The organism is Candidatus Defluviilinea gracilis (genome assembly GCF_057138825.1).
Map to the genome: position 1 here is coordinate 57,672 of NZ_DBNHEF010000021.1, position 41,526 is coordinate 99,197.

The 41,526-nt window shown below is 51.7% G+C and carries 39 protein-coding genes and 2 tRNA genes (1 of these 41 cut by a window edge); 32 read left to right on the forward strand and 9 right to left on the reverse strand.

Translation table 11 applies throughout. The features are described from left to right. From AC16KF_RS02570 to AC16KF_RS02615, 10 genes are all read left to right on the forward strand, one after another. On the forward strand, positions 1-1,120 hold the 3' portion of the coding sequence (locus AC16KF_RS02570) for an APC family permease (protein WP_484035723.1). It extends 839 nt beyond the left edge of the window; only the last 1,120 of its 1,959 coding nucleotides appear in the window; the start codon falls outside the window, past its left edge; its stop codon occupies positions 1,118-1,120. 6 nt (positions 1,121-1,126) lie between these two features. Continuing rightward, on the forward strand, positions 1,127-1,789 hold the full coding sequence (locus AC16KF_RS02575) for a potassium channel family protein (RefSeq protein ID WP_484035724.1): 663 nt from the start codon (positions 1,127-1,129) through the stop codon (positions 1,787-1,789). A 1-nt stretch (position 1,790) separates the two neighbouring features. Further along, entirely contained in the window at positions 1,791-2,489 is a 699-nt protein-coding gene (locus tag AC16KF_RS02580) for a potassium channel family protein (RefSeq protein ID WP_484035725.1), read from the forward strand. A 153-nt stretch (positions 2,490-2,642) separates the two neighbouring features. Beyond that, positions 2,643-2,813 (forward strand): 50S ribosomal protein L34, encoded by a 171-nt coding sequence (gene rpmH, locus AC16KF_RS02585; protein WP_484035726.1) that lies wholly within the window; start codon positions 2,643-2,645, stop codon positions 2,811-2,813. Between the two features lie 27 nt (positions 2,814-2,840). After that, positions 2,841-3,191 carry a ribonuclease P protein component gene (gene rnpA, locus AC16KF_RS02590; RefSeq protein WP_484035727.1) on the forward strand — a complete coding sequence of 117 codons (351 nt, stop codon included), beginning with the start codon at positions 2,841-2,843 and terminating at the stop codon, positions 3,189-3,191. After that, entirely contained in the window at positions 3,181-3,471 is a 291-nt protein-coding gene (gene yidD / locus AC16KF_RS02595) for a membrane protein insertion efficiency factor YidD (protein WP_484035728.1), read from the forward strand. Before rnpA ends, yidD begins: the two co-directional genes overlap by 11 nt. Before the next feature lie 15 nt (positions 3,472-3,486). Then, complete coding sequence (locus tag AC16KF_RS02600; protein WP_484035729.1) at positions 3,487-4,623, forward strand: outer membrane protein assembly factor BamB family protein; 1,137 nt, start codon at positions 3,487-3,489, stop codon at positions 4,621-4,623. A gap of 13 nt (positions 4,624-4,636) precedes the next feature. Then, positions 4,637-5,509 carry a YidC/Oxa1 family membrane protein insertase gene (locus AC16KF_RS02605; RefSeq protein WP_484035730.1) on the forward strand — a complete coding sequence of 291 codons (873 nt, stop codon included), beginning with the start codon at positions 4,637-4,639 and terminating at the stop codon, positions 5,507-5,509. A gap of 16 nt (positions 5,510-5,525) precedes the next feature. Next, positions 5,526-6,323 carry an RNA-binding cell elongation regulator Jag/EloR gene (gene jag / locus AC16KF_RS02610; protein WP_484035731.1) on the forward strand — a complete coding sequence of 266 codons (798 nt, stop codon included), beginning with the start codon at positions 5,526-5,528 and terminating at the stop codon, positions 6,321-6,323. Positions 6,324-6,436: 113 nt separating this feature from the next. Further along, the gene (locus AC16KF_RS02615; protein WP_484035732.1) at positions 6,437-7,294 is read left to right on the forward strand and encodes a PfkB family carbohydrate kinase; all 858 of its coding nucleotides are present in this window, start codon (positions 6,437-6,439) and stop codon (positions 7,292-7,294) included. 12 nt (positions 7,295-7,306) lie between these two features. Here the strand turns inward: AC16KF_RS02615 and AC16KF_RS02620 are convergent, their stop codons facing one another. Further along, complete coding sequence (locus tag AC16KF_RS02620; protein ID WP_484035733.1) at positions 7,307-8,569, reverse strand: cysteine desulfurase-like protein; 1,263 nt, start codon at positions 8,567-8,569, stop codon at positions 7,307-7,309. A gap of 73 nt (positions 8,570-8,642) precedes the next feature. Between AC16KF_RS02620 and AC16KF_RS02625 the strand changes: the two genes are divergently transcribed. Beyond that, entirely contained in the window at positions 8,643-9,065 is a 423-nt protein-coding gene (locus AC16KF_RS02625; protein WP_484035734.1) for a universal stress protein, read from the forward strand. On the opposite strand, the gene mobA is transcribed toward AC16KF_RS02625, so the two are convergent. Continuing rightward, complete coding sequence (gene mobA / locus AC16KF_RS02630; RefSeq protein WP_484035735.1) at positions 9,028-9,648, reverse strand: molybdenum cofactor guanylyltransferase; 621 nt, start codon at positions 9,646-9,648, stop codon at positions 9,028-9,030. The two genes, AC16KF_RS02625 and mobA, sit on opposite strands and share 38 nt — an antisense overlap. Before the next feature lie 27 nt (positions 9,649-9,675). Between mobA and AC16KF_RS02635 the strand changes: the two genes are divergently transcribed. From AC16KF_RS02635 to AC16KF_RS02670, 8 genes are all read left to right on the forward strand, one after another. Continuing rightward, positions 9,676-11,523 carry a radical SAM protein gene (locus tag AC16KF_RS02635; RefSeq protein WP_484035736.1) on the forward strand — a complete coding sequence of 616 codons (1,848 nt, stop codon included), beginning with the start codon at positions 9,676-9,678 and terminating at the stop codon, positions 11,521-11,523. Positions 11,524-11,646: 123 nt separating this feature from the next. Continuing rightward, the gene (locus AC16KF_RS02640; RefSeq protein WP_484035737.1) at positions 11,647-13,374 is read left to right on the forward strand and encodes an ABC transporter substrate-binding protein; all 1,728 of its coding nucleotides are present in this window, start codon (positions 11,647-11,649) and stop codon (positions 13,372-13,374) included. Positions 13,375-13,458: 84 nt separating this feature from the next. Then, the gene (locus tag AC16KF_RS02645) at positions 13,459-14,538 is read left to right on the forward strand and encodes an ABC transporter permease (protein ID WP_484035738.1); all 1,080 of its coding nucleotides are present in this window, start codon (positions 13,459-13,461) and stop codon (positions 14,536-14,538) included. Between the two features lie 2 nt (positions 14,539-14,540). Beyond that, entirely contained in the window at positions 14,541-15,491 is a 951-nt protein-coding gene (locus AC16KF_RS02650) for an ABC transporter permease (RefSeq protein ID WP_484035739.1), read from the forward strand. A 302-nt stretch (positions 15,492-15,793) separates the two neighbouring features. Beyond that, entirely contained in the window at positions 15,794-17,512 is a 1,719-nt protein-coding gene (locus AC16KF_RS02655; RefSeq protein WP_484035740.1) for an ABC transporter substrate-binding protein, read from the forward strand. Positions 17,513-17,590: 78 nt separating this feature from the next. Beyond that, positions 17,591-18,622 carry an ABC transporter permease gene (locus AC16KF_RS02660; RefSeq protein ID WP_484035741.1) on the forward strand — a complete coding sequence of 344 codons (1,032 nt, stop codon included), beginning with the start codon at positions 17,591-17,593 and terminating at the stop codon, positions 18,620-18,622. Between the two features lie 15 nt (positions 18,623-18,637). Next, a complete protein-coding gene (locus AC16KF_RS02665; protein ID WP_484035742.1) occupies positions 18,638-19,624 on the forward strand; it encodes an ABC transporter permease in 987 nt (328 codons plus the stop codon). 94 nt (positions 19,625-19,718) lie between these two features. Then, complete coding sequence (locus AC16KF_RS02670; RefSeq protein ID WP_484035743.1) at positions 19,719-20,516, forward strand: hypothetical protein; 798 nt, start codon at positions 19,719-19,721, stop codon at positions 20,514-20,516. Between the two features lie 44 nt (positions 20,517-20,560). Here the strand turns inward: AC16KF_RS02670 and AC16KF_RS02675 are convergent, their stop codons facing one another. Further along, complete coding sequence (locus AC16KF_RS02675; protein ID WP_484035744.1) at positions 20,561-20,689, reverse strand: hypothetical protein; 129 nt, start codon at positions 20,687-20,689, stop codon at positions 20,561-20,563. A 55-nt stretch (positions 20,690-20,744) separates the two neighbouring features. On the opposite strand from AC16KF_RS02675, the gene AC16KF_RS02680 reads away from it, so the two are divergent. The 12 genes from AC16KF_RS02680 to surE all read left to right on the forward strand — a co-directional run bounded on the left by AC16KF_RS02680 (position 20,745) and on the right by surE (position 34,142). After that, on the forward strand, positions 20,745-21,773 hold the full coding sequence (locus tag AC16KF_RS02680) for a DNA adenine methylase (RefSeq protein ID WP_484035745.1): 1,029 nt from the start codon (positions 20,745-20,747) through the stop codon (positions 21,771-21,773). A gap of 75 nt (positions 21,774-21,848) precedes the next feature. After that, entirely contained in the window at positions 21,849-23,123 is a 1,275-nt protein-coding gene (gene hutI / locus AC16KF_RS02685; protein WP_484035746.1) for an imidazolonepropionase, read from the forward strand. 53 nt (positions 23,124-23,176) lie between these two features. Continuing rightward, a complete protein-coding gene (locus tag AC16KF_RS02690) occupies positions 23,177-24,799 on the forward strand; it encodes a histidine kinase N-terminal 7TM domain-containing diguanylate cyclase (protein ID WP_484035747.1) in 1,623 nt (540 codons plus the stop codon). Between the two features lie 470 nt (positions 24,800-25,269). Continuing rightward, positions 25,270-26,169, forward strand: a complete 900-nt coding sequence (gene rocF / locus AC16KF_RS02695) for an arginase (protein ID WP_484035748.1) — start codon at positions 25,270-25,272, stop codon at positions 26,167-26,169. 97 nt (positions 26,170-26,266) lie between these two features. Beyond that, positions 26,267-26,890 (forward strand): response regulator, encoded by a 624-nt coding sequence (locus AC16KF_RS02700; protein WP_484035749.1) that lies wholly within the window; start codon positions 26,267-26,269, stop codon positions 26,888-26,890. A gap of 54 nt (positions 26,891-26,944) precedes the next feature. After that, positions 26,945-27,727 carry an inositol monophosphatase family protein gene (locus tag AC16KF_RS02705; protein WP_484035750.1) on the forward strand — a complete coding sequence of 261 codons (783 nt, stop codon included), beginning with the start codon at positions 26,945-26,947 and terminating at the stop codon, positions 27,725-27,727. A gap of 69 nt (positions 27,728-27,796) precedes the next feature. Beyond that, the gene (locus AC16KF_RS02710) at positions 27,797-30,997 is read left to right on the forward strand and encodes a winged helix-turn-helix domain-containing protein (RefSeq protein ID WP_484035751.1); all 3,201 of its coding nucleotides are present in this window, start codon (positions 27,797-27,799) and stop codon (positions 30,995-30,997) included. A 94-nt stretch (positions 30,998-31,091) separates the two neighbouring features. Beyond that, the gene (locus tag AC16KF_RS02715) at positions 31,092-31,247 is read left to right on the forward strand and encodes a hypothetical protein (protein WP_484035752.1); all 156 of its coding nucleotides are present in this window, start codon (positions 31,092-31,094) and stop codon (positions 31,245-31,247) included. Positions 31,248-31,275: 28 nt separating this feature from the next. Further along, on the forward strand, positions 31,276-31,554 hold the full coding sequence (locus AC16KF_RS02720; protein WP_484035753.1) for a hypothetical protein: 279 nt from the start codon (positions 31,276-31,278) through the stop codon (positions 31,552-31,554). Between the two features lie 471 nt (positions 31,555-32,025). Further along, the gene (locus AC16KF_RS02725; protein WP_484035754.1) at positions 32,026-33,144 is read left to right on the forward strand and encodes an HD domain-containing phosphohydrolase; all 1,119 of its coding nucleotides are present in this window, start codon (positions 32,026-32,028) and stop codon (positions 33,142-33,144) included. 52 nt (positions 33,145-33,196) lie between these two features. Further along, positions 33,197-33,273: transfer RNA gene (locus tag AC16KF_RS02730), tRNA-Arg, on the forward strand. A 59-nt stretch (positions 33,274-33,332) separates the two neighbouring features. Further along, complete coding sequence (gene surE, locus AC16KF_RS02735) at positions 33,333-34,142, forward strand: 5'/3'-nucleotidase SurE (protein ID WP_484035755.1); 810 nt, start codon at positions 33,333-33,335, stop codon at positions 34,140-34,142. A 78-nt stretch (positions 34,143-34,220) separates the two neighbouring features. Here the strand turns inward: surE and trxA are convergent, their stop codons facing one another. Both trxA and AC16KF_RS02745 read right to left on the reverse strand, forming a co-directional pair. Further along, a complete protein-coding gene (gene trxA, locus AC16KF_RS02740; RefSeq protein ID WP_484035756.1) occupies positions 34,221-34,547 on the reverse strand; it encodes a thioredoxin in 327 nt (108 codons plus the stop codon). 121 nt (positions 34,548-34,668) lie between these two features. Further along, positions 34,669-35,495, reverse strand: a protein-coding gene (locus AC16KF_RS02745) for an IS5 family transposase (RefSeq protein WP_484035757.1) whose coding sequence is annotated in 2 segments (ribosomal slippage) — positions 34,669-34,838 and positions 34,838-35,495 — 828 coding nt in all. Because the reading frame shifts where the segments join, the coding sequence is not laid out codon by codon here. 157 nt (positions 35,496-35,652) lie between these two features. Here AC16KF_RS02745 and AC16KF_RS02750 point away from each other — a divergent pair. Continuing rightward, a tRNA-Lys gene (locus tag AC16KF_RS02750) sits at positions 35,653-35,724 on the forward strand. 80 nt (positions 35,725-35,804) lie between these two features. On the opposite strand, the gene AC16KF_RS02755 is transcribed toward AC16KF_RS02750, so the two are convergent. The 4 genes from AC16KF_RS02755 to AC16KF_RS02770 all read right to left on the reverse strand — a co-directional run bounded on the left by AC16KF_RS02755 (position 35,805) and on the right by AC16KF_RS02770 (position 41,103). Then, positions 35,805-36,962, reverse strand: a complete 1,158-nt coding sequence (locus AC16KF_RS02755; protein ID WP_484035758.1) for a hypothetical protein — start codon at positions 36,960-36,962, stop codon at positions 35,805-35,807. A gap of 34 nt (positions 36,963-36,996) precedes the next feature. After that, positions 36,997-38,871, reverse strand: coding sequence for a hypothetical protein (locus AC16KF_RS02760; RefSeq protein WP_484035759.1), 1,875 nt, complete (start codon positions 38,869-38,871; stop codon positions 36,997-36,999). Between the two features lie 109 nt (positions 38,872-38,980). Then, on the reverse strand, positions 38,981-40,051 hold the full coding sequence (locus AC16KF_RS02765) for a hypothetical protein (protein ID WP_484035760.1): 1,071 nt from the start codon (positions 40,049-40,051) through the stop codon (positions 38,981-38,983). Between the two features lie 2 nt (positions 40,052-40,053). Beyond that, the gene (locus AC16KF_RS02770) at positions 40,054-41,103 is read right to left on the reverse strand and encodes a hypothetical protein (RefSeq protein ID WP_484035761.1); all 1,050 of its coding nucleotides are present in this window, start codon (positions 41,101-41,103) and stop codon (positions 40,054-40,056) included. Between the last annotated feature and the right edge of the window lie 423 nt (positions 41,104-41,526).

Genomic DNA, 41,526 nt, shown 5'->3' on the forward strand with positions numbered 1-41,526 from the left:
CATCCTTGGCGCGCTATTCCTCAGCATTTCCTTTCTCACCGGTCAGATCGGCGGCGTGTTCTCCGAAGAGGAAACGATCATCTCTCAACTCACACGCACCGTCTATGATGGGCGCGGACTCATGTATCTTGGCACGATGGCGGCTACAACCGTGATCTTGCTCATGGCGGCAAATACGGCGTTTGCAGATTTTCCGCGTTTGAGCGCGCTCGCCGCCGGCGACGGTTTCTTGCCGCGTCAACTCACGTTTCGCGGAAGCCGCCTCGTGTATTCGAATGGGATCGTCACCCTTTCGGTCATTGCCTCCATTCTGATCATCCTGTTCAAAGCCAGCGTCACTTTATTAATTCCGCTGTATGCCATCGGCGTGTTTCTCTCATTCACCTTGTCGCAATCTGGCATGGCGAGGCGTTGGTGGAAGATCGGACGATTAAAAGAAGGCGAAGAGATCGTTGAACAAGGCTCAACCCTCAAATACGAGGCAGGCTGGCGGCACAAAATGTTCATCAACGGGTTCGGCGCCGTCTGCACCGCCGTAGTGATGATCGTATTTGCCGTGACGAAATTCCGCGAGGGCGCGTGGATCGTATTGATCCTCATCCCCTTACTGGTGACCATCTTCTTTACCATCCATCGCCATTATAAAGAACTGGCAAAATATCTTTCCCTCGATAAGTTCGGCGGTTTGCCGCGCCGCCAGTCGCGTCACCGCGTGATCATGCCGGTGAGCAGTGTCCATCAAGGAACGCTGGAAGCCCTGCGTTACGCAAAGTTATTATCCGACGATGTGACCGCCATCCATGTTTCCATCGATCCGGCAGAGACGGAAAAGGTGCAGAAGAAATGGAAGCTCTGGGGCGAAGGGACGAGATTGGTCATCCTTGATTCTCCCTTTCGGCTTTTCGTCGAACCCCTGCTCGATTATATCGAGGATATTTTGGAACGCCGCCAGGCGAACGAGACCATCACCGTGGTTGTGCCCGAGTTCATTCCATCAAAGCGCTGGCATAATGCGTTACACATGCGCACCGCGGACCTTCTGCGGCAGGAATTATTATCAAAACATAACGTCATCGTCACCGACGTTCCTTATCAAGTTTACAAGGAAGAGAAGGAGTAATCGATCATGAAATTTATCGTTGTGGGATGCGGCCGCGTCGGCGCGGAACTGTGTTATCACCTGTTCACGAGCGGCCATCAGGTCGTAGTGGTGGATAGCCGCCGAGAAGCCTTCAACCGCCTCCATCCCGATTTTCGCGGACGCACGCTCGAAGGCGAAGGTTTGGCGGAAAGCGTGCTCGAACGCGCCGGCATTCAAGAAGCCGATGGGCTTGCCGCTGTAACGAATTCAGACACCCTGAATGCGGTTGTGGCTCATACCGCGCGCGCCTTCTACAAAGTACCCAACGTGGTGGCGCGCAATTACGACCCGAACCTGCGCTCGGTCATCGAAGCGTTTGGGTTGCATACGGTGGGTTCCACGTATTGGGGCGCGCAACGCGTGGAGGAATTATTGATGAACCCTTCGCACCGCGCGGTCTATTCCGCTGGCAACGGCGAGGTGGAAGTGTACGAGATCATCATTCCCGAATTATGGAACGGTAAAACGGTTGGAGATTTGCTGTCTTCGCTGAAGCAATGCTACCCTGTGGCGCTTTCGCGCGCCGGCAGAGCATCCTTGCCGGAGATGGGCACAACCCTTCAAACCGGCGACCTGCTCAACGTCAGTTCCACGTTCGAAGGGATTGGCGCGTTGTCGGCATTACTCACCGGAAAGGCGGAGGCGTAACATGTTCGTATTGATCGCCGGCGGCGGGCGCACGGGCACGCGCCTCGCCAGTTTATTAGTGAATCAAAATTACAAAGTCCGTCTCATCGAGCATCGGCGCGAGTTGCTCACGCACCTGCACCAGGAACTGCCCACCGAGGTGATCTATGAAGGGAACGCGGTAGACCCCGGCGTGCTCGAGGCGGCAGGCGCGCGAGAAGCGCATGTGGTTGCCGCGGTCACCAGCGAAGACGCGACCAACCTTGCCATGTGTTTTGTCGTCAAGACCATGTTCGAGGTGCCGCGCACGATTGCGCGCGTGAACAACCCGGTGAACGCCTGGCTGTTCAACGACACATTCAAGGTGGATGTGGCGTTGAACTCGGCGGATGTGCTGGCGCATTTGATCCAGGAAGAAATGTCGCTGGGCGACATGATGACGCTCTTCAAGATCCGCCGCGGACATTATTCGGTGGTGGAGGAAAAAGTGCCGCCAGGGGCAAAAGCCATTGGCGTTGCGCTCAAAGATTTGGCGTTGGCGGAGCATTGCGTGATCGCGGCGATCATCCGCGACGGTGTGATGACCTTGCCGCGCGGCGACAGCGCCTTGCAGGAAAACGACGAGATCATCGCGGTTGCCAGCCCGGAGGGCGCGCAAAAACTCGCGGAAATACTCGCGCACCCGGTCTACCCGGTCCGCAATGGGAACAAAAAAGAATAGGCGGCGAACCAAGCCTCCCCTGCGAAGGAAGCGGTGGGAAATCCACCAAGGAATCTCCCGCCGATTCCAAATTGACCGAATCGGAAGCCCTACGGTATAATGTCGTGCCGCTTTGAAAGCGACAGCCATTATTTTTGAAACGAGGAACGAAGAATGACCAAACGTACGTACCAACCGAAAATTCGCCGCCGCGTGCGCGTGCATGGCTTTCGCAAGCGCATGGCTACGGCAGATGGACGCGCCGTGCTCAAGCGCCGCCGCTTGCGTGGTCGCGCGCAGTTGACCAAGACCGCCAACAACCACGTGAAAAAAGTCCGCTGGTAGGCGGCAGAAAGCGCGTGGAGGCTGTGGGTGCAGAGAAAATTTCGTCTGACCCGGTCTGAAGATTTCAAGCGGGTGCGGCGTTCCGGCAAGTCTTATGCCCACCCGCTTGTCGTTTTGATTGTCGAAAAAAAACAGCAAGGCAATTTGCGAATCGGGGTCGCGGCGGGGCGATCGGCCGGCACGGCTGTGCGACGCAACCGGGCAAAGCGGCTCTTGCGCGAAGCGATGCGCACGCTGACCCCAAGCCTTGCCCTTCACGCCGATTTGATCCTAATCGCCCGTTCGGGGTTAGCCTCCGCCACCCTTGCAGACACACGCTCCGCCTTGCTCAACCTGTTGCAACGCGCGCGCTTGATCTCACCCCCGCATGAATCCTGAATTTCATTTACATGATTATTCGCACGAGCCGCGTCTGCGCGATATGCCGCGCACGATCTGGAACTTGCCGCGTCTCGGATTGTTATCAGTGATCCGGCTTTACCAAATGACCATCTCAAAAGGGATGCCGGCAAACACCTGCCGGTTCTATCCATCTTGCTCGCATTACGGTTATCAGGCAATCTATAAATACGGCGCATTCAAAGGTTTGGGCATGGCAACCTGGCGCGTGTTACGATGTAACCCGTTCAATCCCGGGGGATACGACCCCGTCCCATAGGAGTATCGATCATTCATGAGAAAGAAATTTGTATTCATCTCTATCATCCTGCTCGCGGCTGTTTTTCTGAGCGGGTGCACAGGAGCCGTGGCATGGCCCGGTTTATCTGCCAGCGGCGACGTGGCGTATTTGGCAAATACCAACACGGTCTATGCGGTGGACGCGAAAAGCGGAAAGCAATTATGGAAGTTCTCTGGTGAAAGTTCCGGTGGAATTTTTTCGTTCGGGAAAAGCCCAAACATGTACATTACCAACCCGGTGGTCACCGACGATGGGCTGGTGATCGTGCTCGATTCGAGCAGCAAGCACATTATGTATGCGTTAGACCCGAACGATATTGATCTGGAAAAGCAGACCCCCAATATCAAATGGAAGTTTTCAGCCGTGAAGGGATTATGGATCGCCCCGCCGCTTGCCATCGGCGACCGCCTGTTCGCGCCAAACTCGGACGGCAAGGTATATGTGCTAGACCTGGCAGACGGCAAATCTGAAAAACAAGCCATCGAAGCGATCACGGTATCCGAATCAGCCAAGGAGGAAGCGCGCTTGTGGGCGCAACCGGTCACAGACGGCGAGCGTATCTTCGTCACCTCGCTGGATAAAAGCGTGATCGCCATCGATCTCGAAACGTATGAAATCCTCTGGCACGAAGACCTCGGCGGCGCGGTGCCCGGCGGCGCGGCGCTCGGAGCAGACGGGATGTTGTACGTGGGTTCGCTCGCCAAACAACTGGAACGCTTCGACCCGGTCACCGGCGCGCACGAACCGGTGTTGAATACCAAAGGCTGGATCTGGGGAACCCCGGTTGCCAGCGGAGATACTTTGTATTTTGGCGATGTGGAAGGGTATGTCTATTCCTTCAACACCGCGAGCGGCGCGCTCAACTGGGAAGCGCAACCCGACTCCGCCATTACCGCCAGCCCGCTGGTGTACGGCGACCAAGTTCTGGTCGCCACCGAATCGGGCGGCGTTTATTCCTTCAATGCCGATGGCGATTTTGAGGAATGGTACAAGCCTGCCGACAAAGGCAAGGCTTACACCACCCCTGTTGTGGCAGGCGACTTTGTGCTTGTCGCCTATTTGGAATCGGATTATTATCTCGTAGCCCTCGATGCCGAAAGCGACGAGAAATGGACCTTCTCAGGAAAGTAAGAGCAACCGACCCATGAAAAACACCGGTAATCAAACCCAGGCGCAACGACCCGAACTCCCGCAGGGCTTCGCCACCGAATCGTTGAAAACCATCGCGGTCATCGCCATACTCGTATTGGCGTTCACCAATTTCAGCGCGGTGATCAACTTCGTCGTAAATATTTTGATCTTCATCTACACCTTTGTCGGTAAAAACTTCGGCATTGCCATCATCCTGCTCACGGTCTTGATCCGCCTCGTCACCTGGCCCCTCAACGCCCAGCAGATGAAAGGCGCCAAAGCCATGCAAGATATGCAGAACGACAAGGACTGGCTCGCCATTCAGAAGAAATACGCCAAAGACCGCGAAAAACTCGCGCAGGAACAGATGCGCATCTACCGTGAAAAAGGCATCAACCCGTTCGGTTCCTGCCTCCCCACCCTCATTCAATTCCCGATCCTGTTCGCCCTCATCCCAAGCATCACCTACGCGATCGGTTCCACGCCGTTGAGCATTCTCAAACTTTCGAATAGTTTGTACTCGTTTCAGGATGTGGCTTCGCTGGTGCCGCTCAACAGCAAATTCTTGTGGATCGACCTCGGCTTGCCCGAACGCACCGTCATTTTTGGGGTGGGCATTCCGATTCTGGCGCTCACTGTGGCGCTCACCACTTACATTCAGAGCAAACTCACCATGCCGGTCTCCTCGAACCCCGGCGACCAATCTGCCGCGACGGCGCGCATGATGAGCATCTATATGCCGGTCATGTTATTTCTATTCTCGTACAACTATGCCTCCGGGCTTTCCATCTATTTTGTCGCCAGCAATATCTTGAGCATCGTGCAATATGCCTTAATGGGCAAAGTGAACTGGCGCAACCTGCTCCCCGGCGGGCAAAAATCCTAACTTCAAGGAGGCGGGCATGAACGAAAGAACCACACTCGAGATCATCGCACCCACTGTCGAGGAAGCCCTCGCGCAAGGGTTGGCGCAACTGGGTCTCACCGCAGACCGTGTCAGCATCGAGGTGTTGGATGCCGGCACAAAAGGGTTGTTCGGGTTGGGCAAAACGCAAGTGCGGGTCAAGTTGACGGTGATCCCCGAAGGCGAGACGCCGGCGGCTACGGAAGAGCCAGCCAAACGGGCGACAGAAGCGAAGTCGCGCGCGGTTCAACCGCAGGGGACGCCTGCCCCAGTCCAGCCGGTAGAATCCCAGCCTGTTGAAAAATCGCAGGACGAGATCGAACATGATGTCGTGCTCGATAAGACCGAAGCCGCTATTTCAAAGTTGATCCATTTAATGAATCTCGAGGCTCAAATCTCGGCGCATTACAATGAGCGCGACCGCGACGGGCGGCGCAACATTCACGTGGATATTCGCGGCGAAGACCTGAGCGTGCTGATCGGGCGTCATTCAGAGACGTTGAACGCCTTTCAATACATCGCCTCGCTGGTGGTCGGTAAAGAAGTGGGCGAATGGGTGCAGTTGTCGGTGGATGTAGAAGGGTATCGCAACCGCCGCGAAAAGCAATTGATCCAGATGGCGATGCGCATGGCAGACCAGGTTGCCAAAAACGGGAAGAAGCAATCGCTCGAACCCATGCCCTCCGGCGAGCGGCGCATCATCCACATTGCTCTGCGCGATCACCCCGATGTAAAAACCGAAAGCGCCGGCGTGGAGCCTCACCGCAAAGTGACGATCGTTCCGAAACACGAATAGCGCGTCACGTCTGCGCGGCAAGACAGGCATATCTTTCTACTTTCTACTTTCTACTTTCTTCGTGAAAGAGGACAGTAGAAAGTTTTGTTTAACTCTCACGGTATAATCCGCCCATGCCCAATCTCGATTCACTCGAAGCGGTGGAATATCTTGCGGTGGGTCATGTGGCGCATGATCTAACGGCGAATGGAGCGAGGCTCGGCGGGACCGTTGCCTACTCCGCGTTGACGGCGCGCGCCTTGGGGATGAAGGCGGGCATCGTTACCGCGGCTGGCAAAGAAACCCCGCTCGGCGCGTTGGATGGAATTCCTATCATTTCAATTGAATCCCCGCACAGCACAACCTTTGAAAATATGTACACCGATCGGGGGCGCGTTCAATATGTGCGCGCGCAAGCCTCAAGCATCGGCTTTGATGCGGTTCCACCCTTATGGCGCAAGGCTTCGATCGTTCATCTCGCGCCGATTGCCAATGAAATGGATCTGCCCTTGCCCGAAGTGTTTTCGCCCGCATTACTCGGCGTCACTCCGCAAGGATGGATGAGAGGCTGGGAGGCAGACGGACGCGTCTCGCGCAGTGAATGGTTGAATTCGGAATCCGTTTTACAAAAAGCAAACGCGGTGGTCGTCAGCCGCGAGGATGTGAACGGCGACCACGAACTCATCGAACAGATGGCGCATCAAACGCGGATGCTGGCGGTCACCGAAGGCGCGGAGGGATGCGTCTTGTATTGGAACGGCGACCGCCGCCGCTTCCGCGCGCCCGAAGTAAAAGAAGTGGATGCGACCGGCGCGGGCGATGTGTTTGCAACGGCGTTTTTTATCCGTTTGTTAAGAACGCGCGACCCATGGGAAGCGGCGCGCTTTGCCACACTGCTCGCTTCTCATTCCGTTACGCGCGTTGGGCTGGAGGGAATCCCCACGCAAGCCGAAATCGAATCTTGTTTGATGGAAGTGTTACAGGCAAGGTAACTCTTGCGGCGCTTAAGTTGAGGCGATCTCGAGCAAGGCGTCTTTGAGCCGGGCAACTTCATCCAATGTGTTGTAATGAGCGGCGCCCACCCGCACCATTCCGCCCTGTTCTTCCACGCCAAGCCGTTCAGAGACGTTGAGGGCATAGTAATTCCCATCCCATACAAAAATTCCCTGCTGGGCGAGTTTTTCCGCCACCACGCGCGGATGCATATCCTTCAAGCGGAAGGAAAATGTGGCGACGCGCTCATCCAACCGGCGCTCGTCATTCAACCCGTAGAGCCGCAATCCGGGCACAGCATTGAGGGCGGAGAGAAGCGCCCTGCTCAGTTCGATCTCATACGCATGAATGGCTGACATTGCCTTCTTGAGTTCCAGCCGGCGTCCGTGATACTTGTCTTTAGCAAGACCCGCCTCGAACTCGCCGCCAAATTCCCTGCCAACCCATTCGAAGTATTCGATCGCGCCCAAGACCCCGGCAATGCCTTCGTGGTTTTGGGTACCGGTTTCAAATTTTCCCGGAAGGTGATTGGTGGCGGGGCGCACTTTGTAGGCGAAGAGGTTTTCCAGCAAATCGCGCTTCCCATATAAGATGCCCGCATGAGTGCCGAAAAATTTATAGGCGGAAGAGATCAGGAAATCGCAATCCAACTGTTGCACATCAATGGGACCGTGCGGCGCGTATTGGACCGCGTCGATATACACGACCGCGCCGGCTTCATGCGCCATGTCGATCAGCTTCTTCACCGGATTGATCGTGCCCAGTGAGTTCGAGGCGTAGCCAACCGCAAACAGTTTGGGTTTTCGGGCAAGCGCTTTCTGCGCCTCATCCAGGTTGAGGGTGCCTTCTTCCACGTCAAAGTTCACCCAATTGACGTTGACTCCGCGATCTTGCGCCGCCAACACCCAGGGCGTTACGTTGGCGTCGTGGTCCAGGCGGGTGACGACGATCTCATCGCCTTCCTTCCACTCGCGCGAGAGAGAGCGGCTGAGATGGAGGGTGATGGTGGTCATATTATTGCCAAAGACAATTTCCTGATCCGATGCCGCATTGTAAAAATCAGCCATGGCGCGATGCGCCTCGTCCAACACCGCATCGGAGGCGATACTTGTGGCAAACGCGCCTTCGTGATTGGCATTGCTCTCGATCAAGTAACGGTTGATACGGTCAAGGGATGGTTGCGCGATCTGGGTCCCGCCCGGGTTGTCGAGAAAAATCGCGGGTCGGTCGAGCGCGGGGAACTGCCGGCGGACAAGATTGACATCGAATGACATCTTTATGCTCCTCTGATCAGATTCAAACGTTGGTTATGTACAATTTAATTGTACACCACGAAAAGGAGGCGTCATGTTTAACCATATCCTGCTGGCTGTAGACGGTTCGGAGCATTCGCTCAATGCCGCGCAAACGGCATCTCAACTGGCTCGTTCCATGAATTCCGCCGACCTGCGGATCGTCGTTGTATACGATTCTGTTCCGCCGCTTCTGGGCGACCCAGACTTTCAAGTCATTCTCAATGCCCGCCTCGATGAAACGGAGAAAATTTTACAAAGCGCGGTGAAAACGGTCGGAGAGGTTCCGTCCACGGTTTCAACGGAGACCATTGCAGGCGATCCGGCAGAAGCGATCATCAAGATCGCCGAGACTCGCAAATGCGACCTGATCGTAATGGGTTCGCGCGGACTGGGACGTTTGGCGGGTTTGGTACTGGGAAGCGTCAGCCAGAAAGTGGTCAGTCACGCTCCCTGCCCGGTGCTGATTGTGAGGTAGCCAGTTCTTCAGCCCGCGCAAATTCTTCGGGCGTGTTCACGTTCCAAAAGGCGAGGCCGGCAGGGTCGGCGGATTTGATTTCTTCGGGGGTCAATACCCTGACCTTCACGCGCGGGAACCATGCGATCACTCTCCACTGATCGGCGTGGATGGCGGATTCAATGGCTGGCAGGCAGGTCTCGCGGCGATAGAGCGCGTGAAGCGGCTCGTAGCCTTCTTCCCCTTGGGCAATAACCACGTCCGCGTTTTCGTCATCCATGATTTTGAGGGCGGCTTCGATGAGGTTCGCGCTGGCAAAGGGCATGTCGCAGGCGACGACTGCAACCAGCGGATGTGCGGCGGAGGAGATTGCGGTGTAGAGTCCGCCGAGGGCGCCGCGACCCGGCATCACGTCGGGAAAGAGGCGCAACCCAAGGAAAGAAAAATCGTCGGGGCGATTCGTCGTCACGATGAGTTCATCTGCCATCGGTTCGAGTCGATCTACGACACGTTGGATGAGAGGGCGTCCGAGAAAAAGTTTTAGCGCTTTGTCTTCGCCCATGCGCGAGGACGCGCCGCCAGCCTGTATACAAACGGTGAGCATGGGTGTATTATACGTGACGAGGCTGTGATGACGAGTTCAATCGGCGAGTTATTGGATACGCTGACCGTGACGGGGGAGTTGTATGAAAAATTGCCCAACAAGGAATTACGCTGTTTCGCATGCGGGCATCGCTGTGTGATCCGCGAGGGCAAGCGGGGGATTTGTCAGGTGCGCTTCAATCGCGACGGGGAACTGCGCGTGCCGCATGGATACGTTGCCGCCCTTCAAAGCGACCCCGTTGAGAAGAAGCCGTTCTTTCATGTGCTACCCAGCGTCAACGCGTTGACGTTTGGGATGTTGGGTTGCGATTATCACTGCGGGTATTGTTTTACGGGGGAAACGATGGTCATTACGAATCGAGGACCGATTGAGTTGCAATCTGCTTTTGAATTAGGCGAAAAGAGAATTAAACAGCCCGATGGAGAGATTTCGTTTCCTGCTGGCTTGAAGGCAATTACTTCGTCTGGCGGTTTGCGCGATGTGAGAGGCGTGTTCCGCCATTCATATCAGGGCGATCTGGTTCGGATCACACCGTATTACCTGCCTGCGCTTCGCTGTACGCCTGATCATCGGGTGTATGCCACTGACGATCAGAATAAAAAACCCTATATGATTCAGGCGAAAGAATTGACATGCAATCACTATCTGGTTGTGCCAAGAAGATTTCAATTTTCCTTTTTAGAGTCTGTTGATGCAATGGAATATATCCGATACCAATCCCGAAGGGATGTAAAGGTTGTAGAGGATAGTTTGAACGCAGTGTCTCAACCCCGTCAGGGGTGGCATACCGCGGAGGAGCATGTCATCCCTTCGGGATTAGGGATTCAGATGCGAATGCCAGTTAGAATCCTGCCATCCCTTCGGGATTATTTGGATGCTTCTTCATTCACGGCTTATATCCAGAACGATAATACCGAATGTAAGATTATCGAAACTGATGACTTCTATCTCATTCCTTTGATTGGGATAGAAAAAGAGCCGCTAAAAGGTGATGTGTTCAACATGGAAGTGGATGGAGAGCATAACTATCTGGCGAATTTCCTCCTTGTGTCGAATTGTCAAAACTGGCTGACCTCCCAAGCCATGCGCGACCCGTCTTCGGATGTTTCGGTGAATTACATTCGGGAGATTTCGCCGCAAGAAATGGTTGATTACGCGAGAAAAACAAACGCTTCGATTGTTGTCTCTTCATACAACGAGCCGTTAATAACAAGCGAATGGGCGGTGGAGATCTTCAAAGAAGCGAAGAAGGCGGGATTGATGTGCGCGTACGTCTCGAATGGAAACAACACGCCCGAGGTGATGGACTACATCCGCCCGTATATCTCAGCCTACAAAGTGGACTTGAAATGTATGCAAGATAAAAATTATCGCAAACTGGGCGGCGTCCTGCAAAACACGCTGGATGGAATTAAACGCGCGCATGATTCGGGTGTATGGGTGGAGATCGTGACTCTGACAATTCCAGGCTTCAACGATTCGAATGAAGAGTTGTGGGAGGCGGCGCGATTCATCGCGGGCGTTTCAAAGGATATCCCCTGGCATGTGACCGCGTTCCATAAAGATTATAAAATGACCGACCCCGATAACACCGACGCGAAGACTCTTTTGCGCGCGGCAGACATCGGGCGCGAAGCGGGTCTGCGATTCGTGTACGCGGGGAATCTGCCGGGACAGGTTGGGGAGTATGAAGATACGTTTTGCCCGGCGTGCAACTCTAAACTCGTGAAGCGACGGGGTTATATCATTCAGGAGTACCGTATTACAGGCGAAGGAAAATGCCCGCAATGCGGTACAAAAGTTCCCGGGTTGTGGCATAAAAACCCCTCTCAAGTAGCGTTAAACGGGTTGGGCATGCCTTTGCCCGTTTACTAATCATTCTTTTGCTGTATAATCTGCCCATTATCCGAAAGGAGGCATCCTCTCGTAAAGTCATTCCAATCTCCCCACCTGTGAAAGTTGAACAATCCAAACCAAATTTCTCTTAGGAGGAGAAACGTGAAACGAAACCTATTTAGTCTGATGTCACTGCTCGTTCTCGCGAGCATGATCCTTGCGGCGTGCGGCGGCGGAGCAACCGAAGCCCCTGCGGCGACCGAGGCGCCTGCTACTGAAGCGCCCGCGGCAACCGAAGCGCCTGCTACTGAAGCCCCGGCCGCGTATGAAGGCATGAAAGTGGAAGCTCCCAGCTGTGATTACGGCGGCGGGATGAAATCCATCGAAGCGGTGGATGAATTCACCGTGAAGCTCACGCTCTGCGCGCCCGATCCAGCTGTTCCGGCGAAAGTGGCGTTCTCGTCTCTTGGCATTCAACCCAGTGAGTATCTTGAATCCACCGGCGGCACCGGCGATCTGCTCGAGAAGCCGATCGGCACGGGTCCCTACAAGCTCGAATCGTGGGAACGCGGCAACCAGATCGTGTTCACCCGCAATGATGCATATTGGGGTGAACCCGCCAAGAGTCCGACCCTCGTGTTCCGCTGGGGTTCTGAATCTGCCCAGCGCTTGCTCGAACTTCAATCTGGGACCGTTGACGCGATTGATAATGTGGGTCCAGATGATTTTGCAACCGTACAGGGCGATTCATCTCTTAACTTGATCGCTCGTCCTGCGTTGAATGTCATGTATATCGGTATGACCAACACCTTCGCACCGTTCGATAACGAACTCGTGCGCCAGGCATTTGCCCAAGCCATTGACCGCCAACGCATTGTGGATAACTTCTACCCCACTGGCTCAGAAGTTGCTTCGCACTTCACTCCTTGCTCCATCCCGAATGGCTGTGCCGGTGAAGCATGGTACGACTTTAATGTGGACGCCGCCAAAGCCTTGCTTGAACAGGCTGGTTATGGCGCGAGCAACCCATTCCCCACCGTCAAACTCAGCTACCGCAATGTTGTCCGCGGTTACCTGCCCGATCCCGTCATTGTGGCGCAGGATATTCAGGCGCAGTTGAAGGAAAACCTCGGCGTGACGGTTGAGATCGTAGAAATGGAATCCGGCGCGTTCCTCGATGCCGCCAATTCCGGTCAACTCGATGGTATGCACCTGCTCGGCTGGGGCGCGGACTTCCCGGATGTGGTCAACTTCCTCGACGCGCACTTTAGCGCCGCGGCGTTCAATCAGTTCGGTACTCCGTTCGATGACATCACCGACAACCTGACCAAAGGCGGACAACTCGCCGCAGAAGCCGATCGCGAACCCTTCTACGCCGCCGCCAATAACGCCATCAAAACGCATGTTCCGATGATCCCTGTGGCGCATGGTGGTTCCGCAATTGCCTTCAAGGCGGCTGTGGAAGGCGCTCATGCCAGCCCGCTCAGCACCGAGATCTTCGCGGTGATGGGTGTTCCCGGACAGGACACCTTCGTGTGGATGCAGAACGCCGAGCCCATCTCGCTTTATTGTGCGGATGAGACCGACGGCGAATCCCTGCGGGCATGCGAGCAGGTGACGGAACCGCTTCTTTCCTACGAAATCGGCGGCACCGCCACAGAAACCGGCGGTTTGGCTGAATCCTATACGGCAAGCGACGACCTCACTGAGTGGACCTTTACACTCCGCCAGGGCGTTACCTTCCACGATGGCTCCTCGCTGGATGCCAACGATGTTGTGCTCTCGTATGCCGTGCAATGGGATGCCGCTCATCCGCTTCACAAGGGCAACACCGGCGCGTTCGAATACTGGACGTATCTGTTCGGCGCTTTCTTGAACGCTCCTCAATAAGCCTTGTGCTGGTTCTGTAAGACCAAATGAACGATCCCCGACAGGGATGACAACACATCCCTGTCGGGGTTTATCAAAATATCCATGACAACGTACATTCTCCGCCGTTTCTTCCTTAGTATTCCCGTTCTTATTGGTATATTATTTGCCACCTTTGCGCTGGCGCGTTTGATCCCTAGTGATCCATGCCGCGCGATGTTGGGGGAAAAAGCCACCGATGAGGTCTGCGATCAATTCCTCAAACGCCATGGTTTAGATAAACCGATCCCCGTTCAATTCGTTGTGTACATGGGCGAAGTGTTGCAAGGCGACTTTGGAACATCGTTCCGCTTTTCGTTGCCGGTGACAGAGATCATTATTCAACGCCTGCCGATCACCGTTGAACTGGCATTTTCGGCGTTGATGTTGAGCATGATCGTTGGAATCTCATTGGGGATCATTTCCGCGGTCCGTCACAACTCATGGGTGGATGTTGTGACCATGTTGTGGGCAAACATCGGCGTTTCGATGCCGGTCTTCTGGCTGGGGTTAATGCTGGCGTACGTTTTTTCACTCACGTTAAAAGACACACCATTTCAACTGCCTCCATCGGGGCGTCTCTCTCCGGGGTTGATCCCTGCCCCATTCTATGAAGTGTGGAAGCTGCAGTTGACGGAAGGAACCTTCGCTTTTACGGCGGCAGATTTTATTTCTCGAATGCATATTTTCAACAGTCTTCTTTCCAGCGATTACAAAACATTGAAGGATGCCGTTCAGCACATGATCCTGCCGGCGCTTGCGCTTTCGACCATACCCACCGCCTTGTTCGCGCGGATGACGCGCTCCTCGATGCTCGAAGTATTAGGGCAGGATTACATCCGCACGGCGCGCGCCAAGGGATTAAAACAGAGAGTGGTCGTTTTGAAACATGCGTTGCGGAACGCCCTGCTACCTATCGTCACGGTTATTGGCTTGTCGTTAGGCAGTTTGCTCGGCGGCGCAGTGTTGACCGAAACCGTGTTCAATTTAGCGGGCGTCGGGCGCATTTTATACGAAGCCATCACTGCCCGCGATTATGGGATCGTACAGGCGTTCACGGTAGTGATCGCGGTGTTCTTCGTGATGTTGAACCTGCTCGTCGATCTCTCTTACGCGTATCTTGACCCGCGCATACGGTTGAATTAATCATGGTAGCCAATATCCCAAAACTAGATGCAGAAGCGGTTTCACTCGAATCAGTCAGTCTGTGGAGCATCACACGCAGCAGGCTCCTCCGCCGCAAGTCTGCTGTTGTTGGCATGGTCATTCTGGGAATCTTGATCTTCGTCGCGTTGACTGCCCAATGGCTGGCGCCGTACGATCCTACGAAATCCATGCTGGATATAAAAGATTATGCCGGGGAAACGCAAAAACGATTGCCGCCCTGCATTCACGCATTTGGTTGCCCGAAAGAAAATCCGCAACATCTCATGGGGCTGGATGGAAACATCCGTGATGAATTCAGCCGCATGTTATACGGCGCGCGCTTAAGTTTGGTGATCGGCTTTTCCACGGTCACATTTTCCATTTTGGTTGGCACACTTTTGGGCGCGTTGGCTGGTTACATGGGTGGATGGACGGATAACATCATTATGCGCGTGATGGATGTTCTGCTGGCGTTTCCGTCGCTGTTGTTAGCCATCGCCATCGTCACGGTTCTGGGACCTGGACTGGTCAATGCCTTGCTTGCCATTGGCATTGTTTCGATCCCGGCGTATGCGCGTGTGATGCGCGGCAGTGTGCTTTCAGTGCGCGAGATGGATTACGTGTCTGCCACGCGTTCTTTGGGGGGAAACACGTACGAAATTCTCTTCAGACGCATCCTCCCCAACGCGTTGACGCCGTTGATCGTGCAGGGGACTTTGGGAATTGCCTCTGCCATTTTGGAGACGGCGGCTCTTTCGTTCCTCGGGCTGGGGGCGCAACACCCGACGCCGGAGTGGGGCTCGATGTTGGGCGCAGAGCGCAATCAGGTGTTCACCGCGCCGCATCTTGTTTTCTATCCCGGACTCGCGATCATGTTAACCGTCCTTGCTTTCAACCTGCTCGGCGATGGTCTGCGCGACGCGCTCGACCCGCGCCTGGCGCACGTCAGTTAGAGAACGCCGAAGTCGCGTATCAAGCCGCCCGTCGGAAGGATCGTCTTCATCCGCTGGCGGAAAGATGATTGCTATTTCATAGACTCTATCCGAAATACAACGGGATGCTGATTCACGCGGAAGACGCAGATTTTCTTTTCTTGAATCAGCGACATCAGCGTTTTTCAGCGTCCAAAAAAATTACTTTTGTTGATTACGGATCAAGCCTAATGTATATAGCAGGAGGTTGCCCGGCACAGATGTCTCTCTACCCGTTTACCCACGCATCGAAAAACCGAATCCATCTTTCTTGGAGGAGAAACATGAAACGAAACCTGTATGTTTTACTGTCCCTGCTTGTACTTGTGAGTATGACACTGGCGGCATGTGGTGGAGGCGCCGAAACCGAACCCCCAGCCGTGGCAACCGAACCGGCGGCGCCCGAAGCGACAGAACCCGCCGCCACCGAACCGGCGGCGCCCGTTCAGAGCGGTATCGCGGTCGTGACCTTCGTACAACAACCAACCACGCTCAGCCCTCTCTATCAAACTCAATGGTTCTCGAGCATTACCACGCAACTGTGGTTGAAAGGCTTGTGGTCGTTCGACTCAGATAACAACCCAGTCCTCGATATTGCCGCCGAACTGCCCACTGCCGAGAACGGCGGTATGAGCGCGGACGGTATGACTCTGACGATCAAATTGCGCGACGATGTTCTGTGGAGCGACGGCGAACCCGTGACCGCGAATGATTTCGTCTTTACCTATGAGATGTTCGTGTCGGATAAGAATGTCGTGAGTAGTACTTACCCTTATGCGGATTATGTGACCAGCATGGAAGCGCCCGACGATCACACGCTCGTGGTGAACTTCAATGCCCCGTTCGCCGCCTGGTTGACCACGTTATTCAATACCGGTGTCTTGCCGGAACATGTGCTGCGCCCGGTGTTCGAAGCGGACGGCACGCTCGATAACGCGGCGTGGAATACCGCGCCGACGGTCGGTGTCGGTCCGTTCGTGTTCAAAGAATGGGAAACTGACAGCCACTTGATCTTCGAAGCGAACCCGAATTGGATTCACCCGGCGAAGTTGCAACAGGTGTTCATCCGCATTGCGGACGATGCCGCGCAAGAGGTTGCCATTCTGGCAGGCGACACGGACATTGGGACTTTCCTCGATTGGTCGCAAGCCGATGCCATCAATTCGAGCGGCAAAGCAAAATTTGTGACGCAACCGTCCGGCTACGATGAAGGCTGGTTTTTGAATTTCGATCCTGAAACCGCTCACCCCGCCATGCTGGATGTGAATGTGCGCAAGGCGATCGTCATGGCGACCGACCGCGAAAAGATCGTAAACGACCTGCTCGGAGGACTGACGACCGTTCCCGCCACGTTCTGGGACAGCACTCCCCCATATGGAAACCCCGACATTTCACCTTATCCCTACAATGCGGAGGAAGCGGGTAGCCTGCTCGATACGGCTGGCTGGGTTGATTCCAATGGCGATGGCACGCGCGATAAAGACGGCGTGGAACTGGTTCTGCGCTACATCTCGAACCAGCGTCAGTTGCGCAAGGATGTGCAAGCCGTTGTCCAACAGATGTGGGCGCAGGTCGGCATCGGTGTCGAATTAGTGAACTATGGCGACGATTTCTTCAACAGTTACGCGGACGGCGGACCGATTGCTACCGGCAACTATGATATTGCCGAATGGTCGGACGTGACCAGCTTCCCCGACCCGGAGCAATCCTCTTACTGGCTGTGCTCGCAAGTTGTGGGACCGGATAACCCGGACGGCGGAAACTGGCAAGGCTACTGCAACCCCGAACTGGACGCGTTATTCGACCAGCAAGCCACCGAGACCGATCCGGAAGCCCGCAAGCAACTTTATTATCAGATCGGGCAGATCATGTTCGACGAAGTGGTCTGGGTGGGCATGTGGAAAGACCCCGACCTGTGGGCTGTAAGCAACCGCCTGCAAGGAGTGAAATTCTCCGGGGCATCGCCATTCTGGAACGCAAACGAATGGTCGATTAGCGAGTAACTCAACAAACGAAATGGCGGACAGGGCGATCCAACAAGTCACCCTGTCCGTCGCTTTGTTTCAACACAGGCGGTCGTCATGGTCAACTACATCCTTCGGCGTGTCCTCCAGTCCATCCCTCAGCTCTTCCTGATCAGTCTGGTATTGTTCCTGTTGATGCAGGCATTCGGCGACCCGATCGCTTCGCTGGGAGTGCGCACGCCTCCGAAACCTGCCGACAGAGAGCGCCTCCGCCGCCAATTGGGGCTGGATCAACCCGTTTATGTTCAATATGTAGTGTGGCTCGCCGGCAATGATTGGATGAAGATCGACATGGATGGGGACGGCATTCCTGAAACGCCGGGCAAGCGCCTGGGCGTGTTGCGCGGCGACTTTGGAAATTCGCTCATCAACAAACGCCCCGTTTCCGAACTGGTTACCGAACGGTTGCCCAACACTTTGCTTTTGATGGGAGTGGTGGAGATCGTCATCATTGTTTTTTCGCTTGCCTTCGGGGTGTATTCGGCAGTGCGTCAATATTCGTTATTCGATAACCTGTTCACCGGGTTCTCATTCATCGGTTACGCCATGCCAATTCCCCTGTTGGCATTATTGCTCATGTACTTATTCAGCATCAATTTCAAAGAATGGGGCTTGCCGTACCTCCCCACGGTCGGCATGTTCGACCCGCAGGTGGGGCGCACACCTGGGCAGATCGCCCTGCACATGATCCTGCCGGTGGTTTCCCTCTCGATCATCAGCATTGCCGGGTATAGTCGTTACGTGCGTTCCTCCATGTTGGAAGTGCTCGGCTTGGATTACATCCGCACCGCGCGCGCCAAAGGATTGCAAAAGCACATCGTCGTCATCAGACATGCCTTACGTAATGCGACACTGCCGTTCGTCACGCTCATCGGTCTGGATATTCCCTTTCTGCTTGCCGGCGCCGTATTGACCGAAACCATCTTCGCCTGGCCCGGCACCGGGCGGCTGTTTGTCACATCCATCTCCCAATCGGATTTCCCGGTATTGATGGGTATCTTAATGATGACCGGTTTGGCGGTGGTGTTTTTTCAACTCGTTACCGACATCGCCTACTCGTTCCTCGACCCGCGCATCCGAATCGCATAACCGGGAGATGCCCGCATGACGACCATCACACTCCCTGAATCATCAGCCCTCGAAGGTATGAAAAACCAACCGCTCACCCCCGGTCAATTAATGTGGCGCAGGTTCCGCAAGCATAAAGCCGCGCTCTTCGCGCTCGGCGGGATGATCGTATTGCTCCTCTATATTTGGATGGGAGGGCTGGTATTCTCGCGCGGCATTTGCGCCCCCACCGGCGAATTCCTAACCGCCGAGGCATACGCCAATTGCAACGACACCGCGCAGAAGCTCCAGCCGCCCTCGCGCGAGCACCCGTTTGGCACCGACACGATCGGGCGCGATATTCTTGCCCGCACCATCTATGGCGGGCAGATCTCGCTCACCATTGGTATTTTTGCCGTGATCGTTGAGGTGGTTGTGGGCGTGTTGGTCGGCGCGATCGCGGGATATTTCGGCGGATGGGTGGACGACGTTCTGATGCGCATTACCGAGGCGATGCTCATTATTCCCAGCCTGTTCTTGTTGATCGTCCTATCGAAAGCGCTCGGCGGGAGCGTCCCCGAGATTCAATTCCTCGGGCGCGCGTTCAGTGGGAGCGTGGTGGTCATCATCCTCGTCATCGGGTTCACCAGTTGGATGTATCTCGCACGTATCGTCCGCGCCAATGTGTTGTCGTTGAAAGAAATGGATTACATCTCCGCCTCGCGCGCCCTCGGCGTTTCAGACGCGCGTATTATCTTCAAACATCTTTTGCCCAACACCATCGCCCCGATCATCGTCTCCTCCACGTTGGGGGTCGCCAACGCCATCACCAGCGAAGCCTACGTCAGTTTCCTTGGTCTCGGTGTGCAGACTCCCACCGCGAGTTGGGGCAACATGCTGGATAGCGCGGTGAAGTATTTGCAAACCGCGCCGTGGTTATGGCTTTTCCCGGGGTTGATGATCATGCTGACCGTGTTGTGCATCAACTTCATTGGCGACGGTCTGCGCGACGCGCTCGACCCGCGCAGCGCAAGGAATATTTGATCGAAAAGCCCGTCCCTCGGTTTACGGAAACTCACGCGCTCACCTCCCGGATATAATGACCGGGAGTTTTGACTCTCATCGTTAGGAGGATAGGATGAAACACAAGGGATTGTTCGGTTTTACGGTTTTCGTATTGTGCCTCTCCCTGGCAGGTATGTCGTGTGGGTTCTCAGACGTGTCTACTTTTTTCGCCACAGAGACCCCCACGCCTACACAAACCTTCACGCCAAGTCCCACCCCCACTCCCAGCGCGACCCCTACACAAACGCAGTCTCCCACGCCAGCGCCGACAGGAGTCGAAACCCATGAAGGCTCAGGCGGGACTACAGTGTTCATCGACTACGACAACAAGTTTCAACTCACCCTCCCTTCTGACTGGTTCATTATCCCTCTCAGCGCAAAGGATATCACCGAGATTCTAAACAGCATGGCGGAGGAGAATCCCGAACTGAAAGCGTCAGCCGACGCGTTCAAAAATCTCGATCCGGATGTCATCCGCGTGATCGCCGTCAATAAAGATTCGAAATACGTTGTAAAGGGATTTAGCTCCAATTTGACCATCACCGCCGTCAAGGATAAATTTTTGGCTGGGTTGCCAGTCTCGTTCGTCACAGGGTTCCTCGAGGAGGAGATGGAAAAGAACGGTGTGACAATCGTGGAAATGGATGAACTGGCGATTACCAGCGCAAGCGGCGTGGAAATCGGCGTCATGGAATTTATTCAAGATACGCCCACTGCCACTGGCGGCACAATTTCCGCCCAATCGCATATGCTCGTTTTCCAGACCAGCGGCGCCTTGATCATGGTCCAACTCGTCACGCCCAAAGAATTCGCCGGGGAACTCTTCCCGATCATGGACGACATCGCCGAATCCATAACACTACTCAAATAAAATCCATCTACCGGGTAGTTTTAAGCGGGGTACAGATGGACTTTTCAGAGCATCTTTCCAAAAATCTGCGTTCGCCTCTGCGATGGGAACGCCGCCGTCGCTTCGTGGTCAAATTGTTGCTCGTAGAGGGTGGAGAGATCAGATTCGGTGGCGGGACGGAGGAGGATGGGCATGGTGGGAGTATAACTGCAACTTGTTGGGTGTTGTATAATCTGCTACAGAGAAACGATGCTGAAACAAAGACAGGAACACCTCAAAGCGGAATTCAAGCAGGCATTGACTGAATTCGTTGAAACTTTCAAGGATCATATCTCCACGCCTGATAATCAATGGACAGTAAAAGTTCCGCCCTTGAAATGTCAGGGAATCAAAACCAAGTTGGTCGAATGGATTAAAGACCACGCTCTTCTCGATGAGAATGGGACATGGATCGAACCTTTCATGGGCTCGGGCGTTGTTGGCTTCAATATGCGCCCTCAACGTGCAATTTTTGCTGATGTTAACCCGCATATTATCAACTTCTACAATGCCATCAAGAAAGGCAATATCACAATAGGAATTGCCAAAGAATTTCTGGAGAAACAAGGCGCATTACTGAAAGAAAAGGGCGAGGATCATTATTACGAAGTTCGAGAGCGTTTCAATCAAACTGGCAATCCTTTGGATATGCTCTTTTTGAACCGCGCTTGTTTCAATGGAGTCATGCGATTCAACAAGAAGGGCGAATTCAACGTTCCTTTTGGGCATAAACCCGAACGATTTGCAAAAGCCTACATTACCAAGATCGCAAATCAAATTAAATATGTCGCCGATGCGCTGAGTCAATATGATTGGAATTTTGTCCCTCAAGATTTCAAGACGACGATTTCGTCTGCATCTGCAAATGATTTTATCTATTGCGATCCGCCCTACATTGGCAGGCATGTGGATTACTTCAATTCGTGGTCAGAGCAGAGCGAGCAGGAGCTTTACGATGCGCTCGCTTCAACACATGCAAAATTCATGCTTTCCACATGGCACAGCAATCAATATCGGGCAAATCCTGCCGTTGATAAATACGCTACTCGTTTCACTATTTTGACTCGTGAGCATTTTTATCACGTTGGCGCCAGTGAGAAGAATCGCAATCCCATGTTGGAAGCAATTATTCTTAACTACAATCCATTGCCACAAATAGAATTTCAAATGGAAAGGCAAATGGCTTTGTTTGAAAAATCGCAAAAGGATGATTATGTGGTTCCTGTGCTGAAAAGTTAGACGCTCGATTTGAGCGTCTTTTTATCTTCAGTTCGCTATCTAATTCTCCAATCCTCTAATTCTCTCCTCCTTCCCATGCTCATCCACTCCTCCTCCCAACTCCTCACCCTGCAAGGCGGTCCCCAGCGCGGACATGCCCTCGGTAACCTCGGCATCATCGAAGACGGCGCGGTTGTTGTCCACGATGAAAAGATCGTCGCGGTGGGAACGACGCCCGAACTCAAAGCATCCTATCCCGACGAACCGACTCTCGACGCCAGCGGATGCGTGCTCATGCCCGGCTTCGTAGACCCGCACACGCATCTCATTTGGGCGGGCGACCGCGCCGATGAGTTCGAGAAAAAAATGTCGGGCAAGCCCTACCTTGAGATTCTGGCGGAGGGCGGCGGGATCATTTCGACGGTCAAGAAGACGCGCGCCGCCAGCATGGAGACTCTTATCACGCAGAGTCGCTCGCGCCTTTTGCGTATGTTCATCCACGGCACCACCACCGCCGAAGCCAAAACGGGATACGGTCTGCAAACCGCCACCGAACTGCGCCTGCTCAAAGCTCTGCTCGCCCTCGACGATGAATCGCCGCTCGACCTCGCCATCACGTTCCTCGGCGCGCACGCCATCCCACCCGAATACAAGGACAACCCGCAAGGCTACACCGATCTCGTTTGCGAGACGATGCTGCCGATGCTCAAAGAATGGTGGGAGACTCACGCGCCGCGACTCTCACTCCCATTTGTGGATGTGTTCTGCGAGACCAAAGCATTCGACGTGAAGCAATCGGAGCAAATTCTCAAGAAAGCAAAAGGACTCGGATTCCCGCTTAAGATCCACGCTGACGAATTCGACAACCTCGGCGGCGCGACGCTCGCGGCAGAGTTGGGCGCGGCGTCTGCAGATCATTTGGTGGTCACCTCCGATGCCGATATTGCCGCGTTAGCAAAATCAGAGACGGTTGCCGTGTCGCTTCCATGCACACCGTTCGGGCTTGCGGAAAATCATTACACCCCCGCGCAAAAACTCATCGCCGCCGACGCCTACTTCGCCCTTGCCACTGATTGCAACCCAGGCACCACGTGGAACGAGTCCATGCAGTTTGTCATTGCGCTGGCGTGCCGCGCCATGAAGATCACGCCCGCCCAAGCCATCGCCGCCGCGACCATCAATTCGGCGCACGCAATCCGCAGGTCCGATTTGATCGGCTCTATCGAAGTCGGCAAACAGGCAGACATGTTAATCCTGAACGCGCCGGACTATCGTCACTTGGGCTATCGCTACGGGACAAATCTGGTGAGGCAAGTTATCAAACGTGGAAGGGCATATTCTGTGGATGTGGGGTATTATAGGACTGCTTGAACCGAAAAGACGGGGAAACCCGCCTTTTTTTATCCAACATGTAGGTTTTTTTCTTGAGTACTGAGTGGATTTTCTTTGCTTCAATTCTATTGGCGAACTCGCTGATCGCCGCGTTCATTGCGGCGTTGTTGGCGCGCAAGCCCCAAGCGCCCGGGCGCAGGTCTCTGTTTTTCATGCTGGTCATGCTCGCCGCGTGGAGTTTTTCCTACGCGATGATCACGCTTTCCTCATCGCTGGAAACGAAACTGCTATGGCTCAAAATCGAGAATATCGGTATCCTAACGGTGCCCATATTTTGGTTCTTCTTTGCCTTGCGGTATAACGGGTTGGATGGATGGCTAAACCGTTATACCGCTTCATTATTCTTTATCCTGCCCGGGATCTCGCTCCTCTTTCTGTTTTCGGAACAGTGGTTCCACTTGTATTACGCCTCCGTTAGCGAGGTGTCTGAGGTTGGCGGCCCGCTGATGATCGAGCGCGGACCGTGGTACGCCGTCGCCCTCGTGTATGCGTATCTCGTAAGTCTGGCGGCGATCATTTTGCTCATCCGGCGCGCGGTTCAGCATCGAAACATTTATCGCAGGCAGATGTATGCGCTGATCGCCGCGGCGTTGATTCCGATTTTGGCTAATGTGGTGTATCAACTGGCGCTTAGTTTTCTGCCGAAATCCGCTCTGCACATCGATCTGACGCCCATCTCTTTCATGGTCTCCGCGGTGTTGATCGTGATCGGCGTGTTTGGGCTGCGCATCTTCGATCTCATCCCCATTGCGCGGCACACGGTGCTGGAATACATTCCTCAGATGGTCTTTGTGGTAGATGCCCACGACGTGGTTGTGGATGCAAACACCATTGCGCAAAAAACACTGGGCAAAAGCATGGATGCGATCGTCGGCAAAGATCCGCTGGAAGTGTTTCAGGATTGGCCCGACCTTCTCCATCACTTCCTCGTTGCCAATGAGTCGCGGAACGAGATCCAAATTCCCGGTGACCCGCCGCGCGCGCTGGAAGTGATGGTGACCGCTTTATACAATTCAGAGAACCAGTTCGAAGGGCGCGTGATCGTCGCGCACGACATTACCGAGCATAAATGGTTGGAAAACGATCTCACGTTTGCCAATGAGGCGCTCACTCGTCAACTAGAGGAGATCAATCAACTGCGCGATGAGTTGCGGGAACAGGCGATCCGCGATCCTTTGACGGAAGTGTACAACCGCCGCTATATGAACGAATTTTTGTCGCAGGAAGTGGCGCGGGCGGAACGCGATGGGACTCCCCTTTCCGTGGTCATCATGGACATGGACAATTTCAAAATGTTCAACGATACCTACGGCCATAAATGCGGAGATATTGTCCTGCAGGAGATCGCCGCGTTTCTCATTCAACACACGCGCAAAGGAGATGTGGTCTGCCGTTTTGGCGGGGAGGAGTTTGTGATCCTTATGCCCGGCGCCACGCTTGAAAAAGCGTACGAACGCGCCGAAACCTGGCGTCAGGATTTTGCGGATACGACCATCGAGTATGAAGGCATGAAGTTGAGCGCCACTTTTTCGGCGGGCGTGGCATCCTACCCCCTGCACGGCGACACCGATGAATTTATCTTGCAAGCCGCCGACCGGGCTTTGTACCAGTCGAAGGATGCCGGTAAAAATAAAGTAACGATGTACAATTTGTGAGTCTTTCAATCTGTATCAGCGTTTTCAGCGTTCACGCCGCACTGGCGCTCGGCGCAAGTGTCTGAGTCCTGTTTTAAAACTGTCAGACACTGTTTCTTAAGTACACGGATACTTCGACACTCCTTTCAGTCGCAGTACACGGATTTGACGGATGACACGGTCAAACACGAATTTTGAAATGGTAGCTCTACCGTTTTTAACGGGAAACCATTTTTCAAACACAAAGGACACGACGGTCACAAAGGAAAAACACAAGGAATCTTGGCTCTTTCCCCACTTTGTGTCGCTTCGACGAACTCAGCGCAAGACTTTGTGTCCTTCGTGGTGAGGCTCTTTCCCGTTGGTTACGGGACACCCGAAATGGTTTTCTCCGTGAAATCCGTATAATACGTGTCTAAACAAAGACTTAAGAAACACTCTCGCTCGCAGGTAGTAAATCCTTGGCGACAAAATTATTTTAGGAGTAACCCATGCAAATCGATATCATCGGCGTGCCCATCGACCTCGGCGCGGATCGCCGCGGCGTAGATATGGGGCCCAGCGCAATTCGATATTCAAGCCTTCGACAACGCCTCGAAAGTTTGGGGCATACCGTGGAAGATAAGGGCAATGTTGAAGTGGCGATTCAAGAGACCTGTTCGATCACCGACCCCAAACTCAAATATATTGACTGCATCGTGCCGATGAGCCGGCGAGTGGCTGGGGCGGTCGCCACCTCCATGCAAAGCGGGTGTTTTCCGCTTGTCTTGGGCGGAGACCACAGCCTTTCGATCGGCTCCGTGCGCGGCGCGGCAAAGCAAAAGAAAATCGGCGTGATCTGGCTGGACGCGCACGGCGACTTCAACACACACCTCACCACCCCTTCGGGAAACATTCACGGAATGTCGTTAGCCGCCCTATGCGGCCTCGGCGACCCGCGCCTCACCGCGCTCTACGATGAGCCGGGGCCGGTCGTCGACCCCGCGAAAGTTGCCATCATTGGCGCGCGCGATCTCGACCCCGGTGAAAAAGAAAACCTGCGCTCTGCCGGGGCGCTCGTGCTCAGCATGGAACAGGTGGACCGCATCGGCATGGTCGCGGCGTTGGAACAATGCATCGAACGCGTCAGCCGGAATGTGGATGGGATCTATCTCTCGATGGATTTGGACGCGCTCGATCCGCGCTTCGCTCCGGGTGTGGGCACCCCGGTCGCCGGTGGGTTAACGTATCGCGAAGGACACCTGGCGTGCGAAGTGGTGGCGGAAACCGGCAAACTCATCGGCATGGATGTTGTGGAAGTGAATCCTATTCTTGATGAAAAAAATCAGACCGCGAAGATTGCCGTGGAATTTGCCTGCTCGGCGTTAGGCTCGCGCGTCTGGCAGGGTTGAGTCGTTGAGGGCGCGAATCGCGCCGGGAAACTGTAGCAGTTTCATGTCAGAGCATGAGGCGGGTTTGTCCATCCTAGGGATACGGTAAAATCGGGTTATGTGCGCCGCCTATGGACCCGTCTTGATCGTCGAGGATGTTCCTAATGTTCTCGAACTGCTTGAAGTGACTCTGCGATTTAAAGGCTATTCTGTGCTGACCGCCCGCAATGGCGAGGAAGCGCTCGAAGTGGTTGCGCGGCAAAGGCCCGCGCTCATCGTCACCGACATTTTGATGCCTAAACTGGATGGCTACGCCTTCGTGCAAAAATTACGGCTCAACCTCGAAACGCGCGCCATCCCGGTCGTTTTCCTTTCCGCCACTTACGTTACCCCGGAGGATAAGGATTTTGCCTTGAGCCTGGGCGCCTCGCGCTTCATGGAAAAACCCATCGATACTGAAGATTTCCTGCTGACAGTGGCAGAACTTGTGACCCAGCAACCATTTACCCAGCCCTTGCCACTGGATATGGAAAGGTTTTATCAAGGCTATCGCACCCGTCTTGAAAATAAACTGCGTCATAAAAACACGCAGATCATGCGAGCTGAGCGGTTACTCGGCACCCTGCCCGCCGATCAGCGACCAGCCTTCGAAGCGCTCTTACAGCAATCGATGCGCGACCGCGATGAAATACAGAATGAACTGTACGATATTTACAAAACACTCGACGAATTAAAAAAATAGTTCATTCACAAGTGCGGCGGGCGAAAACCCGCCGCAATACGTTTCGGGAGTCTTATGCAACCAACGCTATCGTACGTCGAAGAACTTGCGCGAGGGGCGGGGGCGATTCTGCGCGACGGGTATGACAAGGAACACGAGGTGAAATATAAAGGCGTGATCGATCTCGTCACCGAGGTCGATCATCAATCTGAGGCGCTTCTACTTGGGAAAGTTCAATCCGATTTTCCCGGGCATCATATCTTCAGCGAGGAAAGCGGGGTTATTCACGGAGACGATGAACATGTCTGGTACATCGATCCGCTGGATGGGACGGTGAATTACGCGCATCACCTCCCGATTTTTTCTGTGTCCATCGCCTACGCGTTTCGCGGCGCCTTGACGTTTGGCGCGGTGTACGATCCGCTTCGTGACGAAATGTTCTGCGCGGAACGCGGCAGTGGAGCATACTTGAACGGCAAAAGGATCAAACCGGCTGGCGTTACCGAATTACAGAAGAGCTTGCTCGTGACTGGATTCCCCTACGATACGTGGAATACAAAGCAGGATAACATGTCGAATTTCTCGCATCTCGCAAAGTTGACACAGGGCGTGCGCCGTCTCGGCTCGGCGGCGTTGGACCTGGCATACACCGCCGTAGGAAGGCTGGACGGGTTTTGGGAACTTTCCCTGCACCCGTGGGATGTGGCGGCAGGCGGGTTGATCTGCGAAGAGGCTGGCGCGCGCGTCACGAATGTGCATGGCGGGGCGGATTATCTGACGCCCCCGCTGTCCATTCTTGCCACAGCCCCCGGCATCCATGCGCAACTGCTGGGAGAATTGAAAAAATCCTTACTCTAAAGTCTCCCTAAAAGCGCGAAAGTGTGATGAAATTTGGAAGATTTCAACGGGAACGGCTAATTCCGTCCAATGACAAAATCATCCATCCCGATCAGTAAAACGAAGATCATTATCCCGAACCGCCGGCGGGAACTGCTCTCGCGCCCGCGCCTGCTGGAGAAAATGAACGGGTTTCTGGAAAACAAGTTGATCTTGCTCTCTGCCAGCGCGGGGTATGGTAAGACGTCTCTGCTCATCGATCTTGCCCATCAGGCAAAAGTTCCGGTGTGTTGGCTTACCTTAGATCCGCTGGATCGCGACCCGCAGAGGTTCATGGCGTACTTGATCGCATCGCTGGCAGAGCGGTTCCCGAAGGTGGGCGAAGCGTCGCAACCACTGTTGAACAACCTGAAATCGATGGAAAGCGACGCGGAAGCGCTTCTCGTCGCCTTGACGAACGAGTTATACGATCAGGCGGAAGGCGATTATTTCGTGATCCTCGACGATTTTCACTTGTTGGATGATGTGGCGGTCGTTGCTTCGTTGGTCAACCGCTTCTTACAATTAGTGGATGAGAACTGTCACCTGATCATTTCCTCTCGCACCCTGCCCGAACTCGATGATGTCACCCTCATGGTGGCGCGCGAGCAGGTGAAGGGTTTGAACCATACCGACCTGGCGTTCCAGCCGCGTGAAATTCAGGCTCTCTACATACAAAACCACCACGAGTACCTGGCAGATGAAAAGGCTAACGAATTTGTGGAGAAATCGGGCGGGTGGATCACCGGCATGGTGCTTTCCAATTCCACCGAGGTGCAATTTTCAGGCAAGGATACGTTTGCCTATTTGGGGAAACAGGTGCTCGACCAGCAACCCCGTCATGTGCGCGAGTTTCTTCTGCGAACATGCCTGCCGGAGGAATTCAACGCGGAGTTTTGCGAGATCGTGCTGGGTCCGTTTTATGGAGCGCCGCAAAATTGGCTTAACCTGATGGGCTTCATTTTGGATAAGAACCTGTTCGTTCTGCCCTTGGAAGATGGGCGCTGGCTCCGATACCATCCTCTCTTCCGAGAGTTTTTACAAACCCGCCTGCGGGAAGAGTACCCCGAAGATATTCCTCTCTTATTGAAGAGGATGGTCACCGCGCATGAAGCGGAGGGCGAATGGGAAAAAGCCTATTACACCTGCAAACAATTAAACGACCCCAACACGCTTGCAGAATTGATCGAACGGGCTGGCACGCCCATGTTGCAAACGGCGCTGATCACGCTGGAAGGCTGGGTCAACAGCCTGCCACCGGCTGTGATCCGCTCGAAGCCGGGGTTGATCTCGTTGCGAGGGATGATTTCAGCCATGAAGGGAAATTTACCCGAAGCAAATGCTTTGCTCGACATTGCAGTTGAAACGTACCAAAGAGAGCATAACCAAAGCGGCTTGGCTCTTGCGTTGATCCGCCGCGCGCACGCCCTGCGATTGCTTGCAAAATATGAAGATTCGATCAAAGATGTAAATAATGCCCTCAAAATAGCCGAAACGGATATGTCGATGCAAACGCTTTATGCGGAAGCGTTAAGAACTCGAGGATTAAATTATTATCGTTTGGGGCAGGCACGAAATGCCGTCGAAGACCTTGAACGTTCACTCCACCTCTACAACGAGTTAAAGGAAACCGGCAGCATTTCGATGCTGTTAGTTGAGACAGCCATGGTTCGAGCGACTATTGGAGATATCGAAGTCGCGAAGAATTTGTATCAAGAAGCGTTAAATCGATTACGCCGTGAAAAGAATCTTTATACCCAGGCGAATACATTGAACAATCTTGCGGTGCTTTACTTACAAGTAGGCGAATATGAATTCGCTTCGGATAGTTTTGAAGAAGGGCTGGAGTGCGCTCGCAATAGTCGTAATCAACACGCCGAAGCGTTGATTCTGACCGGGTTGGGCGATCTATATACTGAAATCGAAGAGTTTGATGCCGCTGAACGCGCCTATGAACAAGCAAGCATTGTAGCTGAAAGTTGTTCCGCTGTTTTCATTGTAAACTATCTGATTTTGGCGCGCGCGAATTTGGCGCTTCTAAAAAATGATGTGAACACAGCGGATGAACTGCTCAAAGAATTTAGGAAGAAATTAAAAATCAATCCATCAAGTTATGAACGCGGCTTGTGGGCTTTGCTACAAGGCAGGCTTTGCTTCATAAATGGTGATTTCAAAAAAGCTATCATTCACCTGAATGACAGCAAATCGCGTTTTCTACAAGACGGCCGCGATGTGGAATATTGCTGGTCTGTTATATGGCTGATGGCTGCATACAATCACTCTGAAGAGAAAGATAAAACCCGGCTGGAATTTCAAAATATTATTGAGGGGACAAACCACTTGCAACATGCCTTGCTGGTTGCCTTGCACCAGGCTTCGTCTTGGCTTGCGTTACTGCAAACGGACACTACTATTGGACGCCAATTTAGCAGATTGTTTGAAAATTCCCGAATATTAAGCGAGAGGTTACCATCTGTGCGCAGGATTCTGCGCAGGTTTGCTCAAACTATTCAAATGCCCACTGCTAGCATTAAAATCAAGGCATTAGGGCGCGCCGAAGTTGTTGTTAGCGGCAGGGCGGTTAACGTTTCCGATTGGCGCACACAATCGGTTCGAGATTTGTTCTTTTATTTCTTATACAACCAGGAACCGGTCACAAAAGAACAAGTGGCTGAGATTTTATGGCCCGATATCGATGATCCAGACGCTATACGAACAAAGTTCAAGCACGGTATTTATTGGCTTCGTCGCGCTGTGGGACGAAATGCGATCCTGTTTGAGGATGAATATTACCGATTCAATCGCGCGATGGACTATGAGTATGATGTAGACGCATTCGAGTCCTTCCTGAAGAAAGTCTATCAAACCCAGGATTTGATCGAGCGAATCGGGCTATATCGCAAAGCGGCAGAATTGGTGGAAGGTCCATTTCTTGCTGATCTCGACGCGGATTGGGTCCTGATCGAGCGGGAGCGGTTGGGACGTATCTATCGTTCTGTTTTAGATGAGCTTGCGCAACTATATCTGGATACCAACCAATTTCAGGAATGTCTTGCCACTTGCAAGAAAGCAGTTGAACAGGATCGTTACAATGAAGCGATTTGTCAGATCGAATTGCGGGCATACGCGGCGATAGGTGACCGCGGGGCTATTGTGCATCGGTATCATGAGTACAAAACCTTGCTAATGAACGAGTTAGGGTTGTCTCCTTCTGAAGATTTTGACAAAATTTACATCGAATTAACTATGTAATACTTCAGATTTGTCTATACTGATTTTGTAGCCTGTTTTGTAGCCTGGGGGCGAGTATCATGGGAAAAAATTTGAAAGAAAGAGGAAACATCCCATGAACAACAAATTCTCCCTGCATACACCTGCCGATGGTTGCACTGGCGGACGCCGATCTCCTGCTGACGGTTGCACTGGCGGACGCCGATCCCCTGCCGACGGTTGCACCGGCGGACGACGATCTCCTGCCGACGGTTGCACCGGTGGGCGATAGGCTGTTAACTTGGAAGTAGGAGAACATCATGGCATTGCTCACCTTTGACACTTACAAAAAACCATCCCTGGGCTATCGCCAGCAGTCTGTCAAACGCGCGGGACTCCATCGCTTATTTGCCGCGGCTGTAGTCAGCGGACAATTTCGAGAAACGCTCCTCAAAACACCCGAGGAGGCGCTCGCGAACGGATACCTGGGACAACCCTTTGCCTTGTCCGATCGCGAAGCATCCATCATTAAATCGATACGGGCTGAAGATCTGGCTGATTTTGCCCAACAGGTAAACCAGGCGCTGCAAGGTGCCTAACCAAACTGGCTCACCTTGGGTGACGCGGTGGAATTGGGGGGCATGGTGACAAGGGATTCACTGTGCCCCGCGTCCGCCGTGTTTTTATTTTAATGCCTGATGAACAATCAATTCACAGCGCGTCCGGCAGATTCCCTGCTCGAATCGATTCTCAAATCATCCGCCGATCTGGTTGTAATTCTAGACGCTCGCGGGAACATCTTAGATTACAAGTTGACCGCCCCTCACCTGGCTGAAAAATTTTCAGGGGAATTTCATTACCAGCGAATAGGCGAACTGCTTCCCTCAAGAAACCACCCAGGCGGGCTTAAGGAATTTTATCAAAGCGGTCATACCCTTCCCTTTGAGTTCTCACTAACCACGTTTGATGGCCAGAAATTTTGGTTCGACGGACGCTTAACCTGCCTTTCCCCCTCCCAACAGATCCTGTTTTCGCGAGACATCACAAAATACAAACAATCTGAATTGAGAATGCGGCAACAGTCGCAGCGGATGACGGGATTGCGAAGTATCGATCTCGCCATCGCCTCCAACCTCGACTTGAACCTGCTCCTCCCCCTCCTGCTTGAGCAAGCAAACACCCTCCTGCCCGCGGATGCTTCCACCCTCCTGCTGATGAATTCTGAAACCAACCTGCTCACCCTGGCGGCATCGAGTGGCTTCCGGTCAAATACTCACCCATCAGTCTTTCTCAAACTTGGGACCGGATACGCGGGGCAAGTAGCGCTGGAAAGAAAACGTATCCACTACCCAAACATCACCGGGAACGCGCAGGGCGGCGACCTGCCATCCTATCTACAAGGTGAAAAATTTGTCTCCTACATGGGCTCGCCGCTTATCACAAAGGGGCGCATTCTTGGCGTGCTGGAGGTATTTCATTCCTCGATTCTAAATCCGGACGCGCCATGGCTTGAATTTCTCGACATTCTTGCGGGGAGGGGCGCCATAGCCATCGACAATGCTATTTTGTTCGAGAATCTGCAAAAATCCAATGCGGAACTGGGCATGGCATACGATTCGACCATCGAGGGCTGGTTGCGCACCCTGGACTTTCGGGATCGGGAAACTGAAGGACGCACCCGTCGGGTGGCAGATATGACAGTGCAACTTGCGCTTGCCTTGGGCGTGGCAAAGGAAGAGTTGATCCATATTCGCCGCGGCGCCATCCTCCATGATATTGGCAAGGTCGCCATTCCTGATGACATTCTCCTCAAGCCCGGTCCGCTCACAGAAGATGAGTGGAGCATCATGCGCAAACATCCCGTCGTTGCCGTGGAATTACTAACCCCGATCAACTATCTATCTCCCGCGCTCGATATTCCACACTGGCATCATGAACGGTGGGACGGCACCGGCTACCCAGATAATCTCAAGGGCGAGCAAATTCCCTTTTCGGCGCGGGTATTTTCCATTGCCGATGTATACGATGTCCTGATCTCCGAACGCCCATATCGGAACGCATGGACAAAGCAGAAAGCCATCGAATACATCAAAGAACAAACCGGGAAATTATTCGATCCCGGAATTGTTCCCGAATTCCTGAAACTGGTTCATAGCAATGAGTTCTCCCCGGCAGATTGGCGTTCGTAGCGATTAACTTGACCAGCCTCCGTTTCTGAATTAAAATCCCCGCCTGCCAAATGCCCTCGTAGCTCAGTGGATTAGAGCGCTTGCTTGCGGAGCAATAGGTCGCGTGTTCGAGTCGCGCCGAGGGCGCCATGATGATGAGGAGCGGTTACCCGCTCCTTTTTATTTGCAACGTGAAAGTAGGAAGATTCATGTCAACCACAAAACCACAAATTCTCTTAACCAACGACGACGGGATTCGCTCGCCCGGCTTGTGGGCGGCCGCCGCTTCTCTTTCGGACGTTGGGTTTGTCACTGTGACCGCGCCGCGCGACCAATGCACCGGCATGGGGCGCAGTCTGCCCAACACGTCCGATGGGATCATTCGCGAGGAGCGCGTGCAGGTCAACGGTCAGGAATGGAGCGTGTTCGCGGTGGGCGGGAGTCCCGCGCAGGCGGTCCTCCACGGAATTTATGATGTAATGAAACGCAAGCCTGATCTGGTCGTTTCGGGGATCAATTACGGCGAAAATGTCGCGTCGGGCGTGACCATCTCAGGGACGGTGGGCGCGGCGCTCGAAGCCGCCTCGCTGGGAATCCCTTCGATGGCAATCTCACTGGAGACCGATTCGAAATATCATCTTTCATACTCCACCGATGTGGAATTCCCAATTGCCGCGCAGTTTGCCGCGAAGTTTGGCCGCATGTTATTGGAAAAGAAGTTTCCTTTTGATGTGGATTTGCTCAAGGTGGAAATCCCCTCCGATGCCGCGCCAGATACCCCCTGGCAATTGACTCGCGTATCCCGCCAGCGGTATTACGAGCCGACTCCCGCCGAGCGCGCGTCATGGGATGAGCCCGGCACAGTTGGCTACCGCGCGAATGGAGATTTCGACCGCGAACCCGAAGATACGGATGTGTACGTTCTGAGAAAAAAGAGGATGATCTCCGTTTCCCCGATGAGTTTCGATCTGAGTTCCCGCGTGGATCTTGCCGAACTCGATCAGTTGATGCGGAAGTAGTTTTAAACACGAAGGCACGAAGTACACAAAGGTTTTTATTTCTTTGCGTTCTTCGCGCCCTTGGCGGTGAAAAGGTTTTTAGTTAAAGTGCGGGCTAAACCGCGCCACCAATTTCTCTTTCGGCATGAAGCCAGTGATGCGCTCCTTGATCTCGCCGTTCTTCATGAATAACAGGGTGGGGATGCCCATCACGCCGAACTGCATCACAAGGTTAGGATTCTCGTCGGCGTCAATTTTTACCACTTTGACCTTGCCATCCCATTCGCCAGCCAGTTGCTTGACCACAGGGTCGAGCATTTTGCACGGCTGGCACCAGACCGCGCTAAAATCAACCAGCACGGGTTCGCTGGCGTTCATCACTTCGGTTTGAAAATTCTGTTCGTCTACATGTAATAAGTCAGCCATGGTTACCTCTTGCTTGATGGACGCATTATATTTTGAATGTCTTACATTTGGGAAGTTAACCGCTAAGCCCGCGAAGTTCACTAAGAAAACCAATTAAATCTTTGCGTTCTTAGAAATTATCTCAAAAGGCATTCTGAGCCAATCTGCGAAACCAAAGCATAGCGCAGGCAAACTGAAGCAGGGCGAGATAGTTTTTCGCTTTCTTTTCGTAACGGATCAACAAGCCGCGACACTTGGATAACCATGCTAACGTTCTTTCCACCACCCATCGTCGAGCAGGATGCTTTTTTTACCCCTGCTCAACTTCTCTTCACCAATACGGCGAACATGCCCCGTATAGCGGTGCTTCTCTATCGCCGCCTTGCCTGTTGGGTTGTCATAGCCTTTGTCCAAACAAAGATGTTGAGGCTTTGCTTTCGTTACTTTCGGTCGTTCCACCACAATGGCTTCAATCGTTTTGTCCAACAACTTCGTATCGTGAACATTTGCCCCCGCGACAATAATCGCAAGCGGCCCGCCCAACCGATCCGTCAAAAGGCTCTTTTTCGAGCCGTTTTTGCCTCGATCTGTCGGGTTGGCTCCAATTTCATCGCCTCCCGAACGAGCCTTGCCCAGCGTGCCATCCGCGGCTTGCCATTCCCAATCCACCAGCCCCAGTTCTTCACATTCCTCCAGCAACAATGCCCAAAGCTTGGGAAACAAATCGATTTCCACCCAATGTTGGAACGTTCGATGAATTGTAGAATCATCGCCATACACGCGTGGAATGTGATTCCATTGACACCCCGTGCGCATCCGAAAAATCAAGGCATCCAAAACATTGCGCGGATGGATGCGCGGTCTGCCCGTTTCTTTGGGTGGGTCAAATTCCAAGATGAGCGGTTCCATGCGCTTCCATAATTCATCGGGAACCTCCCAGATAGTGGGTAGTGGCGTCTTTTTCTTCATCGTTGGGTTTCCTTTGTTGGCACTGAAATTATATGCCCTCAAAGAGTTTTGAGATAGTTACTTAGCGCCATTTCGACAAGCTCAATGCAAGCCTTCGCGGTAAAAATTTGTTGACGCTCACTTTCCGTCGTGTTAGAATGCCCTTCGCTCGATACGCGGGCGCGTAGCTCAATGGCAGAGCAGCGGCCTTTTAAGCCGTTTGTTGAGGGTTCGATCCCCTCCGCGCTCACATGAAAATCCTCCGTAAGGAGGATTTTTTGTTGACGCTAAGGAAGTCATTGCATAAAACACAAGAAAATGAAAAACATTCTATTTTTTTGACATGTTTTTCGAGTGCTCTTTCTTGCCCTTTGGTTCATTTGAATGTCGGACATGCTCCGTCTCATTCTTCCCATCCGTATCAGATAATTGTGAATCTGTTTCGGAAGCAAACTGCCTACTATAGTACCAAATAAACACTAAAAGTCCCTCAATTCCTAATAATATCCAAAGAACCTTTCCAAGAGCAGATATGAAAATCCTTGGATTAAAGAAAACCAGAAATACTGCCAAAGCTACAGAGATAAATCCCAGAAGAATTATTGTTGAGGATGAGAATTTTGACTGCAGTTCTGATTTTTGTCGTACTCTCTTGATGACTAACCATGTAAATAAAATTATTCCTGCAATCGGAAATACTGCATCAATAGACCCGAGTAGCAGGTAGATGGTAAATGTAATAAAAATCATAATCGCGAAAACAGCAGATGATCTTTTATAGTCATTTATAAATTCATTACACCAAACAGGAGTAGGAAGATACTTGTTTTCAGGATTGAAAATCTTTTCTTCATCCTTTGCTTCCTTATCGGTTCGTATTAAAAACGTTGAAAGTAAAATTAACGTCAATATGAAGCCATTTGACCAGGGAGGTAGCAAAACATGTTCCAGAAAGTCAATTTGAAGAGCTCTGGGTCCCGATTCGACAAATGGTATTTCAGCCTCCGCAAAAAGCTGTTGAGGCTCATCATCTCCTACTTTCAGTAAAACGCTGGTTATGCTGGTATTTGCTTGTGTAATAAACGATACTCGCCCATTTGCAGTTGATAGTGGTTCGATAATTGGAAATTCTACAAGACTGGAATACACATCTGCATTAAAAACATTCGGTATTAATAGAGTGGGAACTTTGGGATCAGCTCGGGTTATGAGATATACTTTTACATCATTATATGGCTTCTTGCTTTCGTTTTTTACATGTACGTGCACTGTTGCTGGTCCTGCTGCATAAAAGTAACGCGGAACGTCAACCCATATAGCAAGCTGTTCCGCACTCTTATCAAACGACCTGTCATGATCGAAATGATCTCTGTATTCTTTCAATAATGTGCCAAAGAGACAAAGGTAATAAATAAGAAACATAAATATAGTGTTGATTAATGCGGCTACCCAACTAGAGCGCATATTTGGAATCGGAAGGTTGTCCATGTTTTTTACCTCATTTAGGTATCAGGTCAAGTTATTATTTTGGAACAATGTCAGGTACAGTGATATTGCCGTCGCAGTTTATTGTATTAGTGCCTATCCAGCATTCCCATGCTTTTGCTTTGGTTGTTATCGATTCCTTCCATATAAAAATCAGCCTGTTAAAACGATAGTATTCAACGATGTGTTTGAACGTTTGGAGCGTATACGTATATGTTAATGGAAGGCTTTGCTCATATTTCATACAGCTATATTGATTTGGAACACCTTGTGAGAGATGGCACGGTTGTGAAAAACTCAGCTCAGAAGCCTCTCCCTTAACCATGAAATTTACCTGTTGAAAAGTCGCCTGATTTGAAACTTTGTTTCCAAGATCAATCAGCTGGTCGTAACTCAAATCACTAACTAGAAATATTCTTGGTTGAGAAGCGACATTGTGAAATGCCAAGATTACTTCAGTTGCTTCTGGAGTATTATTGTTGGTTAACAGCGTTTGATTGGGAGGAGAAAACACAGGTTCAAATTTGATTGGCAATGGATATTTAACCTCCCATGCCGGGTTGTTGTGGTTCTTAGATTTGAATCTGATTTTTATATCAATGGGTACGGGATTCGGAAATGGTTGTGGGAACCACTGCGCTTGTCCCTGAATAGTGTCGAAGTCGATACTCTGCATGAAACTGAAATTACCATTTGATATTGGGACGGAAGACCCATTTGGTCCGACTATATCTACCTGGAAACAGTCTTTCCAGTTTCGTAAATCATATTCTGATAACACATCGTCTTTGATTTGGAAGTTAAAAACCCTTGTCTGATTATTTACAATCTCAAGTGGTTGCCTGTTTTCGGTGCTTAATATTAATTTTAAATCTTCGAATGTGTGCGCTTGAATAAATAACAACCAATGATTTCCAGGGTTTGGAAATAATAAACTGTATTGCAAGCACCCATTCGTTGGCTGAAAAGAATGGTCGGATTGCACCTGGGTTACATCCCAAAAGTCGCCAGTGATAGTTTCTTTGATACTCAGATGTGAATTGATGTCTTTATTCCAATATCGGAAGAAAGATCCCGTATACCCCCCAGGTATTGTTATTGCGTCTAGATAATTTGTAGATGAAATCGCCAAGCTATAAGGAAGAAAAGGTTTCAAATAGTCTAAAAGGTACCTGCCCGCATCTTCAACACTACTGAAAACATATACCGAGCCTTGGACTCCATTAATATTTGTTTGCCACTTAGCAATATCGCTCTGAATAGACGGTATTTCTGGGCAAATTAAACCCACAAGTACTATTAAGTCTTTGTTTTCGGTTATTTTGTTAAGTTTTTCCAACACTGCTGTAGGGCTTTCCTTCCAAAACCCTCCGTCTGTAAGGATGACCAAATATTTAATAATTACAGATTGTTCATTTATGTCGTTTACAGCGTTTTGAATTGCAGTGCTGTAATTTTGCGAGTCGCCTGTAACGGTTAATTTGTCAACTCGTGGGTATCCCGGATTCACTACTTGAGGGGGAATTAGTGATATATAGCCATTGTTATTAACATTCCCAAAACTACTAACTCCGACGTGTAGGTTATCAGCAAGTGGCTCGGGAGTTGTACGCAAGATATCTAGCATATAGTTAACAAAGTCGAATCGTCTACCGTCAACTTCGCCACAATCCTGTCTAATGGAATTAGAGTTATCTATTAAAAATTGCACCCCTGTTGATTCTGGCGTGGCTACAACAGGCTTTAAGTTGAGCGTAACATCAGTTGGTGGGGGAGTAACTTCTATAATGGGAGGTGTTGATGTTGGAGTAGGTGTTATTGAGGATGTTGCGGTTGCGCCATTCCCTCCTCCACAGGAGGAAAGCAAAATAGAAGTACACACCATCCAGCGAACAAGCCATGCGGCTTTCATAATTTCCTCTCCTGAGTTGCTTAAAGTTGCATTATCTAAACTGTTGGTATATTTACAAATCTTTACAACCTACATTCTGAACGAATGGAAAAAACAAAATGTATTCAGATTAATTACTGTCTTTCTTGACAGTTTGTTTTGTTGAATGTGGCTTTTCTTTTTCATCACTACCATCATCTTCTTTCGAAGACCCAGACATTGAACCAGCGATCCACCTAAATGGTAAAAATATCGCTTGAATAGGCGTAGTAATAACCCATTGCAATAAATCTATTGCGATATAGACTATCCGATAGAGGATGTCAACAAAAAACGGCAGGATGGATCCTAAAATGGTGGCAAGGTAATTAACAATATATAACACTCCGATTAGAGCCCAGCCAACCACGACAAATAAAACTAGAATACCTCTGATAGATTCTAAGAAGGTGATCGCGGCGGCGAGCGCGCTGTTGATCGGTACCAACCCAAACAAAACCCAGTTTAGCAAGCCATCGAGAAACGGGCTGGAATCAAGCCTTCCTAATTCGATCAAACGGAAGAGCGCCCAAGCAATTAATGTGAGCAAAGAAAGCAAAGTTACTAGTAATGCCACACCTTGTGCAAGGGCTCTTGTCTGCCTATCTCTTTCAGACCAGGGGCTGAATTCGCTGGAAGAGCTTCGAATTTCAAATACGAGCGCCATGCCGATGATCAAGGCAAGTAACGAGCCGCCAAATACAGCCAAGTCAAATCTTCCGAGTATTTCTGGGAGTTCGCCTGCCCATAAATCTAATACAACCAAGGTGTTTGCTACTGCAATAGCATCCGCAAGAACGAAGAATAAGAAGCAGGCGAGCAGTATCAAGTATCCCAGTGTTCTAAATGGATGATCTTTGGAATAAATGAGTCCAGTGAGATTGATGAACCATCTGGAAACAACCTTTATTAAGTCAGTGAATGGTTGTTTGAGGGTATCTCGAAAGCCATTAGCAACATCTTCGAGAAATTTTCGAGGATAAAAAGGAACATTATTAGGTTCAGGGTCTTCCTGGAAGATCACTGGTTTAATCACAATCTTGCCCAGTCGTTCAAAAACAGGCCGCCATCTCTCGGTCCACGCGATACAAATGATCAGCCACACCGCCATAACTACCCAAAAAGCTTGGGAGTTCAACAAGTTGTAAAAGATCTCAGCCATGGTTATTTACCTCCAAAGTAGTTTAGGAGAAATGCTTCAAGCCTTTCTCCATTAAGATATTCTACTGATTTGACGCCATAGGACTCGAAAAGAGGTGTCCATTTATCCTGGATCTCTTTGCAACTAGGCTGAATAATATCTTCGCACTGAGCCAACACGGAAATAACCTCGACATTTTCTAAATTAATGTGCAGGTAATCTGGAGTTTCACCTCTCCAGTCGGTGAGATTATCGAAAATCAACAGAATGCATCGGTCATAATTTTTGCATTGATTTTCAAAATCAATTGTTACATGCGAAAGCCCTTCGTACACGTTATTAGGCGCGAAGGGGGTCTCTAGCACAGCCACCTTGGTTTCTCTTTCGAGTCTTGCGGATTCGACCTGAGTTGCTATTTCTGCGGCCTCCGCCTGCTGGGTGATGCTCCATTGTGTGGCGGTGGCTTTGTATTGGTCGTCGTAAGAAGTTTTATGGCAAAGATCTTCAAACGCCAGTTGGGTGGCTGTCGCAAAATGAGCGGTTGAGGTGGCGTTATATTGATTTTTAGCTTCCTGATGCTGAAGAACAGCGTCCGATGTTGTTGGGGTTGGAACTGCAGTTAATGTTGTATATGGTCTTGGAGTTGCTACGAGTTCAGGTGCATTCGTTATTTTTGAAGAATATCTATCCAGTTTCGCCGCCTCATAACTTCTGAAGCCCAACGAGAAGATTGAGAATTGGCTGCCTGTACCGAGGATTTTTGGAAGTACGTTGCCAATATAATCTAGCGCATCCCCGGTTTTATCACCAGATAAATACTCTAGAGTTGCCGCATCTGTTGTATTGGGATCAAAAAGGACCACAATAAACGATGGGGTAAGTTCAAGTTGGTCGAGGTTCTCTAGGCTTACATCTGGACAGATTCTAGGTGTTGGTGATGGTATTGTTTGGGTAGGTGTAATTCCAGTAAGCTCTGAAGCCCCGGGGAATTGACAACTTGATAGAATTAGAGAAAACGAAAATATTGCCCCTGCCAAAACTCGAATAACCATTGCTGTTTTTGAACTGTTCATAAAACCCTTCTAAACCAATGTTGTATGGTTATAAGTGGTTCACTGTTCGCAAACTCTTCCTTTGTTCTACACTTTCAGCCACCGCTTAATTGGTTTTGGAACAAAGACTGGCAAAACACGTACTTTATGTTATAGGAGGAGTGTTGGTTAATTACCCTCCACTGTTTAACTTTTAAGGATTATACGCATATTTTTTTTTTCGCAAGCCCAACTAGCTACCAAAATGTTTCAGTCTGGGTTGCGACTGGTAGGTAGTTAAATTAGTCGTAATGGTAATTTTAAGCCTATTATCTTTCTAGGGTAATCGCATTTGAAAATCTCGAGGCTCAAAACACGGTGTTTTGCCTTCGAATCCGCTAATCTGCGCGAATTTTTCCGAGAAAGGTTAGCGTGAATTCGTGAGGATTAGCGGACAAAAAATCC

Bases quoted from the DNA above. Each gene is read 5' to 3' on its own strand.
- AC16KF_RS02575 (WP_484035724.1), top strand. From the start codon at position 1,127: ATGAAATTTATCGTTGTGGGATGCGGCCGCGTCGGCGCGGAACTGTGT.
- AC16KF_RS02580 (WP_484035725.1), top strand. From the start codon at position 1,791: ATGTTCGTATTGATCGCCGGCGGCGGGCGCACGGGCACGCGCCTCGCC.
- rpmH (WP_484035726.1), top strand. From the start codon at position 2,643: ATGACCAAACGTACGTACCAACCGAAAATTCGCCGCCGCGTGCGCGTG.
- yidD (WP_484035728.1), top strand. From the start codon at position 3,181: ATGAATCCTGAATTTCATTTACATGATTATTCGCACGAGCCGCGTCTG.
- AC16KF_RS02600 (WP_484035729.1), top strand. From the start codon at position 3,487: ATGAGAAAGAAATTTGTATTCATCTCTATCATCCTGCTCGCGGCTGTT.
- AC16KF_RS02605 (WP_484035730.1), top strand. From the start codon at position 4,637: ATGAAAAACACCGGTAATCAAACCCAGGCGCAACGACCCGAACTCCCG.
- jag (WP_484035731.1), top strand. From the start codon at position 5,526: ATGAACGAAAGAACCACACTCGAGATCATCGCACCCACTGTCGAGGAA.
- AC16KF_RS02615 (WP_484035732.1), top strand. From the start codon at position 6,437: ATGCCCAATCTCGATTCACTCGAAGCGGTGGAATATCTTGCGGTGGGT.
- AC16KF_RS02620 (WP_484035733.1), bottom strand. From the start codon at position 8,569: ATGTCATTCGATGTCAATCTTGTCCGCCGGCAGTTCCCCGCGCTCGAC.
- AC16KF_RS02625 (WP_484035734.1), top strand. From the start codon at position 8,643: ATGTTTAACCATATCCTGCTGGCTGTAGACGGTTCGGAGCATTCGCTC.
- mobA (WP_484035735.1), bottom strand. From the start codon at position 9,648: ATGCTCACCGTTTGTATACAGGCTGGCGGCGCGTCCTCGCGCATGGGC.
- AC16KF_RS02635 (WP_484035736.1), top strand. From the start codon at position 9,676: ATGACGAGTTCAATCGGCGAGTTATTGGATACGCTGACCGTGACGGGG.
- AC16KF_RS02645 (WP_484035738.1), top strand. From the start codon at position 13,459: ATGACAACGTACATTCTCCGCCGTTTCTTCCTTAGTATTCCCGTTCTT.
- AC16KF_RS02650 (WP_484035739.1), top strand. From the start codon at position 14,541: ATGGTAGCCAATATCCCAAAACTAGATGCAGAAGCGGTTTCACTCGAA.
- AC16KF_RS02655 (WP_484035740.1), top strand. From the start codon at position 15,794: ATGAAACGAAACCTGTATGTTTTACTGTCCCTGCTTGTACTTGTGAGT.
- AC16KF_RS02660 (WP_484035741.1), top strand. From the start codon at position 17,591: ATGGTCAACTACATCCTTCGGCGTGTCCTCCAGTCCATCCCTCAGCTC.
- AC16KF_RS02665 (WP_484035742.1), top strand. From the start codon at position 18,638: ATGACGACCATCACACTCCCTGAATCATCAGCCCTCGAAGGTATGAAA.
- AC16KF_RS02670 (WP_484035743.1), top strand. From the start codon at position 19,719: ATGAAACACAAGGGATTGTTCGGTTTTACGGTTTTCGTATTGTGCCTC.
- AC16KF_RS02675 (WP_484035744.1), bottom strand. From the start codon at position 20,689: ATGCCCATCCTCCTCCGTCCCGCCACCGAATCTGATCTCTCCACCCTC.
- AC16KF_RS02680 (WP_484035745.1), top strand. From the start codon at position 20,745: ATGCTGAAACAAAGACAGGAACACCTCAAAGCGGAATTCAAGCAGGCA.
- hutI (WP_484035746.1), top strand. From the start codon at position 21,849: ATGCTCATCCACTCCTCCTCCCAACTCCTCACCCTGCAAGGCGGTCCC.
- rocF (WP_484035748.1), top strand. From the start codon at position 25,270: ATGCAAATCGATATCATCGGCGTGCCCATCGACCTCGGCGCGGATCGC.
- AC16KF_RS02700 (WP_484035749.1), top strand. From the start codon at position 26,267: ATGTGCGCCGCCTATGGACCCGTCTTGATCGTCGAGGATGTTCCTAAT.
- AC16KF_RS02705 (WP_484035750.1), top strand. From the start codon at position 26,945: ATGCAACCAACGCTATCGTACGTCGAAGAACTTGCGCGAGGGGCGGGG.
- AC16KF_RS02710 (WP_484035751.1), top strand. From the start codon at position 27,797: ATGACAAAATCATCCATCCCGATCAGTAAAACGAAGATCATTATCCCG.
- AC16KF_RS02715 (WP_484035752.1), top strand. From the start codon at position 31,092: ATGAACAACAAATTCTCCCTGCATACACCTGCCGATGGTTGCACTGGC.
- AC16KF_RS02720 (WP_484035753.1), top strand. From the start codon at position 31,276: ATGGCATTGCTCACCTTTGACACTTACAAAAAACCATCCCTGGGCTAT.
- AC16KF_RS02725 (WP_484035754.1), top strand. From the start codon at position 32,026: ATGCGGCAACAGTCGCAGCGGATGACGGGATTGCGAAGTATCGATCTC.
- surE (WP_484035755.1), top strand. From the start codon at position 33,333: ATGTCAACCACAAAACCACAAATTCTCTTAACCAACGACGACGGGATT.
- trxA (WP_484035756.1), bottom strand. From the start codon at position 34,547: ATGGCTGACTTATTACATGTAGACGAACAGAATTTTCAAACCGAAGTG.
- AC16KF_RS02755 (WP_484035758.1), bottom strand. From the start codon at position 36,962: ATGGACAACCTTCCGATTCCAAATATGCGCTCTAGTTGGGTAGCCGCA.
- AC16KF_RS02760 (WP_484035759.1), bottom strand. From the start codon at position 38,871: ATGAAAGCCGCATGGCTTGTTCGCTGGATGGTGTGTACTTCTATTTTG.
- AC16KF_RS02765 (WP_484035760.1), bottom strand. From the start codon at position 40,051: ATGGCTGAGATCTTTTACAACTTGTTGAACTCCCAAGCTTTTTGGGTA.
- AC16KF_RS02770 (WP_484035761.1), bottom strand. From the start codon at position 41,103: ATGAACAGTTCAAAAACAGCAATGGTTATTCGAGTTTTGGCAGGGGCA.